The sequence below is a fragment of the Streptomyces sp. NPDC051133 genome, from assembly GCF_040682635.1.
Classification (GTDB): domain Bacteria; phylum Actinomycetota; class Actinomycetes; order Streptomycetales; family Streptomycetaceae; genus Streptomyces.
Genome location: NZ_JBFBBK010000042.1, coordinates 1 through 55,297 on the forward strand (window position 1 = coordinate 1; position 55,297 = coordinate 55,297).

Sequence of the window (55,297 nt, forward strand, 5' to 3'; positions counted from 1 at the left end):
CCTCGACAGCCTCGCCGACCGCGTCGTCGACGCCCTCGTCGCCGTGGGGGGGGAGGTGTTGCCGCCGGTGCTCGGCAGCCGCGGGGGCGCGCGGGCCGCCCGCCCGCGGCCGCGCGCCCCTGGGCCGCGGGGCGGGCGCCCCCGCGGCGGCGCGCCCGCGCGGCGCATGTCGGCCGCCGGCCGTCAGCCGTCAGTAAGAAGAGCCGGTGGCGCCCAGCGCCCCCGTCGGATGCCACACGGTCTTCGTCTCCAGGAACGCCGTCATCCGGTCGATCCCGGGCGTCGCGAAGTGATCCACAGCCTGTGGACGCAGCACCCGCTTCAGATTGTCGGCCGCCGCGATCTCCAGCTCCTTCGCCAGCTCCTCGTCGGCGCCCGCGAGGTCGATCGCGTTGACGTCCTGGTGCGCGGCCAGCGGTGCCGCGATCTCCGCCGTACGGCCGGACAGGACGTTGACCACGCCGCCGGGCACGTCGGAGGTGGCCAGCACCTCGCCGAGGGAGAGGGCCGGCAGCGGGGCCTTCTCGGAGGCGACCACGACCGCGGTGTTGCCGGTGGCGATCACCGGCGCCACGACCGAGACCAGGCCCAGGAACGACGACTCCTGCGGGGCCACCACGGCCACCACGCCGGTCGGTTCCGGCGAGGAGAGGTTGAAGAACGGACCCGCGACGGGGTTGGCGCCGCCGATCACCTGGGCGATCTTGTCGGTCCAGCCCGCGTACCAGACCCAGCGGTCGACGGCCGCGTCCACGACCGCGGCGGCCTTCGACTTGGACAGGCCCTCCGCGTCGGCCACCTCGCGCACGAACTGCTCGCGGCGGCCCTCCAGCATCTCCGCGACCCGGTACAGGACCTGACCGCGGTTGTAGGCGGTCGCGCCGGACCAGCCGCCGAACGCCTTGCGCGCGGCCACGACCGCGTCACGGGCGTCCTTGCGGGAGGACTGCGGAGCGTTGGCCAGCCAGTTGCCCTTCGAGTCCGACACCTCGTACACCCGGCCGCTCTCGGAACGCGGGAACTTCCCGCCGACGTACAGCTTGTAGGTCTTGAAGACGCTCAGACGGTTGTGCTCAGACATCGAGGTACGCCTCCAGGCCGTGGCGGCCGCCCTCGCGGCCGAAGCCCGACTCCTTGTAGCCGCCGAACGGCGAGGTCGGGTCGAACTTGTTGAACGTGTTGGACCAGACGACGCCCGCGCGGAGCTTGCCGGCCACCGCCAGGATGCGGGAGCCCTTCTCCGTCCAGATGCCCGCCGACAGGCCGTACTGGGTGTTGTTGGCCTTGGCGACCGCCTCGTCCGGGGTGCGGAAGGTGAGGACCGACAGCACCGGGCCGAAGATCTCGTCGCGGGCGATGGTGTGCGCCTGGGTGACGTTCGTGAAGAGGGTCGGGGCGAACCAGTAGCCGGAGCCCGGCAGTTCGCAGGCCGGGGACCAGCGCTCGGCGCCCTCCGCCTCGCCCTTCTCGGCCAGCGCGGTGATCCGGGCCAGCTGCTCGGCGGAGTTGATCGCGCCGATGTCGGTGTTCTTGTCCAGCGGGTCGCCGAGGCGCAGCGTGGACAGGCGGCGCTTGAGGGCGTCCAGCAGCTCGTCCTGGATCGACTCCTGGACAAGGAGGCGGGAGCCCGCGCAGCAGACCTGGCCCTGGTTGAAGAAGATGCCCGTGACGATGCCCTCGACGGCCTGGTCGATCGGGGCGTCGTCGAAGACGATGTTGGCGCCCTTGCCGCCCAGTTCGAGGGTGAGCTTCTTCCGGGTGCCCGCGACCGTGCGGGCGATCTCCTTGCCCACGGCCGTGGAGCCGGTGAAGGCGACCTTGTTCACGTCCGGGTGCGCGACGAGCGCGGCACCGGCGTCGCCGTAGCCCGGGAGGATGTTGACGACACCCTTGGGCAGACCGGCCTGGCGGCAGATGTCCGCGAAGAACAGGGCGGACAGCGGGGTGGTCTCGGCGGGCTTGAGGACCACCGTGTTGCCGGTCGCGAGGGCCGGGGCGATCTTCCACGCCAGCATCAGCAGCGGGAAGTTCCACGGGATGACCTGACCGGCCACACCGAGCGGCCGCGGGGCCGCTCCGCTGTGCCCGTCTGTCGTCCTCCGGCCGAACCCGGCGTGGTCCAGCTTGTCGGCCCAGCCCGCGTAGTAGAAGAAGTGCGCGGCGACCAGCGGGAGGTCCGCGTCGCGGGTCTCCTTGATCGGCTTGCCGTTGTCCAGCGTCTCCAGGACGGCCAGCTCACGGCTGCGCTCCTGGATGATCCGCGCGATGCGGAACAGGTACTTGGCGCGCTCGGAGCCGGGCAGCGCCGACCACGTCTCGAACGCCTTGCGGGCGGCCTTGACCGCGCGGTCGACGTCCGCCTGGCCGGCCTGGGCGACCTCGGAGAGGACCTCCTCGGTCGACGGGCTGACGGTCTTGAAGACCTTGCCGTCGGCCGCGTCCACGAACTCGCCGTCGATGAACAGGCCGTACGAAGGGGCGATGTCGACGACCGAGCGGGACTCGGGGGCGGGTGCGTACTCGAATACGGAAGCCATGATGATCAGTCCACCGTCACGTAGTCGGGGCCGGAGTAGCGGCCGGTGGCCAGCTTCTGGCGCTGCATGAGCAGGTCGTTCAGCAGCGAGGAGGCGCCGAAGCGGAACCAGTGGTTGTCCAGCCAGTCCGCGCCCGCGGTCTCGTTGACCAGGACGAGGAACTTGATCGCGTCCTTGCTGGTGCGGATGCCGCCGGCCGGCTTCACGCCGACCTGGACGCCGGTCTGGGCGCGGAAGTCGCGCACGGCCTCCAGCATCAGCAGCGTGTTGGAGGGGGTGGCGTTGACCGCGACCTTGCCCGTCGAGGTCTTGATGAAGTCGGCGCCCGCCAGCATGCCGAGCCAGCTCGCGCGGCGGATGTTGTCGTACGTCGACAGCTCGCCGGTCTCGAAGATGACCTTCAGCCGGGCGCTCGTCCCGCAGGCCTCCTTCACGGCGACGATCTCGTCGTACACCTTCAGGTACTTGCCGGCGAGGAACGCGCCCCGGTCGATGACCATGTCGATCTCGTCGGCGCCCGCGGCCACGGCGTCACGGACGTCGGCCAGCTTCACGTCGAGGGCGGCACGGCCGGCCGGGAAGGCGGTGGCGACCGAGGCGACCTTCACGCCGGAGCCGGCGACGGCCTCCTTCGCGGTGGCCACCATGTCGGGGTAGACGCAGACCGCGGCCGTGGTGGGGGTCGTGCGGTCGGTCGGGTCGGGAAGGACGGCCTTGGCGCCGAGCGCCCGGACCTTGCCCGGGGTGTCCGCGCCTTCCAGCGTCGTCAGGTCGACCATCGAGATGGCGAGGTCGATGGCGTACGCCTTCGCGGTGGTCTTGATGGAACGGGTGCCGAGGGACGCGGCGCGCGCCTCCAGGCCGACCGCGTCGACGCCGGGCAGCCCGTGCAGGAAGCGGCGCAGCGTGCTGTCGGACGCGGTCACGTCCGAGAGAGCGTGAGCAGTGGGTGCAGTGGTGGGCATGGTCACCAGACGAGCATATCTACGCGCGTAGCGGCTGTACACCCCGGGCGCTCGACTTCTCGCTGTCGATCACGGATGAGCGCCGGTTGTGGGGCGTGTGACGGAACCGCCGCGGCTGTCGTGCAGAATCGGGGCCATGACGACCCCGGACCACCAGTCACCCGCGTCACAGCCCCCGGTACCCGGCACCAAGGACCGGATCTACCGCTCCCCGATGGGGATCGCGGGCGGCGTGCTGCTGCTCGCGGTCGTCGCCTGGCTGGGCATCGACGCGCTGGTCAACGGCCACGGGCACGCCCCGTGGCTGGCGCTCGCCACGATGATCCTGCTGTTCCCGCTGGTCATCGCCTTCACGCTGCGCCCGGCGGTCTTCGCGGGCGAGGACCGGCTGCGCATCCGCAACCCCTTCCGCGTGATCACCCTCCCCTGGGGTCAGGTCGTCTCCCTGCGCTCCGGCTACTCGAACGAGGTCGTCGCGAAGTCGGGCACCAAGTACCAGCTGTGGTCCGTCCCCGTCTCCCTGCGGGCCCGCAAGAGGGCCGAGGCGCGCAAGGCTCGGGCGGCGACGGACGCGGCCCGGGGCTCCACCGCGAGCAGCCGTTTCGGCGGCCGGGGGCTCGGCGGCTTCGGGGCCGTCGGCGGCGGTTCCGACACGACGACCGGGCCGACCCGCGCGGAGACGGACAAGGTCATGGACGAGCTGCGGGAACTGCTGGGGCAGCGCGGCGAGGCCGAGTCGGCGCAGGGAGAGGTCACCGTGCGCTGGGCGTACGAGGTGATCGCACCGGCGGTGGCCGGCGCGGTGCTCCTGGCCATCCTGCTGGCCACGGGCTGACCGCGGTCCTGCCGGCCACGGGCTGACCGCGGAGGCCCGCGCGGCCCGCGCACGCCGCCGGTCCCGCCCCGCCGTCTCCGCCCGGGGTCGCGAAAGGCGGATACGTTCCACCCGCGGGAGAGCGGAACAGCAGGCCGGAGCCGGTGGGCCGGGCGTGGGGCGGAACGTGTCCGCCAATCCCCGCTCGGCGGACAAGGCGGACAAGGCGGACAAGGCGGCCGGGGCGACCGGCCGGGGCGACCGGTCGACCGCCCCGGCGGGGGGTCAGATGCCGGCCGCCGCCGACAGGTCCCGCTTGATGGCCTCCAGCAGCTCCGTCGCGCGGGCGCGGGCCGGCGGGAGGTCGGCGTGCGTGGGGGCCGGTACGACGACCTCCAGGTAGCACTTCAGCTTCGGCTCGGTACCGCTCGGGCGGACGATCACACGGGCGCCGTCCAGCGTGTAGCGCAGGCCGTCCGTGGGCGGCAGTGCGTCCGTGCCCCGGGTGAGGTCCTCGGCGCGGGTGACGGGCAGGCCGGCCAGCTCGGTCGGCGGCTGCTCGCGCAGGCGGCGCATCGCGTCCGCGATGAGGGACAGGTCCTCGACGCGGACCGAGAGCTGGTCGGTGGCGTGCAGACCGTGCTCCACGGCGAGGTCGTCGAGGAGGTCCAGGAGGGTGCGGCCCTCCTCCTTCAGGACCGAGGCCAGCTCCGTGATCAGCAGGGCCGCGGTGATGCCGTCCTTGTCGCGCACGCCCTCGGGGTCCACGCAGTAACCGAGGGCCTCCTCGTAGCCGTAGCGCAGGCCGTCCACGCGGGCGATCCACTTGAAACCGGTCAGGGTCTCCTCGTAGGGCAGGCCCGCCTTCCCGGCGATGCGGCCGAGGAGGGAGGAGGAGACGATCGACTCCGCGAAGGTGCCCCGTGCGCCGCGCCGGACCAGGTGCGCGCCGAGCAGCGCGCCCACCTCGTCGCCGCGCAGCATGCGCCAGTCCTCGCCGTCCTTCACGGCGGCCGCACAGCGGTCCGCGTCGGGGTCGTTGGCGATGATCAGGTCCGGGGCGGTGGCGCGGGCCTGCGCGAACGCCAGGTCCATCGCGCCCGGCTCCTCCGGGTTCGGGAAGGCCACCGTCGGGAAGTCCGGGTCCGGCTCGGCCTGCTCGGCCACCAGCACCGGCTCGGGGAAGCCGGCCCGGGCGAAGGCGGCGAGGAGCACGTCCTTGCCGACGCCGTGCATGGCCGTGTAGACCGTGCGGGCGGTGCGGGGGGAGTCCGCGGCCAGGACGGCGTCCGTACGGGCCAGGTAGGCCTCCAGGACCGCGTCGTCCAGCGTCTGCCAGCCGGTGTCCGGGCGCGGTACGTCGTGCAGGGAGGCGATCGCGTCGATCTCGGCGGCGATCTCCGCGTCGGCGGGCGGCACGATCTGGGAGCCGTCGCCGAGGTACACCTTGTAGCCGTTGTCCCGGGGCGGGTTGTGGCTGGCGGTGACCTCCACGCCCGCGACCGCGCCCAGGTGCCTTATGGCGAATGCCAGCACGGGGGTGGGCAGCGGGCGGGGGAGCACGGCCGCGCGCAGACCGGCGCCGGTCATCACGGCGGCGGTGTCGCGGGCGAAGTCGGCGGACTTGTGACGGGCGTCGTAGCCGATCACGACGAGTCCGCCGGACCGGCCGTTCTTCTTCAGGTACGCGGCGAGGCCGGCGGCGGCGCGGATGACGACGCTACGGTTCATGCGCATCGGCCCGGCGCCCAGCTCGCCCCGCAGGCCGGCGGTGCCGAACTGCAGCGTGCCGCTGAAGCGGGCGGACAGCTCCGCCGTGTCACCGGCTTCGATCAGCTTGGCCAGCTCGTCGCGGGTCTCCGCGTCGGGATCCTCGGCGAGCCAGGCCTCGGCCCTGCTGATGAGATCGTCGTGCACCTTGGGATCAACCTCTCCTAGTCTTCGCCGGGGGCTCCGCCCCGGACCCCGTTCGCCCGCCGGCGGCGCTTACAGCTTGCCCAGTACCTGGCCGAGCAGCTGCCCCATCCGCGCCGCCGAGTCGCGGCCCGCCTGGAGGACCTCCTCGTGGTTGAGGGGCTCACCCGTCATGCCGGCCGCCAGGTTGGTGACCAGGGAGATGCCCAGCACCTCCGCGCCTGCCTCGCGGGCGGCGATGGCCTCCAGGACCGTGGACATGCCGACCAGGTCCGCGCCGATCACGCGGGCCATGCGGATCTCGGCCGGGGTCTCGTAGTGCGGGCCGGGGAACTGCGCGTAGACGCCCTCCTCCAGGGAGGGGTCGATCTCCTTGCACAGGGCGCGCAGGCGCGGGGAGTAGAGGTCCGTCAGGTCGACGAAGTTGGCGCCGACGATCGGCGAGGTCGCCGTCAGGTTGATGTGGTCGCTGATGAGGACCGGCTGGCCGGGGCGCATGCCCTCGCGCAGACCGCCGCAGCCGTTGGTCAGCACGATGGTCTTGCAGCCGGCGGCGACGGCGGTGCGCACGCCGTGGGAGACGGCGGCGACACCACGGCCCTCGTAGTAGTGCGTGCGGCCCAGGAAGACCAGCGCGCGCTTGTCACCGAAGGAGTACGAGCGGACCTTGCCGCCGTGCCCCTCGACCGCCGGCGGCGGGAAGCCGGGCAGCTCGGTGACCTGGAACTCGGCGTCGGGTGCGCCCAGGGCGTCGACGGCCGGAGCCCAGCCGGAGCCCATCACGAGGGCGACGTCGTGGGTCTCGGCGCCGGTGAGTTCGCGCAGGCGCGCGGCGGCGGCGTCGGCGGCGGCGTACGGGTCGCCCTGGATGTCGTCCGGAAGAAGAGATGCGTTCACGCCGACGAGGGTAGCCGGTCTTCGCCTACGCGCGTAGATGACAGACCTCACGGGATTGAGATCGTTGTCTTGTCGTTTTCGACGAGAGGTCCCCGGACGGTCCCCGGAGCAGGCCTGACGGCAGTCGCCCACGGCCGTCGGGCAGCGTCCGTCAGCAGGGCCGTTTCCGCAGCTCCATCACGTAGTCGTGGGGTGCGCCCGCCGACTCCGCCGCGTCGGCGATCTCGCCCAGGTAGCGCGCCGAGGGCAGGCCGCCCTCGTAGGCGTTCAGCACGTACGCCCAGGCCGCCTCCTCGCCGTCCAGCGTGTGCACGCGCACGCGTACCCGGCGGTAGATGCCGAGGCCCACGCCCTCCCACCGGTCGAGCGACTCCTCGTCCATGGGGGCGATGTCGTACAGGCCGACGAAGACCTGGTCCAACGGGTCCTCGACGATCGTCGCCAGCGCCCCCTCCCAGCCCAGCTGCTCGCCGCCGAAGGTCAGCCGCCAGCCGTTCAGCCAGCCGGTGGCGCGCAGCGGGGAGTGCGGGGCGCGGCCGGACATCAGCCGGGCGTCGAGGTTGCCGGCGTACGCGGCATAGAGCGACATGGACAGAGGGTACGGCAGGGGCGTGCCGGGTACCCCGTGCCCCGGAAGCGAGCCTCTGGCGCCCCCGGGCAGTAGCACCTTGAAGGGTGCGGGACAATGGAGTACGTGACTCGGATCGTGATCATCGGTGGCGGACCCGGCGGATACGAGGCGGCCCTGGTGGCCGCCCAGCTCGGCGCGGAGGTGACCGTCGTCGACTGCGACGGTCTGGGCGGAGCGTCGGTGCTGACCGACTGCGTGCCGTCGAAGACCCTTATCGCTACGGCCGAGGTGATGACCACCTTCGACTCCTCCTACGAGGAGCTGGGGATCATCGTCGCCGACGACACCCCGCCGCTGGAGCAGGCGGCCCGGGTGGTCGGGGTGGACCTCGGGAAGGTCAACCGCCGGGTGAAGCGGCTCGCGCTCGCCCAGTCCCACGACATCACCGCCTCCGTCACCCGCGCCGGCGCCCGGGTCATGCGCGGGCGCGGCCGGCTCGACGGCATGCAGGGCCTCGACGGCTCCCGCAAGGTCGTCGTCACCGCCGCCGACGGCACCGAGGAGACCCTCGCCGCCGACGCCGTGCTCATCGCCACCGGCGGCCACCCGCGCGAGCTACCCGACGCCCAGCCGGACGGCGAGCGCATCCTGAACTGGACCCAGGTCTACGACCTCACCGAGCTGCCGGAAGAGCTGATCGTGGTCGGCTCCGGTGTGACCGGTGCCGAGTTCGCCGGCGCCTACCAGGCCCTGGGGTCCAAGGTCACGCTCGTCTCGTCCCGCGACCGCGTGCTGCCGGGCGAGGACCCGGACGCCGCCGCCGTGCTGGAGGACGTCTTCCGGCGCCGCGGCATGAACGTCATGGCCCGCTCCCGCGCGCAGTCCGCCAAGCGCGTCGGCGACCGGGTCGAGGTGGCGCTGGCCGACGGCCGGGTCATCAGCGGCACGCACTGCCTCATGGCCGTGGGCGCCATCCCGAACAGCGCGGGACTGGGTCTGGAGGAGGCCGGGGTGAAGCTGCGCGACTCCGGGCACATCTGGACCGACAAGGTGTCCAGGACGACCGCTCCGGGCGTCTACGCGGCCGGTGACGTGACCGGTGTCTTCGCCCTCGCGTCGGTCGCCGCCATGCAGGGACGTATCGCCATGTACCACTTCCTGGGCGACGCGGTGGCCCCGCTGAACCTGAAGACGGTCTCCTCGAACGTCTTCACCGACCCCGAGATCGCGACCGTCGGCTACACGCAGGCGGACGTGGACGCGGGCAAGATCGACGCCCGGGTGGTCAAGCTCCCGCTGCTGCGCAACCCGCGCGCGAAGATGCAGGGCATCCGGGACGGCTTCGTGAAGATCTTCTGCCGGCCGGGCACGGGCATCGTCGTCGGCGGTGTCGTCGTCGCGCCGCGCGCCTCGGAACTGATCCACCCCATCTCGATCGCCGTCGACAACAATCTGACGGTCGAACAGATCGCGAACGCGTTCACGGTGTACCCCTCCCTTTCGGGGTCGATCGCGGAGGTGGCGCGGCAGCTGCACACGCGCAAGGCGGGCGCCGAGGGCTGACGGCCGATTCCGACTTCCCGCTGGTCACGGGGAGTTGTCGAGCATGCGTACGGCATAAGCGGGGAGAATAGGTCCTATACCACTTCCCGCTGTGCCGTGCGAACAACTTCTGTAATTCGGCGCAAACTGCTGAAACCAGACGGTCGCTGGGGTTACTGTCAGTTTCGTGTTCGCTGCTGAACGTCGCCAATTGATCCTCGAAATGGTGCGTGCGAACGGTGCCGTGTCGCTCCGTGAGCTCGCCCGCGTCGTCCAGACCTCCGAAGTGACCGTACGGCGGGACGTGCGGGCACTGGAGGCAGAAGGACTCCTCGACCGCCGGCACGGCGGTGCCGTACTGCCGGGTGGATTCACGCGCGAGTCGGGCTTTCCGCAGAAGTCCCATCTCGCGACCGCCGAGAAGACGGCCATCGCCGATCTCGCCGCGGGCCTCGTCGAAGAGGGCGAGGCCATCGTCGTCGGCGCGGGTACCACCACGCAGGAGCTGGCCCGCCGGCTCGCACGGGTGCCCGGCCTGACCGTCGTCACCAACTCCCTGCTCGTGGCACAGGCGTTGGCCCATGCCAACCGGGTGGAGGTGGTGATGACCGGTGGCACCCTGCGCGGCTCCAACTACGCCCTCGTCGGCTCCGGCGCCGAACAGTCCCTGCAGGGGCTGCGGGTGTCCAAGGCCTTCCTGTCCGGGAGCGGGCTGACCGCCGAGCGCGGGCTCTCCACGTCCAACATGCTGTCGGCGTCCGTCGACCGGGCGCTGGTGCAGGCCGCCGCGGAGGTCGTGGTCCTCGCCGACCACACCAAGCTGGGCACGGACACGATGTTCCAGACGGTGCCGACGGATGTCATCACCCGGCTGGTCACCGACGAACCGCCCGTCCACGACGACCGTGCCGCCACCGAGCTGCAGGCTCTCGCCGACCAGGGCGTCCAGATCGCCGTGGCCGGGGCGAACGGAGCTCCTGCGGGGGGTGAGCAGGCCCCGGCGCGGCGCGCGTCCCTGCCGGGGCCCAGGCGGGGCGTGGCGCTCCGCTCCGGGGCGGGGTACGGGGAGCCTGCGGCAGCCGAGCGGGGGCGCGTCGCCGACTTGCGGCGACGGTAGCGGCCCGGTCGGCCCGGGTGCCCGACCGCCGCTGAGTGGTGAGTCGCCGGGCGGGTGGCGGGTGCGGGCGCGGGTGCGTCGCGGTTGTTCGCGCCCGCTGCTCCCCTGGAACGCGGGCCGTGCCCCGAAGCCGCCAAAAGGGCGACGCCCGGTGGACCGCTCGTGTCGGTCCGCCGGGCGTCGCCGTGGAACGTGGGTCAGTCCTTGATCTCGCAGATCGCGGCGCCCGAGGTGATGGACGCGCCCATCTCCGCGTTCAGGCCCTTGATGGTGCCCGCCTTGTGGGCGTTGAGGGGCTGTTCCATCTTCATGGCCTCCAGGACGACGACCAGGTCGCCCTCCTTGACCTCCTGGCCCTCCTCGACCGCGACCTTCACGATCGTGCCCTGCATCGGGGAGGTGAGGGTGTCACCGGACGCGACGGGGCCGGACTTCTTGGCCGCGCGGCGCTTGGGCTTGGCGCCGGCCGCGAGGCCGGTGCGGGCCAGGGACATGCCGAGGGAGGACGGGAGGGAGACCTCCAGGCGCTTGCCGCCGACCTCGACGACGACCGTCTCGCGGCCCGTCTCCTCCTCCGCCTCGGCGTCGGCGGGGGCGGCGAAGGGCTTGATCTCGTTGACGAACTCGGTCTCGATCCAGCGGGTGTGGACCGTGAAGGCGTCCGACGAGCCGGTCAGCTCGGGGCCGAACGCCGGGTCCCGCACGACCGCGCGGTGGAAGGGGATCGCCGTCGCCATGCCCTCGACCTGGAACTCGTCCAGCGCGCGGGCGGCCCGCTCCAGGGCCTCCTTGCGGGTGCGGCCGGTGACGATCAGCTTGGCGAGCAGCGAGTCCCACGCCGGGCCGATGACCGAGCCGGACTCCACGCCCGCGTCCAGGCGGACGCCGGGACCGGCCGGCGCCTCGAAGCGGGTGACCGTGCCGGGGGCCGGGAGGAAGTTGCGGCCCGGGTCCTCGCCGTTGATCCGGAACTCGAACGAGTGTCCGCGCAGCGCCGGGTCGTCGTACCCCAGCTCCTCGCCGTCGGCGATGCGGAACATCTCGCGGACCAGGTCGATGCCGGCGACCTCCTCGGTCACCGGGTGCTCGACCTGGAGGCGGGTGTTGACCTCCAGGAAGGAGATCGTGCCGTCCTGGCCGACCAGGAACTCACAGGTGCCGGCGCCCTCGTAGCCGGCCTCCTTCAGGATCGCCTTGGAGGCGCGGTACAGCTCGGCGACCTGCGCCTCGGAGAGGAACGGCGCCGGGGCCTCCTCGACCAGCTTCTGGTGGCGGCGCTGCAGCGAGCAGTCACGCGTGGAGACGACGACCACGTTGCCGTGCTTGTCGGCCAGGCACTGGGTCTCCACGTGCCGCGGACGGTCCAGGTAGCGCTCGACGAAGCACTCGCCGCGGCCGAAGGCGGCGACCGCCTCGCGCACCGCCGACTCGTACAGCTCGGGCACCTCTTCGAGGGTGCGGGCGACCTTCAGGCCGCGGCCGCCGCCACCGAAGGCGGCCTTGATGGCGATCGGCAGGCCGTGCTCCTCGGCGAAGGCGACGACCTCCTCGGCACCGCTCACCGGATCGGGCGTACCGGCCACCAGCGGCGCGCCGGCGCGCTGGGCGATGTGCCGGGCGGCGACCTTGTCACCCAGGTCGCGGATGGCGTGCGGCGGCGGACCGATCCAGATCAGGTCCGCGTCCAGGACCGCCTGCGCGAATTCGGCGTTCTCCGAGAGGAAGCCGTAACCCGGATGGACCGCGTCGGCACCGGACTCGCGGGCGGCGTTCAGCACCTTCTCGATGTCCAGATAGCTGGTCGCCGGAGTGTCACCGCCCAGGGCGAACGCCTCATCCGCGGCGCGGACATGCAGAGCGTCCCTGTCCGGGTCGGCGTAGACGGCCACGCTCGCGATCCCGGCATCCCGACAGGCCCGGGCCACGCGGACAGCGATTTCGCCACGGTTGGCGATGAGCACCTTGCGCACGATTGAGGCTCCCTCCTTGAAACAAGCCGAGTTTAGGGACTGCCGACACGGCACTTCGACCCGTCCCCAATGGTGAGCTTGCCCACACGGAGCGTGATTCGAGGCTCGCTCGACCCGCGAAAGCCCTAGTCGCACCGCGGTACGCAGGACTCCTGCGGGTAACCCTAGCCCGGTGATGTGGTCAAGGTCTCTGTGAGGGCGTGCTGCGGCCCACTCTGTTTCTTTGTCGAGTCCCTACGAATGGCCCAATGGTTCTTTGCTCCTGCGCGAACCCTTGTCCCCAGGTTTACCCGTTAGTAGCGTTCGCGATGGCTCGAACGTACCTGGGGTAACAGAACGCTGGCTTGAGAGTGGGTGGGGACCGGTGGTGCGCAGACCGGTGGCGTGGATCGTGACGGTCGTCCTCCTCGCGGAGGCGTTCGGCGTGGCGGCGCTGAACTGGTTCCTCGGCGTGGTCGTCGACCGGCAGAAGATGTCTCTGGCCGGCCTCGACCCGAACGTCATGTCCACGTCCTCGAAGATCGGCGGCGTCGTCTTCGGCCTCTACTTCGCCCTGTGCGCCCTGGTGAGCGTGCTGGTCGCGATACGCGACCGCGCGCCCGCCGGCTTCGGACGCATCCTGCTGATCAGCGCGGCGGTCGTGCACGGCCTGCTCGGCGCGTTCGCCTGGAGCCTGGTCGGCTGGAAGGCGTTCGTGTTCATGGTGGTCGTGCTCGGGCTCATCGTCCTGCTCCTGATGACGTACGACCGTCAGGCCGGCCCGCAGGGGGCGGAACCCGGCGGTGGCGCGGGGCGGGACGGCGACCCGGAGGCCGAGGCCGGACCGGCCGCGACCCCGGGCGTGTCGGGCGCGCCGGGCGCGTCGTACAGCCGTACGGACGAGCCTCGGGACGGCGAGGACGAGCCGCAGGATTCCGTCCCCGACCGGTTCACTCGGACGGCGTCCACAACTCCGTGATGCCCACTCCGAGTTCCGCGAGGAGCTTGCGGACCAGGGGCAGGCTGATGCCGATCACGTTGCCGTGGTCGCCCTCGATCCCCTCGATGAACGGCGCCGAACGGCCGTCCAGGGTGAAGGCCCCGGCGACGTGGAGGGGCTCGCCGGAGGCCACGTACGCGGCGATCTCCTCGTCGCTGGGCTCGCCGAAGCGGACGACGGTGGAGGCGGTCCCGGAGACGTACCGCTTGGCCGCGGTGTCCCAGATGCAGTGACCCGTCTGGAGGACGCCGGCCCGCCCGCGCATCGTCTTCCAGCGGGCGGTCGCCTCCTCGTGGTCGGCGGGCTTGCCGAGGGCGCGCCCGTCCAGCTCCAGCACGGAGTCGCAGCCGATCACCAGGGCGCCCTGGACCTCCGGCTTGGCCGCCACGACCGAGGCCTTCGCCTCGGCCAGGGCGAGCGCGAGCTCGGCCGGTGTGGGTGCGGTGACGGCGTCCTCGTCGACCCCGCTGACGATCACCTCCGGTGAGAGGCCGGCCTGCCTCAGGAGGCCCAGCCGGGCGGGGGACTGGGAGGCGAGGATCAGGCGGCGGCGTGGCTTGGCAGTCATGCCGTCAGGTTAGTCAGGAGCCGCCCGTCCGGCTCACCTCACACCGATGACCAGTATCGCCAGGATCATGGCCAGGGCCAGGAAGAGGCCGAGCCGCCGCATCATGTCCTGCGCGTCGCGCAGGTCCTTCGGCGGCTCGTCTTCAGGGTCCGACCAGAGCATTCCACCAGCGTGGGGCTCCGCGGGGGCCGGGCGCCTGAGTACTGCTACTCAAGTCGGCGCCCGGCCCCGTGCCCCTGGAAGGTCAGCTCGGCCAGTAGGTGCGGGTCCAGGACGCCGGGCCCGGCTTCGGCAGCCGTCGGCCCGCGATCCGGCTCGGGTCGGACCACGCGGCCTTCGGGCCCTCCGCGCCGGACGGCTCGGCTGCTGCCGCCGCGGCGCGGACGCGGACCACCGCCAGGGCGGCGGCCAGCTCCTCCGGGGTCGGGTTGCCTCGTACGACCTTGATGTTCATGACGCTCCAGGGTCCGAGGGGCCTACAGGGGGATGTTGCCGTGCTTCTTCGGAGGCAGGGATTCCCGCTTCGTACGCAGCTGACGCAGACCGCGCACGATGTGGGCGCGGGTGTCGGACGGCATGATCACCGCGTCGATGTAGCCGCGCTCGGCCGCGACGTAGGGGTTGAGGAGGGTGTCCTCGTACTCCTGGATCAGCCGCGCGCGCGTGGCCTCACCGTCTCCCGAGGCCTCCGCCTCGGCGATGGTGCGGCGGTGCAGGATGTTGACCGCGCCCTGGGCGCCCATGACGGCGATCTGGGCGGTGGGCCAGGCCAGGTTGAGGTCGGCGCCCAGGTGCTTGGAGCCCATGACGTCGTAGGCGCCGCCGAAGGCCTTGCGGGTGATGACGGTGATGAGGGGGACCGTCGCCTCGGCGTAGGCGTAGATCAGCTTGGCGCCGCGGCGGATGATGCCGTCGTGCTCCTGGTCGACGCCCGGGAGGAAGCCGGGGACGTCCACGAAGGTCAGCACCGGGACGTTGAAGGCGTCGCAGGTGCGCACGAAGCGGGCGGCCTTCTCGGAGGCGGTGATGTCCAGACAGCCGGCGAACTGCATCGGCTGGTTGGCGACGACGCCGACCGGGTGGCCCTCGACGCGGCCGAAGCCGGTGAGGATGTTCGGCGCGAACAGGGCCTGGGTCTCGAAGAACTCGCCGTCGTCCAGGACGTGTTCGATCACCGCGTGCATGTCGTACGGCTGGTTGGCGCTGTCGGGGACGACGGTGTCCAGCTCGCGGTCCTCGTCGCTGACGGCGAGGTCCGCCTCCTCCGCGAAGACCGGGGGCTCGGACAGGTTGTTGGACGGCAGGTACGACAGCAGCTGCTTGACGTACTCGATGGCGTCCTTCTCGTCCCCGGCCATGTGGTGGGCCACGCCGGAGGTGGAGTTGTGGGTGCGGGCGCCGCCCAGCTCCTCGAAGCCGACGTCCTCGCCGGTGACGGTCTTGATGACGTCCGGGCCGGTGATGAACATGTGCGAGGTCTGGTCGACCATGACCGTGAAGTCGGTGATCGCGGGGGAGTACACCGCGCCGCCCGCGCAGGGCCCGACGACCAGCGAGATCTGCGGGATGACACCGCTGGCGTGGGTGTTGCGGCGGAAGATCTCGCCGTACGCGCCGAGGGACGCGACGCCTTCCTGGATGCGGGCGCCGCCGGAGTCGTTGATCCCGATGACCGGGCAGCCGGTCTTCAGCGCGAAGTCCATCACCTTGACGATCTTCTGGCCGTAGACCTCGCCGAGGGCACCGCCGAAGACGGTGAAGTCCTGGGAGAAGACGGCGACGGGGCGGCCGTCGACCGTGCCGTACCCGGTGACGACACCGTCGCCGTACGGGCGGTTCTTCTCCAGGCCGAAGTTGGTGGAGCGGTGCCGCGCGAACTCGTCGAGTTCGACGAAGGAGTCCTCGTCGAGCAGCAGCTCGATCCGCTCACGGGCCGTCAGCTTGCCCTTGGCGTGCTGCTTTTCGACGGCGCGTTCCGAACCGGCGTGTGTGGCCTCGTGGATGCGCCGCTGGAGATCCGCGAGTTTGCCCGCGGTGGTGTGAATGTCGATCCCTTGGATCTCTTGACGCTCTTCCGGCTCGGACATCGGGATGCGGCTCCCTGCCTGCTCAAAAGGGGGGACGGTTACTCATCCGTAGAGTAGTGGCGGGCCTACCGATCAGCACTGCGTCGTTTACCACACCTAGGGTGGCTTGCATGACGCCCCGAGATGCAGCAGACGACGACGGCAACCGCTGGTCCGACCTCGACCGCCCGCCCCTGAACGCAGCCGCGCTGCGCCGGGCGCTGGTGCGCGAGGGGAGCCTGTGGTCCGGGCTGGAGCTGACCCGGCGCACCGGGTCCACCAACAACGACCTGGTGGCGCGGGCCGAGGCCGGTACGGCGGCGGAGGGCGCGGTGCTGGTGGCCGAGGAGCAGACGGCCGCGCGGGGCCGCCTGGACCGCCGCTGGACGGCACCGCCGCGCTCCGGCCTGTTCTTCTCCGTCCTGCTGCAGCCCACCGAGGTGCCGGTGGCCCGGTGGGGCTGGCTGCCGCTGCTGACCGGGGTGGCCGTGGCGACGGGGCTGTCCCGGGTGGCGGGCGTGGACACGGCACTGAAGTGGCCGAACGACCTGCTGGTGACGGTGGACGGAGAGGAGCGCAAGGCCGGCGGCATCCTCGCGGAGCGGGCCGGGAGCGGCGGTGTGGTCGTCGGCGTCGGCATCAACGTCACCCTGCGGGCGGACGAGCTGCCGGTCCCCCAGGCGGGCTCGCTGGAACTGGCCGGGGCGGTGACCACGGACCGGGATCCGCTGCTGCGGGCGGTGCTGCGGTCGCTGGAGGAGTGGTACGGCCGGTGGCGGCGCGCCGGGGGCGACCCGGCCGCCAGCGGACTGCAGGAGACGTACGCGGCGGGGTGCGCGACGCTCGGGCGGACGGTGCGGGCGGAGCTGCCGGGGGACCGGTCCCTCGTGGGCGAGGCGGTGGCCGTCGACGGGGACGGACGGCTGGTCATCGCGACGGAGGAAGGCGTGCAGGAGCCGGTGGGGGCGGGGGACATCGTGCATCTGCGGCCCGCGTAGGGGCGGGGCGGTGCGGGCGCTCCGGAAGGGCGCGGGGAACCGCGCGTCCTGCCCTCGTGAGGAGGGACGCGTCCGGCACCGGTACATACCCTCGGCCCAACCCGACGGAGTGAGCTGGCGCACACCTGCCGTAGAGTTGAGGCCGGTCGAAATCTGACCGCGGCAGATCGGAAGGGCAGCAGGCGTGACCGTCGACGACACGGGCTCCGGCGCGGGCGCGGACGGCCGGGTGGATCCTCAAGCCCCCGACGACACCGGCGAGGACCCGCTGGCCCTGCGGCTCGAAGGCCTCATCCTGGGCGCCGAGCGGCGCTACACCCCGTTCCAGGCCGCCCGCAGCGCCGGTGTCTCCATGGAACTGGCGTCGCGCTTCTGGCGGGCGATGGGGTTCGCCGACATCGGCCAGGCCAAGGCCCTGACCGAGGCCGACGTCCTGGCCCTGCGCCGGCTGGCCGGTCTGGTCGAGGCGGGCCTGCTCAGCGAGGCCATGGCGGTGCAGGTGGCCCGGTCGACCGGGCAGACCACCGCCCGTCTGGCCGAATGGCAGATCGATTCCTTCCTGGAGGGGCTGACCGAGCCCCCCGAGCCCGGCATGACCCGCACCGAGGTGACGTACCCCCTGGTCGAGCTGCTGCTGCCGGAACTCGAGGAGTTCCTCGTCTACGTCTGGCGCCGCCAGCTCGCCGCCGCCACCGGCCGTGTCGTGCAGGCCGGGGACGACGAGGAGATGGTCGACCGGCGGCTCGCGGTCGCCTTCGCCGACCTGGTGGGGTTCACCCGGCTGACCCGCCGGATGGAGGAGGAGGAGCTCGGCGAGCTGGTCGAGGCCTTCGAGACCACGGCCGCCGACCTGGTGGCCGCGCGCGGCGGCCGGCTCATCAAGACGCTCGGCGACGAGGTGCTCTACGCGGCCGACGACGCGGGGATCGCCGCGGACATCGCGCTGCGCCTGGTCGAGACGCTGTCGAACGACGAGACGATGCCGGAGCTGCGGGTCGGCATGGCCTTCGGCACGGTGACCACCCGGATGGGTGATGTGTTCGGCACGACGGTGAACCTCGCCTCCCGGCTGACCTCGATCGCCCCCCGGGACGCCGTCCTGGTGGACAGCGCCTTCGCCGAGGAGCTGATCCGCAGCGGGGAGGCGCCCGCCTCGGAGGCGGAGGCCGCCGAGGCCGCGGCGGCGGCCGAGAAGGAGGGCGAGGAGCCCCCGGTGTACCGCTTCGCGCTCCAGCCGATGTGGCAGCGTCCGGTGCGCGGCCTCGGCGTGGTCGAGCCGTGGCTCCTCACCCGCCGCGACGGCCCGTCCTAGCGGCCCAGACCCCCCACGCACAGCCCGATCACCGGTACGCACAGCCGGTCCGAGCCGGGTGCGGCCGTGCTGTGGCTCGGCGCAGGGGTGGGCTGGGGTGCCGGGGTCGTCGGGTGCGGGTGCGGTGCGGGTGCCGTCGTCGGGGGCGGTGACGGGGGTCCGCCGGGTGCGGCCGGGGTTCCGGCCGGGGCGGTGGCCGGTACGGCGGTGCCGGCGGGCGGTGCCGCCCGGGTGCCCGGGGCCCGCGGCGACACGGAGCCGGTGGCCGTAGGCGCGGGGCTTCTGCCGCCCATGGCGGAGGTCGCCGAGGGCAGGGCGGTGGGCGAGGCGGTGACGGTCGCGGCGGTGTCCGCCGAGCGGTCCGTGGCGGAGCGGCCGCCCGTGTCGAGCCGGGGCTCGGCCTCCGCCGTCCCCGGGGCGCCGACGCCCGAGTCCGGGGCGATCCGGACCAGGCTGAGCACCCCCGCGGCCAGGGCGAGGCCGCCGGCGGCGAGCAGGACCTTGCGGGGCCGGGGCTTGCGGTGCCGCCCCCGGCGCACGCCGGCCGTCTCCCGGGTGTCGTGCGCCGTGTCCGCCGCTGCCGTGGGCCGCTGCGCCTCAGGTGTCGGTGTCATGGGTCCCCTCCCCACCGTGCGCCCCGGTGCGCGCCGGGGCGCAGGCACGCTATGCGCTCGTGTGGGTGGTGTGCGGGGAGAAGGCCGGGATGTCACTCGAACGGGCGTAGGACGGGTGGCGGGTTCGGTGGCGCCCGGGGTGGGGAGGCGGCTCTTTCCCGGGGCGGGGTGCGGCTGCGATGATCGGGCCGTCATGAGTTAACCGGCGTTCACCGGAGGGTTGTCCATGAGCGAGGAGCGGTTCGGGGAGTTCGTGCTGGTGCGGCGGCACGGGCACGTGGCGGAGCTGGTGCTGGACCGGCCCAAGGCCATGAACGCCGTGTCGTCGGAGATGGGCCGTTCCATCGCGGGCGCGTGCGCGGCGCTGGCCGCCGACCGGGACGCGCGGGTGGTCGTGCTGACCTCCTCGCACGAACGGGCGTTCTGCGTCGGGGCCGATCTGAAGGAGCGGAACTCCTTCACGGACGCCGATCTGCGGCGGCAGCGGCCGGTGTCGCGGGGGGCGTACACCGGGGTGCTGGAGCTGCCGATGCCGACGGTCGCGGCGGTGCACGGGTACGCGCTCGGGGGCGGGTACGAGCTGGCTCTCTCCTGCGACCTGATCGTGGCCGACCGTACGGCCGTGGTGGGGCTGCCGGAGGTGTCCGTGGGCGTGATCCCGGGGGGTGGCGGAACGCAGCTGCTGCCGCGGCGGGTCGGGTCGGCGCGGGCGGCCGAGCTGATCTTCTCGGCGCGGCGGGTGGAGGCCGAGGAGGCCGCCGGGCTGGGGCTGGTCGACGTGCTGGTGGAGCGGGGACGGGACCGCGAGGAGGCGCTCGCCCTGGGCGCCCGGATCGCCGGGAACTCTCCGGTGGGGCTGCGGGCGGCGAAGCGGGCCATGCGGCTGGGGCAGGGGCTGGACCTGCGGGCCGGGCTGGAGGTGGAGGACGCGGCGTGGCGCACGGTGGCGTTCTCGGGGGACCGGGCGGAGGGCGTGGCGGCCTTCAACGAGAAGCGGAAGCCGCAGTGGCCGGGCGAGTGAGGGGCGCGACGCCCCGACCCCGGTTCGCCGGGGTGTGGAGCCGGACCGATTCCACCTGATCGCCGCACCAACACCCCAAAACTCCCAACTCCTCCCTAATCTGGAGTAATGGGCGAGGACAGGCGGCTGGCCGCGGTCGTGGCGCTGGCGCAGGGCATGGCCGCGGCGCACACCCCGCGGGAGACCTGGCGGGCAGCCGCGCTGGGCGCCTGCCGTGCGCTGGACGGCGGTTTCGCCGCGCTGTCGGTGTGGGAGCGCGAGCTGGGCCGGCTGCGGGTCCTGGTGAACGTGGGGGACCGGCGCCCCGACGAGGAGGAGTTCCCCGAGGGCGAGGCCTACCCGGTGCACCAGTTCCCGGAGATCACCGAGTTCCTGCACGAGCGGTGGGCCGGCGGGGGCGGCCCGAACGCCTGGGTGGAGACCGCCGAGGGGACCGCCGCCGGCACCCCCGGCTACTTCCACCGGCGCGTCGCCGCCCTGCGCCGCCGGGGCCGGGGCTGCTGCGTGGTCGCGCCGGTCGTGCTGCACGGCCGGGCCTGGGGCGAGTTGTACGTCGCCCGGCCCACCGGCACTCCCGTCTTCGACCGCGGTGACGCCGACTTCGCCACCGTGCTCGCCGCCGTCGTCGCCGCCGGGCTCGCCCAGACCGAACGGCTGGCGGAGGCCCGCCGGCTCGCCTACACCGACGCCCTCACCGGGCTCGCCAACCGCCGTGCCGTGGACGTCCGCCTGGAGGAGGCCGTCGAGCGGCACCGCGCGGAGGGCGTGGTCGTCAGCCTCGTCGTCTGCGATCTCAACGGCCTCAAGCGGGTCAACGACACCCTCGGGCACGCCGTCGGCGACCGTCTCCTGGAGCGCTTCGGCTCGGTCCTGTCGCTGTGCGGCGCGATGGTGCCGGGCGCGCTGGCCGCGCGGCTCGGCGGCGACGAGTTCTGTCTGCTCGCGGTGGGGCGGCCGGCCGACGACGTGGTGAAGGCCGCCGACGAACTGTGCCGCCGGGCGGGGGAGTTGGAGCTGGGCGAGGGGGTGGCGTGCGGGGTCGCCTCGACCGAGGATCCGATCGGGCCGGTGCACGACGCCCGTCGCCTGTTCCGGCTCGCCGACGCGGCCCAGTACCGGGCCAAGGCGGTGCGCGCCGACCGGCCGGTGGTGGCCGGACGGGAGGGGCCGGACGACCCGGTCGTCCGGCTGGCCGACGAGCCCTCGCCGTCGCGCGCCGAGCGGCGCCGGTTCCGCGGGCGCCGGCCGTGAGGCGAAGCCCAGACGTCTCGGTAAGGGTCGCTCCCGCCCCCCACTAGTGACATCTCCGCATTCAATGCGTACGCTCCTGAATATGGATATGCACACTGTGGTGGTGGGGACGTCCGGTGTCACGGCGTCCGACGTTCTCGCCGTGGCGCGCGGCGGTGCCCGCATCGAGCTGTCGACCCAGGCGGTGGCGGCCCTCGCGGCGGCCCGCGAGATCGTGGACGCCCTGGCGGCCAAGCCGGAGCCGGTCTACGGCGTCTCCACCGGTTTCGGAGCCCTGGCGACCCGGCACATCAGCCAGGAACTGCGCGCCCAGCTGCAGCGCAACATCGTCCGCTCGCACGCCGCCGGCATGGGGCCGCGGGTGGAGCGCGAGGTCGTACGGGCCCTGATGTTCCTGCGCCTGAAGACCGTCTGCTCCGGGCACACCGGCGTGCGGCCCGAGGTCGCGCAGACCATGGCCGACGTCCTCAACGCCGGGATCACCCCGGTCGTGCACGAGTACGGCTCCCTCGGCTGCTCCGGCGACCTGGCCCCGCTCTCGCACTGCGCCCTCACCCTCATGGGCGAAGGCGACGCGGAAGGTCCCGACGGTGTCGTGCGGCCCGCCGGCGAGCTCCTCGCCGAGCACGGGATCCAGCCCGTCGAGCTGCGCGAGAAGGAGGGCCTCGCCCTCCTCAACGGCACCGACGGCATGCTCGGCATGCTGATCATGGCGCTCGCCGACCTCGACACCCTCTACAAGTCCGCCGACATCACCGCCGCCCTCAGCCTCGAGGCGCTGCTCGGCACGGACAAGGTGCTCGCGCCCGAGCTGCACGCCATCCGCCCGCACCCGGGTCAGGGCGCCTCCGCCGCCAACATGCTGGCGGTGCTGAAGGGTTCGCAGCTCACCGGGCACCACCAGGACGACGCCCCGCGTGTCCAGGACGCCTACTCGGTGCGCTGCGCCCCGCAGGTCGCCGGCGCCGGACGCGACACCCTCGCGCACGCCCGGCTCGTCGCGGAGCGCGAGCTGGCCTCCGCCGTCGACAACCCGGTGGTGCTGCCCGACGGCCGCGTGGAGTCCAACGGCAACTTCCACGGCGCCCCGGTCGCCTACGTCCTGGACTTCGTCGCCATCGCCGCCGCCGACCTCGGCTCCATCGCCGAGCGCCGCACCGACCGGCTGCTGGACAAGAACCGCAGCCACGGCCTGCCGCCGTTCCTCGCCGACGACGCCGGCGTCGACTCGGGCCTGATGATCGCCCAGTACACGCAGGCCGCCCTGGTCAGCGAGATGAAGCGGCTCGCCGTACCGGCCTCCGCGGACTCCATCCCGTCCTCCGCCATGCAGGAGGACCACGTGTCCATGGGCTGGTCGGCCGCGCGCAAGCTGCGCACCGCCGTCGGCAACCTCACCCGGATCATCGCCGTCGAGCTGTACGCGGCCACCCGCGCCGTCGAGCTGCGCGAGGGGCTGACCCCGGCGCCCGCCTCCCGGGCCGTCATCGAGGCCGTACGCGCCGCCGGCGTCCAGGGCCCCGGCCCGGACCGCTTCCTGGCGCCCGACCTGGCCGCCGCCGACGCCTTCGTGCGCGGGGGCCACCTGGTCGCGGCCGCGGAGTCGGTCACCGGCCCGCTGCAGTAGGACCGCGAAGCAGGCCTCGCGGCAAGTCCGCACGGCGGAAAGGGCCCTGTCCCACCGGACAGGGCCCTCGCCTTTCACTTCGTCACTTCAGCTTGGCCGTCTGCGCCTTGATCACCGCGGCCGGCACCGTGTACGCCTTCTTGGACATCGCGGCACCGATGTTCATCGTGGAGTACGACGCGAGGGTGTTCCCGTGCCGCACGACCTCGATGTGCATGACGGCCTCCTCGCCGTCGGCCGTGTTCGTCGCCGCGTAGGCCACCGAGGCGTCACCCGGGGCGGACGACTTCTCCTCGGCGATCTTCGTGATCTTCGTCTGGTCGCCGTCCGGTTTGGCCGAGAAGCCGCCCGCGCAGGCCTTCACCCCGTCGGAGAGCGACTGCAGGGCCTTCTCGGCGCCGTCCCCGTCGTAGGAGGACAGGGTGACCACGGTGATGTCGATGTCCATCGACTTCTTCATCGCGTCCTCGAACGACTTGTCGTCCAGGGAGGACGCGTCGTCCGTGGGCGTCTTCTTCGTGTTCCCGGTGACCTCGGTGCTGGTCTGGGCAGCCGCGTCGGCGGGTGACTGCGCGAACATCGCGTAGGCCACCGGCTGGCACTTCGCGTCGGCCACCTTGAGGGTGCTCTTGTCCGGCACGCCCCCTTCGACCGTACCGACCTTGTAGCCGGGCACCTCGCCCTGAGCGACGATCAGCTTCTTCAACTCGGCGGCACTCAGCGCCTTGGCGGCCGGCTTCGCGGCGTCCGTGCCCTTGGCGTTCCCGGAGCCCTTCGACCCTCCGTCGGAACAGCCGGTGATGAGGGCGAGCGACAGCGCGCTCACAGCTGCGGTGGCGCACAGCCGCACACCCGATGATCTCTTCATGGGCGAACTATGTGCGGGCTGTCAAAGGCAAGTCAAGGAAAATTAAAACCCCAGGCGGTCGCGGCGCACCGAATACACCACGAAACCGGCACCCACGGCGAGGAACAGGGTCCCGCCGACGACGTAGGGCGTGGTGTCGGGGCTTCCGGTGTCGGCGAGTGCGGAGTCCTGCGCGGCGTCCTGCACCGTGTCCTGCTCCGTCCCCTGCGCCGCGTCCTGCGCGGTGTCCGTCGCGGTGCCCGCCGTGGTCGACGAGACCGCTCTGGCCTGCTGCGTCAGCTGTGCGGACGAGGCCGCCCCGGTCGTCTCTCGGGCCGGGGCGTCCTGCGACGCGTGCGCGGAGGGAACGAACCAGAGCGCGCAGAGCAGGGTGCCCGCGGCGGTGGCGGTCAGCAGCGGGCGGCGAACGGATGACACGGAATATCGATCCCCTTGTGACGCTGGCGAATTGGCCGTGTGGGGCGATGTTAGTGAAAGGCGCGGGTCACAGGAAAGTCACGGGAGGTTTCGGCCGTACGCTCGCGCCATGAGTACTGAAGAGACATCACGTTTTGTACGGCTTCGGGTGGAGCTGGTCCTCGAAGTGCAGGACGAGGACGAGGTGACCAAGGCCGCACTGCGCGGGATCGCCCGGGACCCGGAGCTGCCGGAGGCCGAACGGGCCCACGCCGAGGCCGCTGTGACGGAGGACACCGCGGAGGCGCTCGCCTACCTCGTGGACCCGTTCGACCTGGTTGCCGAGGTACCCGGAGTGGAGCTCCAGCAGGCCTCCTGGTCGAGCGAGCGGATCGACTACGACCCCGACTCCTCCGACTGGGACCTCGATGAGGATGATGGGGAGGACGACGACGAACAAGAGGACGGCATCGGCTGAGCGTCCCGGGGCACCCATGGACCCCGGACGGCGACCGCCGTCCGGGGTTTCGCCGTCTCAGGGGGCGCACGGACGACGTCCGCACCACTGCCTCGGGAGACCGGCGGCCGGTGGTGACCGTGGTGCGCCTAACACAGGCGGACCAAGGGGAAAGGGGCGGATCGCCCGTAGCCTGGATGGTTCGCGACGGGGGCTCGGGATTCCGCGATTTCGGCAACGATGGAGAAGTGTGTGATGACGGACGGTAAGCGGCGCAGGGGCCTGATGGTCGCGTCCGCACTGCTCGGTGGTGTCCTTGCGGTCACGGGCTGTTCCGGCGGCGGCAACACCAAGGCGTCCGACAGCGGCGAGAGCTCGCAGGCGAAGGCCGACGAGGCGGCGGCCAAGAAGTCGTCCGAGGCCCAGATCACCATCACGCCCAAGGACGGCTCGGACAACGCCTCCATCAACAACTCGGCCGGCGTGACGGTCGCCAAGGGCACGCTCACCGGCGTCACCATGACCTCCCAGGACGGCAAGACCGTCTCCGGTCGGCTCTCCGCCGACAAGAAGACCTGGAAGCCCAGCGCCCAGCTGGCGCGGTCCACCACCTACAAGGTCGCCGCGGAGGCCGAGGACTCCCAGGGCCGCATAGCCCACGAGAACGCCTCCTTCACGACGGTCTCCCCGGCCAACAGCTTCATAGGCACCTTCACCCCGGACGACGGCGCCACCGTCGGCGTGGGCATGCCCGTGTCGATCAACTTCGACAAGGCGATCAGCGACAAGGCGGCCGTGCAGAAGGGCATCACGGTCACCTCCAGCAGCGGCCAGCAGGTCGCCTGCCACTGGTTCAACGCCAACCGCATGGACTGCCGCCCGGAGCAGTACTGGAAGGAAGGCTCCACCGTCACCCTGAAGCTGGCGCTCGACGGCGTCCAGGGCGCGAGCGGTGTCTACGGCGTCCAGCAGAAGACGGTCACCTTCCACATCGGCCGCAACCAGGTCTCCTACGTCGACGCCAAGACCAAGCAGATGAAGGTCACGCAGGACGGCAAGGTCGTCAAGACCATCCCGGTCTCCGCCGGCGCCCCCGAGCACACCACCTACGAGGGCCAGATGGTGATCTCGGAGAAGTTCAAGCAGACCCGCATGAACGGCGCCACGGTCGGCTTCACCGACGACGACGGCAAGGGCGAGTACGACATCAAGGACGTGCCCCACGCCATGCGCCTGACCAACTCCGGCACCTTCATCCACGGCAACTACTGGGGCGCCCCCTCGGTCTTCGGCAGCGTCAACACCAGCCACGGCTGCGTCGGCCTGCAGGACAAGAAGGGCGCGGGCGACCCGAACATGCCGGCCGCGTGGTTCTACAACCACTCCCTGATCGGTGACGTCGTGGTCGTCCAGAACACCGGCGACAAGACCGTCTCGCCGGACAACGGCCTCAACGGCTGGAACATGGACTGGGCCCAGTGGCAGGCCGGTTCGGCCGCCTGACAGTCCGTCCGCAGCTTCCCGGTGCCGCCCCCAGGGGCGGCACCGTCGTTTCCGGGGGCGGCCACAGCCTTCTCATCCTTCTCTTATGCCGGCCTTAGGGTGCCGTCACGGTCCGTCCCTAGCTTGCGGCCATGTTCTTCACCTACCTGAGGCGCGAACTGCGCCGCCGCAGAAGGGCGGCTCTCGTCGTCGCCTCCGGACTCGCGCTGGGCATCGCGCTGGTCATCGTGGTCAACTCGGTGTCCAACGGCATGGGCAGGGCCCAGGACAAGGTCCTGCAGTCGCTGTACGGCCTGGGTACGGACATGACGGTCTCCAAGGCGGCGACGCCCACCGCCGCCGGCTCCCAGCAGCCCCGCTTCCGCTTCGACGCGCGGAACGATGGCGACGCCTCCCGGCAGAGCAGCGACCGGGTGCGGGTGCAGGGCTTCACGACCCTGGCCTCCTCGACCGTCACCGAGGTCGCGGACCAGAAGGGTGTCGCGCAGGCCGTCGGCGGGCTGAACCTCAGCGTGGTCAAGGTCAGCGGCCAGTTCACCCGCGGCCGGTTCCAGCAGAACGGCGACGGCGGCGGCTTCCGGCGGGGTGGCGGAAGCGGTCAGCCGCAGGGTGCGGTCAAGGGCGGCGGCGCCGACTTCGACATCAACCAGTACACGGTCTTCGGCACCGACGTCACCCGGACCGGGGTCGGCCCGCTGACCTCCTCGAAGATCACCAGCGGCCGCACCTTCACGGCCACGGAGACGAACGCCCGGGTGGCCGTGGCCGATTCGGCGTACGCCAAGCAGAAGAAGTACAAGGCCGGCTCCACCGTCACCGTCAAGGGCACCAAGTTCACGGTGATCGGCATCGCCACCGCCTCCAGCGGCGACTCGGCGGCCGACCTGTACATCCCGCTGAAGCAGGCGCAGACCCTCGCGGACGAGAAGGGCAAGGTCACCACGATCTACGTCAAGGCGGCCGACTCCCAGCAGATCGACACCGTCAAGAGCGCCATCCAGAAGAACGTCTCCGGTACGACGGTCACCACCTCCTCCGACCTCGCCAAGACGGTCTCCGGCTCCCTGTCCACCGCCTCCTCCCTCGCCGGCAAGGTCGGCAGGTGGCTGTCCATCGCCGTGCTGGTGGCCGCGTTCCTGGTCGCGGGCCTGCTCACGTCCTCCGCGGTCTCCCGCCGGGTCCGTGAGTTCGGCACCCTCAAGGCGCTGGGCTGGACGTCGGGCCGGGTGACCCGCCAGGTGGTCGGGGAAGCCGTCGTCAACGGCCTGGTGGGCGGTGCCCTCGGCATCGCCCTCGGCCTGGCGGGCGCCTACGTGGTCACGGCGGTCAGCCCGGCCCTCCAGGCCCAGCTGGGCGGCACCGGCGGCACACCGGCCGGAGCCGGCGGCGGTGGCTTCGGCGGCGGGGCGGGCGGCGGCTTCGGCGGTCCGGGACGCCAGGCGGCGAAGTCCCTGGAGGTGGCCCTCACGGCCCCGGTGAGCGTGCCGACGATCGTCCTCGCGGTCGGCCTCGCCGTGGCCGGCGGCCTGATCGCGGGAGCGTTCGGCGGCTGGCGGGCCTCGCGGCTCCGTCCGGCGGACGCGCTGCGCCGCGTCGAGTAGCCGAAGAAGCGCACCACCCGCGAACCCCCTCCAGGAGCCACCATGTACGAACTGAAGAACGTCACCAAGCGCTACGCACGGGGCAAGGACACCGTCCACGCACTCGACGCAGTCGACCTGACCATCGCCGACGGCGACCGGCTGGTGATCCAGGGCCCCACCGGCGGCGGCAAGTCCACGCTGCTGCAGATGCTGGGCGCCCTCGACCGCCCCACCTCCGGTGAAGTCGTCCTCGACGGCATCGACCTGACCAGGCTCAGCGAGGCCCGGCTGACCCGGGTCCGCAGCGAGAACATCGGCTTCGTCTTCCAGTCCTTCAACCTCATCCCCACCCTCACCGCGCAGGAGAACGTCGAGACGGCGCTCGTACCGCTCGGCATCAAGGCCAAGGAGCGCCGCGAACTCGCCGCGGAGGCACTGGCGTCCGTCGGTCTGGGGGAGCGCCTCGGGCACCTGCCCGGCGAGATGTCCGGCGGTCAGCAGCAGCGCGTCGCCATCGCCCGGGCCGTCGTCAAGAAGCCCAAGGTGCTGCTCGCCGATGAGCCGACCGGCAACCTCGACGAGGGGATGCGTGACGAGATCATGGAGGTTCTCGAACGTCTCTGGAAGGAGCACGGGCTGACCTTCATCATGGTCACCCACGACTCCTCCATCGCGAGGAAGGCCCCACGGCTCGCCACCATCCGCAAGGGGCGGATCACGGTGAAGGAGAACGCCGGCGCCTGACGCGTATAACACCCCTTCCCCACAACGCACTGCGCGGTTCTGTAACGGACTCCCGCCCACGGAGTAACAGTTTCCGGGCTCCCTTCTTACCGTCCTCTCGTCTATTGAGCCGTCTGATCGCCCCCCGGCATACTGCGTGACCCGGGGGGTTGACGTGCGCGTGTGCGAGACGTCCCCCGGCCGGGTGAACGGGGAATTCGCCCGGTACCTCATCTCCAGGGGGAGATCTTGCGCAGACAAGTGAAAAGAGCAGCTGCGGCCACGGTGGCAACGGCCGCAGCAGTCGCCCTCGCAGCGGGTATGACCAGCCCGGCGTCGGCGAAGCCCGCGGGGCACGCCCCGGCCGCCGCCTCCGCGCTCACCGTCAAGACCCGTGTCACGCTCATCACCGGTGACCGTGTGGCCCTGGACGCCAAGGGCCGGGTCGTCGGCCTGGAGCGGGCCAAGGGCCGGGAGAACATACCCTTCCAGGTCCGCAAGGCCGCCGGACACACGCTGCTCGTCCCCGCCGACGCGGCGCACCTGGTCGCCTCGGGGAAGCTGGACCAGCGCCTGTTCGACATCACCGAGCTGAACAAGGCCGCCACCCGCAAGGCGCAGCGCAACGGCCTGAAGGTCATCGTCGGCTACACCGGTGCCGCCGCGACCGCCAAGGCCGACGTCCGGGACGCGGGCCATCTGCGCCGCAGCCTGACGGCGCTGAACGCCGACGCCGTGCAGACGCCGGTCCAGGAGACCCCGCGGCTCTGGGACGCGCTCACCGACGGCGGCGGCACCGCCTCCGGGATCGCGCACGTCTGGCTCGACGGCGTCCGCAAGGCCGCCCTCGACAAGTCCGTGCCGCAGATCGGCGCCCCGGTGGCGTGGAAGGCCGGCTACACCGGCAAGGGCGTGAAGGTCGCCGTCCTGGACACGGGTGTGGACACCAGCCACCCGGACCTCAAGGACCAGGTGATCGAGTCCAAGAACTTCTCGGCCGCCACCGACGCCACCGACCACTTCGGGCACGGCACGCACGTCGCGTCCATCGTGGCGGGCACCGGCGCCAAGTCGGGCGGCAAGTACAAGGGTGTCGCTCCGGACGCCAAGATCCTCAACGGCAAGGTCCTGGACGACGGCGGCTCCGGTGACGACTCCGGCATCCTCGCCGGCATGGAGTGGGCGGCCGCGCAGGGCGCCTCGGTCGTCAACCTGAGCCTCGGCGGCTACGACAGCCCCGGCATCGACCCGCTCGAGGCCGAGGTGAACAAGCTCTCCGCGCAGAAGGGCATCCTGTTCGCGATCGCCGCGGGCAACGACGGCCCCCGGTCGATCGGTTCGCCGGGCAGCGCGGACGCCGCGCTCACCGTCGGCGCCGTCGACAAGAAGGACAAGCTGGCGGACTTCTCCTCCACCGGCCCGCGCGTCGGCGACGGCGCCATCAAGCCGGACGTCACCGCGCCGGGTGTGGACATCACCGCCGCCGCGGCCAAGGGCAGCGTCATCGACCAGGAGGTCGGTGAGAAGCCCGAGGGCTACCTGACCATCTCCGGCACCTCGATGGCCACCCCGCACGTCGCGGGGGCCGCCGCGATCCTGAAGCAGGAGCACCCCGACTGGAGTTACGCCGAGCTGAAGGGCGCCCTCACCGGCTCCGCCAAGGGCGGCGCCTACACGCCGTTCCAGCAGGGCTCGGGCCGGATCGCCGTCGACAAGGCCATCAAGCAGTCCGTGATCGCCGAGCCGGTGTCGGTGAGCTTCGGGGTGCAGCAGTGGCCGCACACCGACGACAAGCCGGTCACCAGGAAGCTGACGTACCGCAACCTCGGTGACAAGGACGTCACGCTCGACCTGACCAGCACCGGCACCAACCCCAAGGGCCAGGCGGCCCCGGCGGGCTTCTTCAAGCTCGGCGCGAGCAAGGTGACCGTCCCGGCGCACGGCACGGCGGGCGTGGACTTCACCGTCGACACCAAGCTCGGCGGCACCGTCGACGGCGCCTACTCGTCCTACGTGACGGCGACGGGCGACGGCCAGACCGTCCGCACGGCCGCCGCGGTGCAGCGCGAGGTGGAGTCGTACGACGTCACGCTGAAGGTCATCGGCCGCAACGGCAAGCCGGCCCCGTACTACAACGCCGACCTGACCGGCGTGGCCGGCCTCGCGGGCGGCGTCGACCTGACCCCCTACGACAAGTCCGGCACGGTGAAGGTGCGCGCGCCGAAGGGCACGTACATCCTCAACTCGGCGGTCTTCGCCGACCCGAAGAACGCCGGCAAGGGCGTCGACTGGATCGCCCAGCCGAAGCTGACCGTCTCCAAGAAGCAGACGATCACGATCGACGCGCGCAAGACCAAGCCGGTGGACATCACCGTCCCGGCCAAGGGTGTGAAGTCGCAGTTCGCCTCACCGAGGTTCGACGTCATGATCGGCGCCGGCCAGTACGGCTACGGCTGGTTCCTGGACTCGTACAACGGCTTCCGCACCGCCCATCTGGGCCCGCAGCTGCCCGCCGGGCAGCTGACCCAGCAGTGGGACGGCCACTGGACCAAGGGCGCGAGCGAGGAGTACGACGTCACCTCCGGCGGCCCGGTCAAGCAGCTCGCCACCGGCTACACCAAGCACTACAAGGCCGCTGACCTGGCCACGGTGAAGGCCCGGCTCGGTGCCGCCGCGAGCGGCAAGACCGGTTCCGTCGCCGCGGTCGGCTGGCTGCCCGGCAGCAGCGGCGCCTCCTCGATCAGCATCCCGCAGAAGCTGCCCGGCACCCGCACGCTGCACCTGTCCACCAAGGGCGGGGTGCAGTGGCAGCTGGAGTTCGAGCAGAACGGCGCCCTCGACAAGGACGGCTTCCCGGTCACCGAAGCGGGCTACTCGCTGGGCCAGTTCACCTTCAAGAGCGGCCGGACCTACACCAAGACGGTGAACACGGCCGTCTTCGGCCCGCACCTGAGCCAGGACCTCGGCCTGTACCGCACCGGCAACGAGATCTACGGCTTCCTGCCGCTGTTCGCCGACTCGGCCGAGCACACCGGGTACTCGCAGTACACCGCGGTGAGCACCACCCTGTACCGCAACGGCGCCAAGGTCGGCTCCAACGACGACCCGCTTGTCGGGGACAAGACCTTCAAGGTCCCCGCCGGTGACGCCGGGTACCGGCTGACCACCTCGGTCAGGCGTTCCGCGAAGGTGGCGCGGGCCTCCTCCCGGATCGACGCGGCCTGGACCTTCCGCTCGAAGAAGCCGGCGAGCGACATCGCCCGGCTTCCCGCCTCCGCCCTGCACTACGGCGCCGCGACCGGCCTGGACAGCCGCGTCGAGGCCGGAAGGACGGTCACCTTCCCGGTCAGCGTCGAGGGCTCGGCCGCGGGCGGCAACCTGAAGTCCCTGTCGGTCTACGTCTCCTACGACGGCAAGACCTTCAAGAAGGTCACCGTCCACGGCGGCAGGATCACCGTGAAGAACCCGGGGAAGGGCAAGTCCCTCTCCTTCCGCTCCAAGATCACGGACAAGAAGGGCAACACGTCGGAGATCACGATCTACGACGTGTACTTCGGCAAGTGAGCGGTACCTGAGCGGTAACACCCGCTGACGCGGCGAGGGGCACCCGGAGAACGGTTCCGGGTGCCCCTCGCTTCATGTCCTGACGTCCGTCGCCGGGAGGACCGGGGGTGCCTAGGGCCGGTGGCCCGAGGGCTGGCGCTGGGCCGACGGCACCGCGTGTGCCGCGTCCGTGCCCCAGCTGGCCAGCAGCCGCAGGGACTCGGCGGAGGGCGATCCCGGCTCCGCGTGGTAGGTGACCAGGGACTGGTCCGTGTCGTCCGTCAGCCGGAAGCTCTCGAAGTTCAGGGAGAGGTCGCCCACCAGCGGGTGGTGCAGGCGCTTCAGGCCGTGGCTCTTCTCCTTGACGTCATGGGTGGCCCACAGCCGGCGGAACTCCTCGCTCTTGACCGAGAGTTCCCCCACCAGGGCGGACAGCCGCGGGTCGTCCGGATAACAGCCCGCGTCCATCCGCAGCGCGCACACGATGTCGATCGCCTTCTGCTCCCAGTCGAGGAACAGGTCGCGGTACTCCGGCTTCAGGAACACCAGCCGTGCCCAGTTCCGCTCGGCCGCGGGCAGCTCCGACCAGTCACCGAAGACCGCCGCCGCCATCCGGTTCCAGGCGAGGATCTCCGCCCGGCGTCCGACGATGTACGCCGGCACCGCGTCCATCGTGTCCAGCAGCTGCAGCAGCGCCGAGCGGACCTGCTGCTGCCGTGCCGCCGGCTTCTTCTTGTGCGACTTGCCCTTGGCCAGATGCGTGAGGTGGGCGTGCTCGGCGTCGGTCAGGCGCAGGGCGCGGGCGATCGAGTCCAGGACCTCCGCCGAGACGTTGCGGCCGTTGCCCTGCTCCAGCCGGGTGTAGTAGGCCACCGACACCCCGGCCAGCTGCGCCAGCTCCTCCCGGCGCAGCCCCGGCACCCGGCGGTGCCGTCCGAAGTCCCGCAGTCCCACGTCCTCCGGCTTCAGCCGGGCCCGCCGGCTGCGCAGGAACTCGCTCAGCTCCGCCCGCCGGTCCAGGGGCCGGCCGACGGCGGCCGGCGCTTGCGGCTGTTCGTCCATACGGCCAGTATCGGCGGTCCCTCCCGGTCGTACGCACACGAGCCTGATCCCGTCAGTAGTAGGCACGGCAGTCGTACGCAAAGGCGTGGTCTGGGTGAGTGCCGGGAGCCGAGGCAGGCTGGACGCCGTGCCCGGCCGAAAGGCTGCCGGGCACGAACCCCCCTGCTAGGAGAACCCGGGCATGACCACTGTTGCTGCGTACGCCGCGCCCGCCGCGAAGGCCCCGCTGGAGCGGACGACCATCGAGCGGCGCGCGGTCGGCGAGTTCGACGTCCTGATCGACATCAAGTTCGCCGGCATCTGCCACTCCGACATCCACCAGGCACGTGAGGGCTGGGGCGAGGCGATCTTCCCGATGGTCCCCGGCCACGAGATCGCGGGCGTCGTCTCCGAGGTCGGCCCCGGCGTCACCAGGTTCGCCGTGGGCGACCGGGTCGGCGTCGGCTGCATGGTCGACTCCTGCCGCGAGTGCGAGAACTGCGTCAAGGGCCTGGAGCAGTACTGCCTGGGCGGGATGGTCGGCACCTACAACGCCATCGGCAAGGACGGCGAGCCGACCTACGGCGGCTACTCCGAGAAGGTCGTCGTCGACGAGAACTTCGTCGTCCGCGTCCCGGACGGCCTGGCCCTGGACGAGGCCGCCCCGCTGCTGTGCGCCGGCATCACGACCTACTCCCCGCTGCGGCACTGGAACGCCGGCCCCGGCAAGAAGGTCGCGGTCGTCGGTCTCGGCGGCCTCGGCCACATGGCCGTCAAGATCGCGCACGCGATGGGCGCGGAGGTGACGGTCCTCTCGCAGTCCCTGCGCAAGAAGGACGACGGCCTGAAGCTGGGCGCCGACCACTACCACGCCACCAGCGACCCGAAGACCTTCGAGGAACTGGCCGGCACCTTCGACCTGATCGTCTCGACCGTGTCGGCGCCGATGGACTTCGGCGCGCTGCTGTCGCTGCTGAAGGTGGAGGGCGCGCTGGTCAACGTGGGCGCGCCCGAGGAGCCGATCTCCCTCAACCTGTTCTCGGTGATCGGCGGCCGCAAGACCCTCGCGGGCTCGATGATCGGCGGCATCGCCGAGACCCAGGAGATGCTGGACTTCTGCGCGGCGCACGGCATCGGCGCAGAGATCGAGCTGATCCGCGCCGAGCAGATCAACGAGGCGTACGAGCGGGTGCTGGCGAGTGACGTCCGCTACCGCTTCGTGATCGACACGGCGACGATCTGACCGTCGCCGTCACGGCCACCGACGCGGTGGCCCGCGCCGGGCCGGCCGCACTCCTCCAGGGGCTGCGGCCGGCCCGGCCCGGTGCTGGAGCCGGTCCGCCGTCACCGGCCGCTGATGTCGAGTGCCGTTCCGTACAGCCGCTCCACCTTCAGCCGGACGACCACCCGGCGCTCGGCGACCAGCTGCGCCAGGAACGCCTCCTCGTCCTGCGGCCGCGCGTCCTGCGGGATCATGCCGAGCAGTTCCCGGCCGACCGCGTCGCCGGGGACCGTCGTGATCGCGGAGACCTCGGCCTCGCCCTCGGCGACGGCGAACGACCAGACGTCGCCGCCCTGCACATGCAGCGCCGCACGCGGGTCGCGCCGCAGGTGCCCGACCTTGGTCCGGTCGGCCGTCGTCGAGAACCGCACGACGCGGGCCTCGGCGTCCCAGCTGTAGAGCATGGTCGTCAGGTGGGGGTGGCCGCTGCGCTTGACGGTGGCGAGGGTGCCGAACCGCTGCGCGCCGAGCAGCCGTGAGAGGGCTTCGTCGGACAGGGGACGAGGCGCTGGTCCATTAGTCATGACCTGATCAACGCCCGCCACGTCCCGGCCATTTCACGAACGTCAGCCCTCGTTCCCCCTGCCCCTCCCTCAGGGGCCCTTCCTCAGGCGTGCCCGACCGGAAAGCCCTCCCCGGCCCCGTACGCCCGCACGCACACAGCGCCGTCCGCACCTGGCCGTACGACATGGACGCGCCCCAGGCCCGCCACCCGCGCCCGGCCGTCCGCGACGCCGAGCAGGGTGTTCTCGTCCACCGCGACCCCGTACGGCACCTCGCCCCGCCCGACCGCCGCGACCAGCCGCGCCAGCGTCCCCCACTGGGCCGCGTGCACGTCGACCGCGAACGGCACCAGCCCGAGCCCCGCCCGGACCTCGACCTCCGCCAGGTCCTCGCCGATCTCCTCCGCACACACCGGAACCCCGTCCAGCAGCCACCCGCCGACCACCGCCCGCCGCGCGGCGACGGCGGCACCGGCGGAGAACCCGGCGTACGGCATCCCGCGCTCCGCGAGCAGCCCCGGCAGCCGCTCCCGGCACCCCTCGAGTGCCTCCTGGTAGGCCGGTGTCAGCCCGCCGCACACCAGCAGCCCGTCGATCCCGTCCAGCGCGGCCGCCGGCTCGAACCGCCCGCCGACCGGCACGAGCAGCGGCACGGGCGTCTTCGCCCCCGCCTTGCGCAGGGCCTCGGCGTACCGCTCGAACTGCGCCGCCCCGTCCCCCTCGTCGACGACCAGGCACCCCACCCGCCGGTCCCCGCCGAGCGCCCGTACGAACGGCTCGTACACCTCGGTGGTGTCCCAGCCGCCGCCGATCAGAAACGTCCCCATCTCCGGGTTCCTCCCCCTTGCCGTAGTGCGAGGGGCGACTGTACGGGGCGGCGGCGGCCCCCGTCGCCGCAATTCGACACGGTGGCGCGCTGCGACGCCTGATGGCGGAGTCGTCCCGGCCCGTCTAACATGTTTCGACTTGACTACTTTGACCAGCATATGACAAATCGGCAAACAATTGATACCTGGTACATCGCGGGCGTTTTCGCGACAAAACTGCAGAAAAGGCTCCGCCGCGTGGCGCCGGCCACGGGTGATTCTGTGGGGCACGGCGTGCGTGGCGGCCCTCGGCTTCCTCGTTGCGCTGGAGATCGCCGCGCGTCACTACGGCCTGCCGGGACCGGTCACCAATCAGGCGCGTGAGGTGATCTTCCCGCCCAAGTCGGGTTTTCTGCTCTACGCCAGCATGGCGTTGATGATGGTCGTGCTCACCTGGCGGCAACGCCTCGTCGCGGCCGGTGTCGCGATCGGCATCGACATCGTCATCTTCTCGGTGCGATGGGCGCTGGGTATCGAGGTGACCGACGGACACCCCTTCGGGAACGGCGCGTTGTGGGTGATTCTGGGATACGCGGTCGTCGCCGTCACGCGCCGCACCGGCCGGGAACGCCTCCTGCTGCTGCAGGGCGTCGGGCTGGCCATGCTGCTGGTGGCCGGCCGCAAGACCGGTGACACCTTCCTGCTCATCACGTCCAAGACCCGCCCGACCGTGCTCGACCAGTACGTGGCGACCGCCGACCACGCCCTCGGCAACCCCTCCTGGCTGGTGGGCGAACTGGTCAAGGCCACCGGTCCGATCGGCCCCCACGTCCTCGACCTGGTCTACATCCAGCTGCCGATCGCCGCCGTCGTCGTCACGCTGTACCAGCTGCGCCACGTCGCGGCCGAACGCCGCTTCCCGGACCACCATCTGGTGCGGACCTTCCTGGTGATCGGCCTCGTCGGACCGCTCGTCTACCTGATCTTCCCGGTGGTCGGCCCGGTCTTCGCCTACGGCGGCGGCGCCTTCGGCACGGGCGGCGGCCACTGGCCCGTGGCCTATCTGTGGCCGCACACGCCACCGCCGCTCACCGCCCCGCACTCGATGCCGTTCGACGCGATCACCCCGCGCAACTGCATGCCCAGCCTGCACACCGCATGGGCCACCGCGATCTTCATCCACTCCCGCAAGGGCCCACGCGCCCTTCGCTTCGCGGGCGCGTTCTGGCTGATCGCCACACTCGGCGCCACGCTGGGATTCGGCTACCACTACGGCGCGGACCTCCTCGCCGGCGCGGTGTTCACGCTCACGGTCGAGGCGGCGCTGCGCTCCCACGGGCGCGGCTGGGACCGCGCGGGAAGCCGGCTGGTGGCCCATGGCGGGGCGGTCTTCACCGCACTTCTGCTGTCCTATCGCTACCTGCCCCTGCAGATGGCCGAACACCCCTGGATATACGGGCCGCTTCTCCTTCTGGCGACGGCCTCCGTGATCCACGGCTACGTGCGGACCACCAGGCAGTGGGACCCGAAGCCCGCCCCCGTGCACCGACCGGAACCCCAGCCCGAACCGGCCTGACCTCGCCGCATCCGGCCGCCGTCCAGCCCTCACAGGCGACTGTACGTCTCGATGTCCTCGGTGAACTCCCTGATCGCCTGCGCGGTGAGCGTCGGCCGGGTGTCGGCCACGGCGGTCATGTAGTCCTGGGTCACGGCCGGCCGGCCCCGTCGCTCCGCGACCTCCCGCTCGAACGCCGCCTGTGCGCCTTTGCGGGCGGCGAATTCGATGTCGGCGGGGGTGAACAGCTCACTCGCCTCGACCAGTTGCGCCACGTCCACCGAGTCACCGGCGGTCCTGAGATAACGGGCCCAGATCGCCGCACGGGCGGTCGGGTCCGGTGGGCCGATGGGAATGACGTAGTCGAACCGGCCCGGCCTCAGGAAGGCCGGGTCCAGCGAACGCACGGAGTTGGTGGCACAGGCCAGCAGCCGCGCGTCGTGCTCGCGGAAGCCGGGGATCAGTTTGAGCAGCTCGTTGGTCACCCCGTGCCCGGGGTCGACCGCCTTCCCGGACCGCACCCCGGCGATCTCCTCGACCTCGTCGATGAAGAGCAGCACCGAGTCCAGTTCCGCCAGATCCGCGAAGGCCTCCCGAAGCGCCGCGGCCAGCCCCTCGCTCGTGTCGGCCGCGAGCCGGGACGGGAAGAGCTCCACGAACGGCCAGCCGAGCCGCGAGGCGACCGCCTTGGCGAAGCTGGTCTTGCCGGTGCCGGGGGGACCGAACAGGATGATCGCCTTGGGCGGGGCGACACCGTAACGGTCGGCGAGCGAGGGCTCCGTCAGCGGGAGCACGACGCGACGTTCGACCACCTGCTTCTCGCGCTCCATGCCGGCCATGGCGTCCCAGAGCCCCTCGGGGAGCATGCGGCCGCCCAGCGCCGCGAGGACGTCCGCGTCGGCGGTGCCGGGCGGTTCGACCTTCTCGTAGTAGGTCAGGTCGTCGCGGAACCGGTAGCCGGAGTTCTCCAGGGCTTTCGTGCCGGCGGCACCGGCGGGCAGCAGCGCGCTGACGTGGCGCACGCCGAGCGCTCGCAGGCGCCGCTCCAGCTCGGCGAGGAGAGCACTGCCGATCCCGCGCTCGCGCCATCGCGACGCGAGCGCCACCAGGAGGATCCAGCCTCGCTTGCCGTGTGCCTCGGCCACGGCCATGCCGACCAGTTCCTCGCCGACCACCGCGACGACCGCCGTCTGACCGGCCTTCGCCGCGGCCATGACCTCCGAGACGGGAAACACCCCGTCCGCGTCGGCCCGGCGGCTCTGGTCCCAGATCTGGATGGCCTGATCGAGATCGTCGTCGTGATAGTCGCGCAGATGCCAAGCGGGCATGACCACCACCCTCACCGGCGTGGAATCCCCATTGTCCCAGCGAAGGCGTCCGATGACGATCCGGCCGGCCGGCCAGTGGGCCGACGGACGCGGTCAGGTGCCACGTTCGCTCTCACCCGCCGCAACGGCCGTGGAGGCGAGGTCCGCCGCCGACGGCTCGGTGGCGCCGGGCGTCCAGGAGCAGGCCAGGGAGCCGCCGACCAGCCCGGTGATCACTCCGAGGAAGAGGCCGCCGAGATTCGCGACGGGGAAGGAGATGAGGGTGAGCAGGAGCGTGGCGATCCCGGAGAACACGCGCAGGTGCGGCTGGTACCAGAGGGTGAGCCCCAGGGCGATGAGCAGGACCCCGATGACCAGGGCTCCGGCACCGGACGTGGTCGACAGGGCCAGCGGGATCCCGCCGAGCGCCAGATGCGCGTACGGCCAGTACAGGATGGGCAGTCCCGCCGTCGAGGTGAACAGCCCCGCCCAGAACGGACGTTCGCCACGCCAGGTCCTGAACCTGCGCCGGGCGCGCGCCGCGCTGACGCGTGCCGCGGTGACGCGCGGTCGGGGGCGTTCGGCAGGTTCGGCCCGCCCGGGAATCAGAAGCATTCGTGACGGCCGTGCTCGAGCCGCACGCGCAGTCCGGGGACGTTGAACGTACCGGCGGTGAGCGCGACCGCGGTCAGGCGCACGTCGGTCAGGGTGACCGACGAGGCCTGCTGCCCGAAGCCGTCGGGGTCGAAGTAGCGCGAGTTCCTGTCGCCCGGGTTGACCGGGCCCTTGGTGATCTCCGCCTGTGCGATCCCCTGGTCGAGGTTCGTGAAATCCGCCTGCCCGGCCGACTGGAACGTCGTGTCGAGGAACAGGTTCGTCGCTTCGACCGGTCGCTCGTCCCCACCGGTGAGCTTCAGCGTCTGCGTGCCCAGCAGCGGGACCTCGACCAGTACGGACTGGCACAGCGCGCTGATCGTCGAGTGCCGGGCCCCGGTGACCTCCACCGGCACCCGCTCGCCCTGCCTGGTCACGTCCACCATGCCGTACGCGCTGAAGCCGCGGGCGGTCAGCGTGTCCGCGGTGACCTGGAACTCCTTGCCGGAGATGAGGAACGACGCGGCCAGCACGCCCTGTCCCATGGCGATGCCGAGGACCGCGCAGGCGGCGACGCTGGGAACCAGTACCGCCGCGAAGCGGCGCCAACGGGTTCTGCCGGCACGGGGCGACATCCCGTCTCCTTCGGTCACGGCGCGAGCCGCCTCTTACCTGGACGAAGCGGGCATTCTCCTTGCTGCCCAGTGACGGATCCTAGGCTTCCGGATGTGGTGATCGGCTGCACGCCAGGGCCGCCGTACGGGTGACGCCGATGTCGCCGTACGCCCGCACGAAGGGGTGGCACCATGGCGCGCATGCTGAACTACAACCTCCCCGTGCCCGATCTCGGCGACGCCGGTGTCCTGTCCGCGCTGGTGGCCGAGGGCGACGAGCTCGACGACCTGGTCACGGCAGTGGACGACTGGTCCGTAGCGACACCGGCACCGGGCTGGACGGTCGCCCACCAGTTAGCCCACCTCGCGTGGGCGGACGCGAACGCGCTCAGCGCCTTACGCACTCCGGACGCGTTCGGCGCCGAGCTCAGGCGGGCGGAAGCCGAAGGCAGCGGGTACGCGGACCAGGCCGCCGCCGCGGGAGCGGCGATGACCCCGGCCCTGATGACGCCCCTTCGTCTGATGGAGACCTGGGCACACGGGCAGGACGTCTTCGACGCCGTGGGCGTGGTGCACCGCCCGACGGATCGACTGCGGCACGTCGCGTCGCTGGGGGTGCTGGGACGGGCGCTGTCCTTCGCCGCCGTCGGACTGGCCGAGCCGGCGGACCCCTTCCGCGTCGAGCTGACAGCACCTGACGGACGGACCTGGGTGTGGGGCCCCGAGACGGCCGCGCAACGCGTACAGGGCGGCGCCCACGACTTCTGCCTGTGTGTCACCCGGCGTCGCCCCTGGTCCGAGACCGGCATGACGGCGACCGGCGAGGACGCCCGGAAGTGGCTGGAGGTCGCCCGCGTCTTCCTCTGATGAAGCCCCCTCCCGGACCGGGAACAGGGCTCACCGTGCCGGCAGGCGCAGCGACGGGGGTCAGCCGGGCAGGCTTGCCGGGCTGCCGCCGTTGGCCTCGTAGCCGGCCACGGCCAGGGCGCGGTAGAGGGCGAAATCGGCGGCCGGGTCGGCGGACAGGGTCCAGGGCAGGGCCCCGACGTGGCCGTCGACGTGGATCAGCTGGTCCATCGCCTCCGACCAGCGCTCGGCGCGCACCAGGAAGAAGACCAGCAGATGGCGGACGTGCGCGAGCATCGGGTCGTCGGGGCGGGCGGTGTGCACGGCGTGCAGCGCGCCGTGCATCGCCTTCGTGACGACCTCGCTCTGGTAGAAGCTCGCGACCAGGTTCACCTCGGGGAGGTGCTCGAAGACCGCGAACAGCGGCAGTGCGGCGAGCAGCGAGCCCTGCGGGGCGCGGGCCGCGGCGGCCTCGGCGAAGGCGTACGCCTGCTCACGCGAGCCGTGCCACTTCTCGCACCAGTAGTGCAGCGCGGCCAGATGCGCGCCCATGTGGTGCGGCGCGCGGTCCAGGATCTTCAGCCACAGCTGCTCGAACTCGGCCTGCGGACAGGCGAGCCCGCGGGCGACGGACAGCTCGACGACGTACGGGACCGGGTCGCCGGGCGCCAACAGGGCCGCCTGCGCGCAGGCCTCCCGGGCCTCCTCCATGATGATCCTGAAGTCGTCCGTGCCCGGCGTCGACGTACGCCACGCCTGCTGCACCAGGAACTCCGCGTGGACGGCGGCGCCGCCCGCTTCCTTCGGCTGCTCGGCCCGCCACACTCTGAGCCACTGGCCGCCCGGCGTCTCGTGTATCCCGCCCGGCCGCTGCTGCAGCTCCAGCGCGGCGGCGCCCGCGAAGGCCTGCACCCGCTGCCAGCGCTCCTCGCCCCCGGACTCGGTGCCGGCCAGCAACTGGGAGGCGGCCCGGTAGTCCTGCGTGCGCTGCACCACTTCCAGGACGTCCAGCAGATCCTGGTCCGGGCCGGGCATGCGCACGTCCAGCTCCTCCTGGCGCACGAAGCCGTAGTCCGCCGGGTCCGCGGCATCGGGGTGCCCCGGGGGGACCTGCTCGATCGCCCCGCGCCTGCGCCGCATGACCGGGAGCAGGACGAAGCTCAGCATGAGCAGCGCCATCAGCAGCCAGAGAATCGCCATGTCCCAAGCGAACCAGACGCCGCCGACAATTGGCCAACCCCCTCCGCGGCCCTGTGGAAAACTCCGGGCCGGGCCACAGGGAAAACCCTTCGTCCGGTGCGCGGTGCGCCCGGCGGCCGTCAGCATCCGGCCGGGCGCACTACGCTCGGTGCAATGAGCGACAGGCACATCAGTCAGCACTTCGAGACTCTCGCGATCCACGCGGGCAACACCGCGGATCCCCTCACCGGCGCGGTCGTCCCGCCGATCTACCAGGTCTCGACCTACAAGCAGGACGGCGTCGGAGGGCTGCGCGGCGGCTACGAGTACAGCCGCAGCGCCAACCCGACCCGGACCGCCCTGGAAGAGAACCTCGCCGCGCTCGAAGGCGGCCGGCGCGGTCTCGCCTTCGCGTCCGGACTGGCGGCCGAGGACACCCTGCTCCGCACGCTGCTCAGCCCCGGCGACCACGTGGTGATCCCGAACGACGCCTACGGCGGCACCTTCCGCCTGTTCGCCAAGGTCGTCACCCGCTGGGGCGTGGAGTGGTCCGTCGCCGACACCAGCGACCCGGCCGCCGTGCGGGCCGCGATCACCCCGAGGACCAAGGCGGTCTGGGTCGAGACGCCCTCCAACCCGCTGCTGGGCATCACCGACATCGCCGCCGTCGCTCAGATCGCCCACGACGCGGGCGCCAAGCTCGTCGTCGACAACACCTTCGCCACCCCCTACCTCCAGCAGCCGCTGTCGCTCGGGGCCGACGTCGTCGTGCACTCCCTGACCAAGTACATGGGCGGTCACTCGGACGTGGTCGGCGGCGCGCTGATCGTCTCCGACCAGGCGCTGGGCGAGGAGCTGGCGTACCACCAGAACGCGATGGGCGCCGTCGCCGGCCCCTTCGACTCCTGGCTGGTGCTGCGCGGCACCAAGACGCTCGCGGTGCGCATGGACCGGCACAGCGAGAACGCCACGAAGATCGCCGACATGCTGACGCGGCACGCGCGCGTGACGAGCGTGCTCTACCCGGGGCTGCCCGAGCACCCCGGTCACGAGGTCGCCGCCAAGCAGATGAAGGCGTTCGGCGGCATGGTGTCGTTCCGCGTCGAGGGCGGCGAGCAGGCCGCGGTCGAGGTGTGCAACCGCGCCAAGGTGTTCACCCTCGGTGAGTCGCTCGGCGGTGTCGAGTCCCTCATCGAGCACCCGGGCCGGATGACGCACGCCTCCGCGGCGGGCTCCGCGCTGGAGGTCCCCGCCGACCTGGTGCGCCTGTCCGTGGGCATCGAGAACGTCGACGACCTGCTGGAGGACCTGCAGCAGGCCCTCGGCTAGCGAGCGGCCGGCCTCACCAGCCGGTGACCGGTGGAGTCGTCTGGGAGGGCGGCTCCACCCACGGGTGCACCCGGACCGCCCACACGGTGAACGCGACGACCGCGGCGCAGGCCAGCAGCCACAGCACCCGGTGGACGAACCGCCTGCGTCGCAGCACGCGTTCGCCCCGGCGCACCGCCTCCGCGCACAGGTCCGGCGGCACCGGCGCCGGGGTCTGCTCCAGAATGCGCCGTACGGCGGCCTCCCGCTCGGCCCGGTTCACCGCACCCTCCCCGCGCTCATGACGGCGCCACCTTCGTGCCGACCGCGCGCGGGCCGGCCGGCCGGGCGGGGTGCAGCAGCGTGGCCGTCGCCCGGTCGCAGAGGGTGTGCACGCGCTCCACGGGCAGACCGAGCAGAGCCGCCGCCTGTTCCTCCGCGACGCCCTCGTAGAGCCGCAGCACCAGGATGAGCCGTTCCTGCGGGGCGAGGGCCGCGAGCGGGCTGCGCGGATCGGGCCGGGCGCGGCCGAAGGCGCCGTACCGGTGCCAGGTCGCGCGCGCGGAGCGGGTGGCGAGGTACTGGCGGGCGCAGTCGTACGGGTCCTCGCCGCGCAGCCGGTCCCAGCGGGCGTAGGTGTGGGCGAGCGCCAGCGTCAGCAGGCGCCGCGCGCGCGGGTTGGCGTGCGGAGCCTCGGCGGTGAGCAGCGTGGCGGCGTGCAGCAGACGCCCGGCGGCACCCGCGACGAAAGCCTCGTACTCCCGGGCCCGGCGGGCACCGTGGGACACCTGCCGATCACGCACCGTTCCTCCCCCTGCAGGGGCCCCGTCCGGTACGGGACAGGTGAACCGCGTACGACGCAGGACCCGGTCTCATATGAGGCCAGCGGCGGCCCGGGGTCAAGACTCCGGAGCCGACCGGTCGGCGCGAGCCGCACCCGTCAGGGACGCGCCGGGATTCAGGAAGCCGGCGGCTGGTCCGCCGGGGCGACGCCCTGCACCGTCATCCGCGCGGACAGGGCGCCGTTGAAGCGGGTCAGGAGGGAGCAGAACTGCTCGCGCTCCTCCGGCTCCCAGTCCTGGGTCAGCTCGGCCATCAGCCGGCGCCGGGAGGAGCGCACCTCCTCCAGCCGGGTGGCCCCGCGCGGGGAGAGCTGGAGCACCACCGCGCGGCCGTCCTCGGGGTGCGAGGTGCGCTTGACGAGTCCGGAGTCGACCAGGGGGGCCACCTGGCGGGTGACCGTGGAGGAGTCGATGCCCATGCTCGCGGCGAGCGCCTTGACGCCCATCGGGCCTTCCTTGTCGAGGCGGTTGAGCAGCAGGTAGGCGGCGCGGTCCATGGAGTTGCGCACCTGCCCCACACCGCCGAGCCGCGTCTGCTCGGCGCGGCGGGCGAACACCGCCACCTCGTGCTGGAGGGTGTCGAGAAGACCGGGTTCACCGACGGTCGTCATGTCCATCGACATTTCAGGTGTTGTGGGCATGGCCGGAGACTCGCTTCATAAAAGGCTGATGGTTGGGGGACAGGGTACGCGGCCCGGCGACGGACCGTACCGGCCCTGCACAAACCGGTCTCGGAGCTTGGTCACACGAGTCGCGCGCAAGTGTGAACTGCGATGCTGGAGTCATGAGCTACAGCACGGCTGAGTCCTTGCGCACCGTCACCCTCGACGATGTCCGCGGCGCCCAGAAGATGCTCGCGGGCGTGGCACGGGCGACCGCGATGGAGGGCAGCCGGCACCTGTCCCAGCTGGTCGGGGCGCCGGTGCACCTGAAGTGCGAGAACCTGCAGCGGACCGGTTCGTTCAAGCTGCGCGGTGCCTATGTGCGCATCGCCGGGCTGCTGCCGGAGCAGCGGGCGGCGGGGGTGGTCGCGGCCAGCGCCGGGAACCACGCACAGGGCGTGGCGCTGGCGTCCTCGCTGCTGGGGGTGCACGCGACCGTGTTCATGCCGAAGGGTGCGCCGCTGCCGAAGATCAGCGCGACCCGGGAGTACGGCGCGGAGGTGCGGCTGCACGGCCAGGTGGTCGACGAGACGCTGGCCGCCGCGCAGGAGTACGCGGCCGAGACGGGCGCGGTGTTCATCCACCCCTTCGACCACCCGGACGTGATCGCCGGTCAGGGCACGGTCGGTCTGGAGATCCTGGAGCAGTGCCCCGAGGTCCGCACGATCGTCGTGGGCATCGGCGGCGGCGGGCTCGTGGCCGGTATCGCGGTCGCGGTGAAGGCGCTGCGGCCGGACGTGAGGATCGTCGGGGTGCAGGCGGAGGGTGCGGCGGCCTACCCGCCCTCGCTGGCCGCCGGGCACCCGGTGTCGGTGCGGAACCCGACGACGATGGCCGACGGGATCAAGGTGGGGCGGCCGGGCGTGGTGCCGTTCGGGATCGTCGAGGAACTGGTCGACGAGGTGCGCACGGTCAGCGAGGACCAGTTGTCGGCGGCGCTGCTGCTGTGTCTGGAGCGGGCCAAGCTGGTGGTGGAGCCGGCCGGGGCGAGCCCGGTGGCGGCGCTGCTCGGTGCTCCGGACGCCTTCGAGGGGCCGGTGGTCGCGGTGCTCTCCGGGGGCAATGTGGACCCGGTGCTGATGCAGCGGGTGCTGCGGCACGGCATGGCCGCGCAGGGCCGATACCTGGCGGTGCGGCTGCGGCTGACGGACCGCCCGGGCGCGCTGGCCACGCTGCTCGGGGTGCTGTCGTCGGTGGACGCCAACGTCCTCGACGTGAGCCATGTGCGCACCGACCCGCGGCTCGGGCTGACGGAGGCGGAGGTGGAGCTGCACCTGGAGACCAAGGGCCCGGCGCACTGCACCGAGGTGGGCCGGGCGCTGCGCTACGCGGGCTACACGGTCATCGACTGAAGCCGGGCCGGCCCCCGCTCCGGGGCCCGGCATCCGGGGATCACCCGTTGGGACGGAAGTCGGGGAAACCTGTTGTAAGACGCGATACATCGCGTTACGTTGTGGGTGTGGCCGCCGGGTCCGCCGGGTGCCCGCTCGTTCCCGGGCGGCCGCTTGCGGGCTTGCGGAAAACCGCGGGCGGAAACGGGCTCGCAAACCTAGCCTTTGCCGAAGCATCCCCGACGACGTGGAGACAGACATGCCAGGCGCCATCCATGCCGAAGGCCTGGTGAAGACCTTCGGAGACGTAAGGGCACTCGACGGCGTCGACCTCGATGTGCCCGAAGGCACGGTCCTCGGCCTGCTCGGGCCGAACGGCGCCGGCAAGACGACGACCGTCCGCTGCCTGACCACCCTGCTGCGCCCCGACAGCGGCAAGGCGGTGGTCGCGGGTGTGGACGTGCTGAAGAACCCCGACACCGTGCGCCGCTCCATAGGCCTGTCGGGCCAGTTCGCGGCGGTCGACGAATACCTGACCGGCCGGGAGAACCTGCAGATGGTCGGGCAGCTCTACCAGATGAGGAGCAAGGCGGCCAAGGCGCGCGCGGTGGAACTGCTGGAGCAGTTCCACCTGGCGGACGCCGCCGACCGCCCCGCCAAGACCTACTCCGGAGGCATGCGCCGCCGGCTCGACCTGGCCGCGGCCCTCGTGGTCTCCCCGCCGGTGATGTTCATGGACGAGCCCACGACCGGCCTCGACCCGCGCAACCGCCAGCAGTTGTGGGAGGTCATCAAACAGCTCGTCTCCGGTGGTACGACCCTGCTGCTCACCACGCAGTACCTGGAGGAGGCCGACCACCTCGCCCACGACATCGCGGTGGTCGACCACGGCCGGGTCATCGCCCAGGGCACCTCCGACCAGCTCAAGGCCCGCACCGGCGGCGAGCGGGTGGAGATCGTGGTGCGCGAGCGCGAGCACATGGCGGCCGCCGCCGAGGTTCTCGCCGGTTTCGGCAAGGGCGAGACCGCGGTCGAGGAGCACACCCGCAAGCTCACGGTCCCGGTCACGGGCGGCGCGAAGCTGCTCGCGGAGGTCATCCGGGAACTGGACACGCGCGGGATCGAGCTCGACGACGTCGGGCTGCGCCGCCCCACTCTCGACGACGTCTTCCTGTCCCTGACCGGACACGTGGCCGAGGCCGCCGGCCAGGACGAGGCGAACGGCAAGGAGGCCGTGAAATGAGTGCCGTCACCACCGAGGCCGTGCGGGTGGCACCGCCGGGCAATCCGGTCAGCCGGTCCGTCCGCGACTCGATGGTCGTCGCGAAACGCAACCTGATCCGCATGTCCCGGATCCCCGAGATGATCATCTACGGGCTGATCCAGCCGATCATGTTCGTGGTGCTGTTCACGTACGTCTTCGGCGGTTCCATGCAGATCGGCGGCAGCACCAGCGCCGTCGACTACAAGAACTTCCTCATGGCGGGCATCTTCGCGCAGACCGTCACGTTCGCCACCGCGAGCTCCGGCGCCGGCATCGCCGACGACATGCACAAGGGGCTCATCGACCGCTTCCGCTCCCTGCCGATGGCGCGCGGCGCGGTGCTCACCGGGCGCACCCTCGCCGACCTCGTGCAGACGGCGGCGACCCTGGTCGTCCTCGCGGTGGTCGCCCTGCTGGTCGGCTGGCGGGTCGGGTCCGACGGCGACACCAACGCCGGGAAGGTCCTCGCCGCCTTCGGCCTGCTGCTCCTGCTCGGCTACGCCTTCACCTGGATCGGCGCTCTGATCGGCATGTCCGTGCGCACCCCCGAGGCGGCGACGTCCAGCGGGCTGATCTGGCTGTTCCCGGTCACCTTCATCTCCAACGCCTTCGTGGACCCCGCGCACATGACCCCGTGGCTGCGGCACATCGCCGAGTGGAACCCCTTCAGTGCCACCGCGCAGGCCTGCCGCGTGCTCTTCGCCAACCCGGGCCGGTCCACTTCCCACGCCTGGCCCATGGAGCACCCGGTGTGGGCGTCGCTGATCTACTCGGTCCTGATCATCGCCGTCTTCCGCACCTTCGCGGTCCGCAAGTACCGGTCCGCCACCGCATGACGACGCGGTGTGCATGACGAAGCCCCCGGCGTCCTTGGACGCCGGGGGCCCGGATGGCAGCAGGGGCCGGGACCGGCCCGGTGCGGCTGGGCTCAGCCGCGTGCGGCTGGGTCAGGCCGCGTACGGCTCGGCCTTCAGGATCCGCACCGAGGCCTTCTTGCCGTTCGGCAGTTCGTAGTCCGCGTCCTCGCCGACCTTGTGGCCGATCACGCCCGAGCCGAGCGGGGACTGCGGGGAGTACGTCTCGATGTCGGTGCTCGCGTACTCGCGGGAGGCGAGCAGGAACGTCAGGGTGTCGTCCTCGTCACCGTCGAAGGCGATCGTGACGACCATGCCCGGCGCGACGGCACCGTCGGCGGAGGCCGGAGCCTCGCCCACCTTGGCGTTCTCGAGAAGCTGGGTCAGCTGCCGCACACGCAGCTCCTGCTTGCCCTGCTCCTCCTTGGCCGCGTGGTACCCGCCGTTCTCGCGCAGGTCGCCCTCCTCGCGCGCGGCCGCGATCTTGGCGGCGATCTCCGTGCGCGCAGGACCAGTAAGGTACTCAAGCTCGTCCTTGAGCTTGTTGTACGCCTCCTGGGTCAGCCAGGTGACGTTCTCGCTGGTCTGGGTCACAGGGTGCTCCTCGTCGGTACTGGGAATACAAAGCATCGCCCTACCCAGAAGAATGTTCCCTCTCGGATGGGCGAAACCACGAGCCTAACAATTCAACGGCAGAAGGGGGAGGACATAAGGCATCAGAATTGCATCAACGCAGGTCACGGCCTACGTATTCCGGGTGACGCCGGGGCATGTCCGGCAGGCGTCAGCCGGCGTGGCAGCCGAGCAGCTCGGCCGTGGTCCCCTTGGCCGTCGTCCGGAGCGTGACGACCTTGTCGATGCGTGTGGCCGCCCCGGTGAACCGGAAGTCCGCCCGGCCCACCTCGGAGCCGTCGGCCCCCTGGGAGCGCAGCGTGCAGTAGCCGTCGGTACCGGAGTCCTTGTGCACCTCGAGGTGCACCTCGACCGCGTCGTCCGTGGACTGGAAGGTGATCACCTGAGCGCTGATCTTGCTCTCGACCACGTAGTGGTAGGCGAAGTAGCCGACCAGCGCGAGCAGGGCCGCGCCGAGCACGGCGCCGGCGACCTTGAGCTTGCGGTCGGCGCGCTCGTCCGAGGAGCGGCCGTAGCGGCCCTCGGGCGGCCGCGTGCTCGCCGTACTCATGATCGTCCTCTCCGCGGAATTATTCGCCCCCCGATTCGGTCACTATAGAAGCGCCGATCGCACCCCAAGACACGGGGGGCGCCGACTTACGAGGATTGAGTCTTGACTGACCAGCTACGACTGATGGCCGTTCACGCGCACCCCGACGACGAGTCGAGCAAGGGCGCTGCGACCATGGCGAAGTACGTGTCCGAGGGGGTGGATGTGCTGGTGGTGACCTGCACGGGCGGCGAGCGCGGGTCCATCCTCAATCCGAAACTGCAGGGCGACGCGTACATCGAGGAGCACATTCACGAGGTGCGCAAGAAGGAGATGGACGAGGCCCGGGAGATTCTCGGGGTCAAGCAGGAGTGGCTCGGCTTCGTCGATTCGGGCCTGCCGGAGGGCGACCCGCTGCCGCCGCTGCCCGAGGGCTGCTTCGCCCTGGAGGACGTCGACAAGGCGGCCGGTGAGCTGGTCAAGCAGATCCGCTCCTTCCGTCCGCAGGTGATCACCACCTACGACGAGAACGGCGGTTACCCGCACCCCGACCACATCATGACCCACAAGATCTCCATGGTGGCGTTCGAGGGCGCGGCGGACACCGAGAAGTACCCCGAGAGCGAGTTCGGGACCGCGTACCAGCCGCTGAAGCTCTACTACAACCAGGGCTTCAACCGCCCCCGCACCGAGGCGCTCCACCACGCGATGACCGAGCGCGGCCTGGAGTCCCCGTACGGGGAGTGGCTCAAGCGCTGGAACGAGATCGAGCGCACCGAGCGCACGCTGACCACGCACGTCCCGTGCGCGGAGTTCTTCGAGATCCGGGACAAGGCGCTCATCGCGCACGCCACCCAGATCGATCCGGACGGCGGCTGGTTCAGGGTCCCGATGGAGCTGCAGAAGGAGGTCTGGCCCACGGAGGAGTACGAGCTGGCGAAGTCGCTCGTCGACACCTCCCTCCCCGAGGACGACCTCTTCGCGGGCATCCGCGACAATGCCTGACATGAGCGCAAGCGTGAGCCTGGCAGTGACGCACCTCGTCCCCCTCGCCAAGGAGGTGGACGAGAACAAGGTCACCCCCGGCGTCCTCGGCTTCGTCGTCTTCGCGGTGATGGCCCTGGCGGTCTGGGGCCTGATGAAGTCGATGAGCAAGCAGATGCGGAAGGTCGACTTCAAGGAGGCCCCCGACCCCGAGGCGAAGGACGAGCAGGCGGACTCCACGGCACGGCGGAGCTGACCCGGGTCGTCAGCGTCCCGCCGGCACCGCCACCCCCATCACCTCGCGGGCGTGGCGGTCCGGCGTCATGCGCAGACGCCAGGCCTGCCAGCCGGCCTCCAGGCTCACCCCCCGCTCCAGCAGCAGGGCGTACGCCGAGAGGAAGCCGGTGAGCTTCTCGTCACGCTGCGGATGCGCGGCGCGCTCCAGCTGAGCCAGCTCCTCCTGGGCGACGGCCGTGCCCACCTCCGTCCCGCCCGGCGCCGCGTACGGCAGCAGGGTGCAGCGCAGGAAGCGGGCCCAGTCCTCGCCGCGCCGGTCGCCGTAGGAGGCGAACAGGTCGAGCGCCTCGTCGCACAGGGCCAGCGCCTGCTGGGTGCGGGCGTTGCCCGCGTCGACCACCGCCAGCTCCAGACAGGTCCATGCGTGCGGGCGTCCACCAGCAGCTGTCGGGCGAAGCCGGAGTTGCGCAGCGATCCGGTCTGCGCGGCCCGCTGGTCCCGGGTGACCCGGGCGGAGTGGTGCCGGGCGCACGCCAGCCCGTACAGGTCGCGCATCCGGGAGAACATCGTCCGGGACCGCTCCAGGTCGCGGACCGCCTGGTCCAGCTCGCCGGTCTCCTCCAGCGCCTGCCCCAGGTAGTACAGGGTCCATGCCTCGCCGCGCGCGTCCTCGTTGTCCCGGTGCCGGGCGGCGGCCTGCCGCAGGGCGTCGACCGCGGCCGTGGCGTCGCCGTCCACCAGCCGTGCCCGGGCCAGCTGGGTCAGCGCCCACGCCTCGCCGCGGGCGTCGCGCGTACGGCCGTACCGCTCCAGGGCGGCCCGCAGCTCCGTCTCCGCGCGCGGCACGTCGCCCATGCGCAGCGCCAGCTGACCGAGCTGGAAGTGCGCCCAGGCCTCGCCGTGCACCGAGCCGCCCTCACGGTGCAGGACCAGGGAGGCGGTGAGCAGCTCCAGCGCCTCCGACAGCCGGGCCCGGTCCCGCTGCACCGCGGCGAGGGCGTGCATCGTCCACGCCCGGTCGGTCGCCAGCTCCGGTGCCGCCTGCAGGTCCAGCGCCTCCTGGAGCTTGGCGGCGGCCTCGGTGAGATTGCCCTGGTGGTGCAGGGTGATGCCGAGCGAGCACAGGGCGCGGGCCGCACCCGCGTCGTGGTGGGCCTCCCGGTACAGGTCCACCACCGAGGCCAGCGTGGTGCGCGCCTTGTCCAGCTCGCCCAGCTGCCGGGCCGCGATGCCGGTGCGCCACTGCACCGAGCGCACCAGCAGGCCCTGGTCCACGGCCTGGGTCAGCTCGCTGATCTCGCCGAGCCGGTACAGGTCGCCGCGCAGCAGGCAGTAGTCGCACAGCGCGCCCAGCAGATTCAGCACCGCCGCCTGGTTCACGCCCTCCGTCTGGCGCAGCGCCGCCGTGATGAAGCTGGACTCGTCGTCCAGCCAGCGCAGCGCCTCGTCGAGCGAGGGGAAGCCGTGCGAGCCGAACTGGTTCGACCGCGTGGACATGTTGCCGTCGACCAGGCGCAGCACCGAGTCGGCCAGCTCCGCGTAGTTCACGATCAGTCGTTCCTGCGCCGCCGTGCGCTCGGCCGGGTCCTCCTCGTCCAGCAGCCGGGCCTGGGCGAAGGCGCGCACCAGGTCGTGCAGCCGGTAGCGGCTGCCGCGCACGTGGTCCAGGAGCCCGGCCCGCGCCAGGGCGGACAGATGCCGGGTCGCCTCCGTCTCGTCGGTGGCGAGCAGGGCCGCGGCGGCCGCCGCGCCCAGCGAGGCACGCCCGGCCAGCGCGAGCCTTCGCAGCAGCCGGCGCGCCGGCTCCGGCTGATCGGTGTAGCGCAGCCACAGCGCCCGCTCCACCGGCTCCACCGGGCCGTACGCGCCGAGGTCGCCGGCCAGCTGCCGGGGTGAGCGCGGTCCCAGCGCGGAGCCCGCGATCCGCAGCGCCAGGGGCAGGCCGCCGCACAGCGCGCGGATCGTCTCGGCGGACTCGGCGTCGTACGGACCCGACGCGTCCTCGGCGGCCGTGCCCAGCAACTCCTCGGCGCCCGCCACGTCCAGCGCCTCGACCGGCAGCCGGTGCACCCAGGCCGGCAGGTCCACGGGCAGCTCCAACGCCGCCCGGGCGGTGACCAGGACCAGGCTGTCGGAGCGCTCCGGCACCAGCGCCCGCACCTGCTCGGGGTCCGAGGCGTCGTCCAGCACGATCGTCACCGGCAGGCCCGTCAGGTGCTGGTGGTACAGCTCGCTCAGCCGCTTGACCTGCTGGTCGGGGGAGGAGCGCTCCCGGAACAGCAGCTGCTCGCGGGGCGCGCCCAGCCGGTTGAGCAGGTGCAGCAGGGCGTCCCGGGTGGACAGTGGGGCCTCCTCCCGGCTGCCGCCGCGCAGATCCACGACGACCGCGCCCCGGAAGTGGTCCCGCAGATCGTGCGCCGCGCGTACCGCGAGCGTGGTCCGGCCGGAGCCGGGCTCGCCGTGCAGGACGACGACCGTCGGCCGGGTCTCGGTGGCCGCCCGGGCCGCCTGCGCCCACTGCCGGATCCGTGCCAGCTCCTGCCGCCGCCCCGCGAACGGGCCCGCCGGCTCGGGCAGTTGACCGAACGACTGCTCCAGTACGGTGCGCCTGCGGGCCGCAGCGCTCTTGTCCGTGCCGCGCAGCGCGGGGCCGCCGGTCTTCTTCGGGCCCGTGGAGGCGCTGAGCATCCGCTGCTGGTCGAGGAAGGGGCGGATGCCCCGCACCTCCAGCGCGGTCAGCCACTGCAGCCGCAGCTGCTCCGGGCCGCCGGGCTGACCGGCCGCGCCCGCTCGGTGATGGGCGGCGGGCAGATGGGAACCGGCCACCTTCACCACCGTGGCGGCGGCGCCGGCCGCACCCGCGACGACGCCCGCGCCGACGGCCGTGCCGGTGCCGGTGCCGAGGGCCAGGTCGGCCACGGCCGCGGCGACCGCCGCGACGGCCGTCGCCAGTAAGGCGGTTCCGGCGCCCTCGCGGGCGCAGCGCTGGCCGAAGGTCATCCGGCCGGCCTCGGCCTCCTCCAGGGCGTGCGCGTAGGCCTCGTACTCCTCCCCGGCGGCCTGCGTCATCGCGTCCAGTCCGCCCCGCGCACGCGACAGCAGCAGCTGTCCGTCGAGCCGCCCTCCCGAGCGCCGTACCTCCTCCTCCACGGCCCGCGCCAGCAGCCGCTCGGCCTCCGCCCGATGGTCGTCCCGCATGTCCCGTCCCCCTCCGGCGGCAACTTCCTTGCCTACGAGTGTCCTTCGGGGGAGGCGGGATGGCGAGGGGGAGCGATCAGCGGGCGGGTGAGGGTTTCGTGGCACTCGGCCGCGGCGACGGGGCGCCGGGCGAGGCGGTCACCGTCCACCGGCGTGCTCGAACCCCTGGTCCGCCCGCCGGCCCCTGCCCAGCGCGAGCACCACGCAGGCCGCCGCCAGCGCCGCCTCCGCCACCGCGCACACCAGCGCCTCGGCCAGCGGGGCGCCCGTCCCCGACGTCGTTATGTCGAACCAGGCGTCCAGGATCGCCACCGCGGCCGTCGCGGAGGCCGTCAGGCGGGCCCGGGGGTCACCGCGCAGGCCCAGCAGGGCCGTTGCCGCGCAGCCCGCCGCCATCAGGACGTCCAGGCCGATCCAGGCCAGCGGCCAGTGATCCACCTCGGTGCTGCCCGGCAGGGTCACCGCCAGCACCACCATCCACGGCACCAGCAGGACCGCCGCCGCACCCAGCGCCACCAGCGTCCACTTCTTCCTCATCGCCCCGCCCCCTTCCGGCAGCGTCTCCGGCTGCCTCCGACCGCATCCTGCGGTTTCCCACTGCCTCCACAGTAAATCGCAGAGAAAGTTCTGCAAAGAAAATTCGGCAGACATCGGGGACGTCTCAGGGTTCTCAGGGTTACCGTGGCGTCATGACCGACGGCATGCCCGAGATGACCAGCCTTGAGCGCACCGCTCTCTACAAGTCCCTCGGCAATCCCCTGCGCCGCCGGATCCTCGAATACCTCGGCCGGCACGGCGAGGCCAACTCCACCGTCCTCGCCCGCGAACTGGGCGAAAGCTCCGGCACCACCAGCTACCACCTGCGCAAACTCGCCGAGCAGCGGCTCGTCGAGGAGATCCCGGAGAAGTCCGGCGGGCGTGAGCGCTGGTGGCGGGCGCTGCCCTTCCGGCACACCACGCCCGACCCGGCCGCCATGTCCGCGGAGGAGTACGCGGCCGCCGTCCAGGTCGCCCACATCAAGATCGAGTTGGACACCGCACTCCACCGCCGTGCCTACGAGGAGTACCGCGGCCCCGGGGGCTGGGCCCAGATCCAGCGCCACGGCACCTGGATGACCAAGCAGGAACTGCTCGATTTCATGCGGGAGTACCACGCCCTGCTCGACCGTTACAGCCGCGCGCGCGAGGACGCCCCGGAAGGGGCGCGCCCGGTGCTCGTGCGTTTCTTCGCGGTGCCCGAGCCCGTGGGAGAGTGGAACGGTGAACCGACTGGCCCATGAGACGTCCCCGTACCTGCTCCAGCACGCCGACAACCCCGTCGACTGGTGGCCCTGGTCGGCCGAGGCCTTCGACGAGGCCCGCAAGGCCGGCAAACCCGTCCTGCTGAGCGTCGGGTACTCCAGCTGCCACTGGTGCCACGTCATGGCGCACGAGTCCTTCGAGGACCGGGCCACGGCCGACTACCTGAACGAGCACTTCGTCAGCGTCAAGGTCGACCGCGAGGAGCGCCCGGACGTCGACGCCGTCTACATGGAGGCCGTCCAGGCGGCCACCGGGCAGGGCGGCTGGCCCATGACGGTCTTCCTCACCCCGGACGCCGAACCCTTCTACTTCGGCACCTACTTCCCGCCCGAGCCCCGGCACGGCATGCCCTCCTTCCTACAGGTGCTGGAGGGGGTCCAGCAGGCCTGGAGCACCCGGCACGACGAGGTCGCCGAGGTCGCCGGGAAGATCGTCCGCGACCTCGCCCAGCGGGAGATCAGCCATCAGGGCGACCGCGCCCCCGGCGAGCAGGAACTCGCGCAGGCCCTGCTCGGGCTGACCCGCGAGTACGACCCGCAGCGCGGCGGATTCGGCGGGGCACCGAAGTTCCCGCCGTCCATGGCCCTGGA

52 protein-coding genes and 1 pseudogene (1 of these 53 cut by a window edge) are annotated in these 55,297 nt (G+C 71.8%); 25 read left to right on the top strand and 28 right to left on the bottom strand.

Features of this window, described 5'->3' with window-relative positions; all coding sequences use genetic code 11:
• Window positions 1-190: 190 nt before the first annotated feature.
• Genes AB0N17_RS33165 through deoC form a run of 3 tightly spaced genes read right to left on the bottom strand, consistent with a single transcriptional unit; the run spans window position 191 to window position 3,502 of the window.
• On the bottom strand, window positions 191-1,081 hold the full coding sequence (locus AB0N17_RS33165) for an aldehyde dehydrogenase family protein (protein ID WP_366015305.1): 891 nt from the start codon (window positions 1,079-1,081) through the stop codon (window positions 191-193).
• The gene (locus AB0N17_RS33170) at window positions 1,074-2,537 is read right to left on the bottom strand and encodes an aldehyde dehydrogenase family protein (protein ID WP_366015306.1); all 1,464 of its coding nucleotides are present in this window, start codon (window positions 2,535-2,537) and stop codon (window positions 1,074-1,076) included. The genes AB0N17_RS33165 and AB0N17_RS33170 overlap by 8 nt, the downstream gene beginning before the upstream one ends.
• A gap of 5 nt (window positions 2,538-2,542) precedes the next feature.
• Window positions 2,543-3,502 (bottom strand): deoxyribose-phosphate aldolase, encoded by a 960-nt coding sequence (gene deoC / locus AB0N17_RS33175; RefSeq protein ID WP_366015364.1) that lies wholly within the window; start codon window positions 3,500-3,502, stop codon window positions 2,543-2,545.
• Window positions 3,503-3,638: 136 nt separating this feature from the next.
• On the opposite strand from deoC, the gene AB0N17_RS33180 reads away from it, so the two are divergent.
• Complete coding sequence (locus AB0N17_RS33180) at window positions 3,639-4,337, top strand: PH domain-containing protein (protein ID WP_366015307.1); 699 nt, start codon at window positions 3,639-3,641, stop codon at window positions 4,335-4,337.
• 264 nt (window positions 4,338-4,601) lie between these two features.
• Here the strand turns inward: AB0N17_RS33180 and AB0N17_RS33185 are convergent, their stop codons facing one another.
• From AB0N17_RS33185 to AB0N17_RS33195, 3 genes are all read right to left on the bottom strand, one after another.
• On the bottom strand, window positions 4,602-6,233 hold the full coding sequence (locus AB0N17_RS33185; RefSeq protein WP_366015308.1) for a phospho-sugar mutase: 1,632 nt from the start codon (window positions 6,231-6,233) through the stop codon (window positions 4,602-4,604).
• Window positions 6,234-6,302: 69 nt separating this feature from the next.
• Window positions 6,303-7,127: a purine-nucleoside phosphorylase gene (locus AB0N17_RS33190; protein WP_366015309.1), complete on the bottom strand. Its 825-nt coding sequence runs from the start codon at window positions 7,125-7,127 to the stop codon at window positions 6,303-6,305.
• A gap of 151 nt (window positions 7,128-7,278) precedes the next feature.
• Complete coding sequence (locus AB0N17_RS33195) at window positions 7,279-7,716, bottom strand: gamma-glutamylcyclotransferase (RefSeq protein WP_366015310.1); 438 nt, start codon at window positions 7,714-7,716, stop codon at window positions 7,279-7,281.
• Between the two features lie 96 nt (window positions 7,717-7,812).
• Here AB0N17_RS33195 and AB0N17_RS33200 point away from each other — a divergent pair, with 96 nt between their 5' ends.
• Together AB0N17_RS33200 and AB0N17_RS33205 are read left to right on the top strand one after the other, a co-directional pair.
• A complete protein-coding gene (locus AB0N17_RS33200; RefSeq protein WP_366015311.1) occupies window positions 7,813-9,261 on the top strand; it encodes an NAD(P)H-quinone dehydrogenase in 1,449 nt (482 codons plus the stop codon).
• A gap of 166 nt (window positions 9,262-9,427) precedes the next feature.
• Window positions 9,428-10,357, top strand: coding sequence for a DeoR/GlpR family DNA-binding transcription regulator (locus AB0N17_RS33205; RefSeq protein WP_366015312.1), 930 nt, complete (start codon window positions 9,428-9,430; stop codon window positions 10,355-10,357).
• A gap of 197 nt (window positions 10,358-10,554) precedes the next feature.
• Here the strand turns inward: AB0N17_RS33205 and AB0N17_RS33210 are convergent, their stop codons facing one another.
• Window positions 10,555-12,327, bottom strand: a complete 1,773-nt coding sequence (locus AB0N17_RS33210; protein ID WP_366015313.1) for a biotin carboxylase N-terminal domain-containing protein — start codon at window positions 12,325-12,327, stop codon at window positions 10,555-10,557.
• A gap of 364 nt (window positions 12,328-12,691) precedes the next feature.
• On the opposite strand from AB0N17_RS33210, the gene AB0N17_RS33215 reads away from it, so the two are divergent.
• On the top strand, window positions 12,692-13,285 hold the full coding sequence (locus AB0N17_RS33215) for a hypothetical protein (protein ID WP_366015314.1): 594 nt from the start codon (window positions 12,692-12,694) through the stop codon (window positions 13,283-13,285).
• On the opposite strand, the gene AB0N17_RS33220 is transcribed toward AB0N17_RS33215, so the two are convergent.
• The 4 genes from AB0N17_RS33220 to AB0N17_RS33235 all read right to left on the bottom strand — a co-directional run bounded on the left by AB0N17_RS33220 (window position 13,257) and on the right by AB0N17_RS33235 (window position 15,961).
• Window positions 13,257-13,874, bottom strand: a complete 618-nt coding sequence (locus AB0N17_RS33220; RefSeq protein WP_366015315.1) for a nucleoside triphosphate pyrophosphatase — start codon at window positions 13,872-13,874, stop codon at window positions 13,257-13,259. The two genes, AB0N17_RS33215 and AB0N17_RS33220, sit on opposite strands and share 29 nt — an antisense overlap.
• 33 nt (window positions 13,875-13,907) lie before the next feature.
• Window positions 13,908-14,036 (bottom strand): hypothetical protein, encoded by a 129-nt coding sequence (locus tag AB0N17_RS33225; protein ID WP_366015316.1) that lies wholly within the window; start codon window positions 14,034-14,036, stop codon window positions 13,908-13,910.
• Window positions 14,037-14,118: 82 nt separating this feature from the next.
• Entirely contained in the window at window positions 14,119-14,328 is a 210-nt protein-coding gene (locus AB0N17_RS33230) for an acyl-CoA carboxylase subunit epsilon (RefSeq protein WP_366015317.1), read from the bottom strand.
• A 22-nt stretch (window positions 14,329-14,350) separates the two neighbouring features.
• The gene (locus tag AB0N17_RS33235; RefSeq protein ID WP_366015318.1) at window positions 14,351-15,961 is read right to left on the bottom strand and encodes an acyl-CoA carboxylase subunit beta; all 1,611 of its coding nucleotides are present in this window, start codon (window positions 15,959-15,961) and stop codon (window positions 14,351-14,353) included.
• A gap of 110 nt (window positions 15,962-16,071) precedes the next feature.
• Here AB0N17_RS33235 and AB0N17_RS33240 point away from each other — a divergent pair, with 110 nt between their 5' ends.
• Window positions 16,072-16,938 carry a biotin--[acetyl-CoA-carboxylase] ligase gene (locus AB0N17_RS33240; RefSeq protein ID WP_366015319.1) on the top strand — a complete coding sequence of 289 codons (867 nt, stop codon included), beginning with the start codon at window positions 16,072-16,074 and terminating at the stop codon, window positions 16,936-16,938.
• Between the two features lie 184 nt (window positions 16,939-17,122).
• On the top strand, window positions 17,123-18,250 hold the full coding sequence (locus AB0N17_RS33245) for an adenylate/guanylate cyclase domain-containing protein (protein ID WP_366015320.1): 1,128 nt from the start codon (window positions 17,123-17,125) through the stop codon (window positions 18,248-18,250).
• On the opposite strand, the gene AB0N17_RS33250 is transcribed toward AB0N17_RS33245, so the two are convergent.
• The gene (locus AB0N17_RS33250) at window positions 18,247-18,864 is read right to left on the bottom strand and encodes a hypothetical protein (protein ID WP_366015321.1); all 618 of its coding nucleotides are present in this window, start codon (window positions 18,862-18,864) and stop codon (window positions 18,247-18,249) included. The two genes, AB0N17_RS33245 and AB0N17_RS33250, sit on opposite strands and share 4 nt — an antisense overlap.
• A 226-nt stretch (window positions 18,865-19,090) precedes the next feature.
• On the opposite strand from AB0N17_RS33250, the gene AB0N17_RS33255 reads away from it, so the two are divergent.
• From AB0N17_RS33255 to hutH, 3 genes are all read left to right on the top strand, one after another.
• A complete protein-coding gene (locus AB0N17_RS33255) occupies window positions 19,091-19,885 on the top strand; it encodes an enoyl-CoA hydratase-related protein (RefSeq protein WP_366015322.1) in 795 nt (264 codons plus the stop codon).
• Between the two features lie 108 nt (window positions 19,886-19,993).
• Window positions 19,994-21,136 (top strand): GGDEF domain-containing protein, encoded by a 1,143-nt coding sequence (locus AB0N17_RS33260; RefSeq protein ID WP_366015323.1) that lies wholly within the window; start codon window positions 19,994-19,996, stop codon window positions 21,134-21,136.
• Window positions 21,137-21,224: 88 nt separating this feature from the next.
• Window positions 21,225-22,763: a histidine ammonia-lyase gene (hutH, locus tag AB0N17_RS33265; RefSeq protein ID WP_366015365.1), complete on the top strand. Its 1,539-nt coding sequence runs from the start codon at window positions 21,225-21,227 to the stop codon at window positions 22,761-22,763.
• 82 nt (window positions 22,764-22,845) lie between these two features.
• Here hutH and AB0N17_RS33270 read toward each other — a convergent pair whose 3' ends face one another.
• Complete coding sequence (locus AB0N17_RS33270) at window positions 22,846-23,631, bottom strand: hypothetical protein (protein ID WP_366015324.1); 786 nt, start codon at window positions 23,629-23,631, stop codon at window positions 22,846-22,848.
• Window positions 23,632-23,673: 42 nt separating this feature from the next.
• On the bottom strand, window positions 23,674-24,048 hold the full coding sequence (locus tag AB0N17_RS33275) for a hypothetical protein (protein ID WP_366015325.1): 375 nt from the start codon (window positions 24,046-24,048) through the stop codon (window positions 23,674-23,676).
• Between the two features lie 109 nt (window positions 24,049-24,157).
• Here AB0N17_RS33275 and AB0N17_RS33280 point away from each other — a divergent pair, with 109 nt between their 5' ends.
• The 5 genes from AB0N17_RS33280 to AB0N17_RS33300 all read left to right on the top strand — a co-directional run bounded on the left by AB0N17_RS33280 (window position 24,158) and on the right by AB0N17_RS33300 (window position 31,857).
• Entirely contained in the window at window positions 24,158-24,505 is a 348-nt protein-coding gene (locus tag AB0N17_RS33280) for a hypothetical protein (RefSeq protein ID WP_366015327.1), read from the top strand.
• Between the two features lie 234 nt (window positions 24,506-24,739).
• Entirely contained in the window at window positions 24,740-25,987 is a 1,248-nt protein-coding gene (locus tag AB0N17_RS33285; RefSeq protein ID WP_366015328.1) for an Ig-like domain-containing protein, read from the top strand.
• A gap of 131 nt (window positions 25,988-26,118) precedes the next feature.
• The gene (locus AB0N17_RS33290; protein ID WP_366015329.1) at window positions 26,119-27,588 is read left to right on the top strand and encodes an ABC transporter permease; all 1,470 of its coding nucleotides are present in this window, start codon (window positions 26,119-26,121) and stop codon (window positions 27,586-27,588) included.
• A gap of 42 nt (window positions 27,589-27,630) precedes the next feature.
• Window positions 27,631-28,314: an ABC transporter ATP-binding protein gene (locus AB0N17_RS33295; protein ID WP_366015330.1), complete on the top strand. Its 684-nt coding sequence runs from the start codon at window positions 27,631-27,633 to the stop codon at window positions 28,312-28,314.
• Window positions 28,315-28,614: 300 nt separating this feature from the next.
• On the top strand, window positions 28,615-31,857 hold the full coding sequence (locus AB0N17_RS33300; protein ID WP_366015331.1) for a S8 family serine peptidase: 3,243 nt from the start codon (window positions 28,615-28,617) through the stop codon (window positions 31,855-31,857).
• A 111-nt stretch (window positions 31,858-31,968) separates the two neighbouring features.
• Here the strand turns inward: AB0N17_RS33300 and AB0N17_RS33305 are convergent, their stop codons facing one another.
• Entirely contained in the window at window positions 31,969-32,898 is a 930-nt protein-coding gene (locus AB0N17_RS33305; protein ID WP_366015332.1) for a helix-turn-helix transcriptional regulator, read from the bottom strand.
• 181 nt (window positions 32,899-33,079) lie between these two features.
• Here AB0N17_RS33305 and AB0N17_RS33310 point away from each other — a divergent pair, with 181 nt between their 5' ends.
• The gene (locus AB0N17_RS33310; RefSeq protein ID WP_366015333.1) at window positions 33,080-34,120 is read left to right on the top strand and encodes an NAD(P)-dependent alcohol dehydrogenase; all 1,041 of its coding nucleotides are present in this window, start codon (window positions 33,080-33,082) and stop codon (window positions 34,118-34,120) included.
• A 101-nt stretch (window positions 34,121-34,221) separates the two neighbouring features.
• Here AB0N17_RS33310 and AB0N17_RS33315 read toward each other — a convergent pair whose 3' ends face one another.
• Together AB0N17_RS33315 and AB0N17_RS33320 are read right to left on the bottom strand one after the other, a co-directional pair.
• Window positions 34,222-34,683: a TIGR03618 family F420-dependent PPOX class oxidoreductase gene (locus AB0N17_RS33315; RefSeq protein WP_366015334.1), complete on the bottom strand. Its 462-nt coding sequence runs from the start codon at window positions 34,681-34,683 to the stop codon at window positions 34,222-34,224.
• An 83-nt stretch (window positions 34,684-34,766) separates the two neighbouring features.
• Window positions 34,767-35,489 (bottom strand): hypothetical protein, encoded by a 723-nt coding sequence (locus tag AB0N17_RS33320; RefSeq protein ID WP_366015335.1) that lies wholly within the window; start codon window positions 35,487-35,489, stop codon window positions 34,767-34,769.
• Window positions 35,490-35,766: 277 nt separating this feature from the next.
• Here AB0N17_RS33320 and AB0N17_RS33325 point away from each other — a divergent pair, with 277 nt between their 5' ends.
• Window positions 35,767-37,044: a phosphatase PAP2 family protein gene (locus tag AB0N17_RS33325; RefSeq protein ID WP_366015336.1), complete on the top strand. Its 1,278-nt coding sequence runs from the start codon at window positions 35,767-35,769 to the stop codon at window positions 37,042-37,044.
• Between the two features lie 29 nt (window positions 37,045-37,073).
• Here AB0N17_RS33325 and AB0N17_RS33330 read toward each other — a convergent pair whose 3' ends face one another.
• From AB0N17_RS33330 to AB0N17_RS33340, 3 genes are all read right to left on the bottom strand, one after another.
• Window positions 37,074-38,360, bottom strand: coding sequence for a GNAT family N-acetyltransferase (locus AB0N17_RS33330; protein WP_366015366.1), 1,287 nt, complete (start codon window positions 38,358-38,360; stop codon window positions 37,074-37,076).
• An 84-nt stretch (window positions 38,361-38,444) separates the two neighbouring features.
• Window positions 38,445-38,945 carry a DUF6114 domain-containing protein gene (locus AB0N17_RS33335; RefSeq protein ID WP_366015337.1) on the bottom strand — a complete coding sequence of 167 codons (501 nt, stop codon included), beginning with the start codon at window positions 38,943-38,945 and terminating at the stop codon, window positions 38,445-38,447.
• Window positions 38,936-39,559 (bottom strand): DUF6230 family protein, encoded by a 624-nt coding sequence (locus AB0N17_RS33340; protein ID WP_366015338.1) that lies wholly within the window; start codon window positions 39,557-39,559, stop codon window positions 38,936-38,938. The genes AB0N17_RS33335 and AB0N17_RS33340 overlap by 10 nt, the downstream gene beginning before the upstream one ends.
• 171 nt (window positions 39,560-39,730) lie before the next feature.
• On the opposite strand from AB0N17_RS33340, the gene AB0N17_RS33345 reads away from it, so the two are divergent.
• Complete coding sequence (locus AB0N17_RS33345) at window positions 39,731-40,405, top strand: maleylpyruvate isomerase family mycothiol-dependent enzyme (protein WP_366015339.1); 675 nt, start codon at window positions 39,731-39,733, stop codon at window positions 40,403-40,405.
• A 60-nt stretch (window positions 40,406-40,465) separates the two neighbouring features.
• Here AB0N17_RS33345 and AB0N17_RS33350 read toward each other — a convergent pair whose 3' ends face one another.
• On the bottom strand, window positions 40,466-41,584 hold the full coding sequence (locus tag AB0N17_RS33350) for a hypothetical protein (RefSeq protein ID WP_366015340.1): 1,119 nt from the start codon (window positions 41,582-41,584) through the stop codon (window positions 40,466-40,468).
• Window positions 41,585-41,737: 153 nt separating this feature from the next.
• Here AB0N17_RS33350 and AB0N17_RS33355 point away from each other — a divergent pair, with 153 nt between their 5' ends.
• Window positions 41,738-42,892 carry a cystathionine gamma-synthase gene (locus tag AB0N17_RS33355; protein ID WP_366015341.1) on the top strand — a complete coding sequence of 385 codons (1,155 nt, stop codon included), beginning with the start codon at window positions 41,738-41,740 and terminating at the stop codon, window positions 42,890-42,892.
• A 13-nt stretch (window positions 42,893-42,905) separates the two neighbouring features.
• Here AB0N17_RS33355 and AB0N17_RS33360 read toward each other — a convergent pair whose 3' ends face one another.
• The 3 genes from AB0N17_RS33360 to AB0N17_RS33370 all read right to left on the bottom strand — a co-directional run bounded on the left by AB0N17_RS33360 (window position 42,906) and on the right by AB0N17_RS33370 (window position 44,336).
• Window positions 42,906-43,154: a hypothetical protein gene (locus tag AB0N17_RS33360; RefSeq protein WP_366015342.1), complete on the bottom strand. Its 249-nt coding sequence runs from the start codon at window positions 43,152-43,154 to the stop codon at window positions 42,906-42,908.
• Between the two features lie 16 nt (window positions 43,155-43,170).
• Window positions 43,171-43,674, bottom strand: coding sequence for a sigma factor-like helix-turn-helix DNA-binding protein (locus AB0N17_RS33365; RefSeq protein ID WP_366015343.1), 504 nt, complete (start codon window positions 43,672-43,674; stop codon window positions 43,171-43,173).
• A gap of 155 nt (window positions 43,675-43,829) precedes the next feature.
• On the bottom strand, window positions 43,830-44,336 hold the full coding sequence (locus AB0N17_RS33370) for a MarR family transcriptional regulator (protein ID WP_366015344.1): 507 nt from the start codon (window positions 44,334-44,336) through the stop codon (window positions 43,830-43,832).
• Window positions 44,337-44,497: 161 nt separating this feature from the next.
• On the opposite strand from AB0N17_RS33370, the gene ilvA reads away from it, so the two are divergent.
• From ilvA to AB0N17_RS33385, 3 genes are all read left to right on the top strand, one after another.
• Entirely contained in the window at window positions 44,498-45,727 is a 1,230-nt protein-coding gene (gene ilvA, locus AB0N17_RS33375) for a threonine ammonia-lyase (RefSeq protein ID WP_366015345.1), read from the top strand.
• Between the two features lie 238 nt (window positions 45,728-45,965).
• Complete coding sequence (locus tag AB0N17_RS33380; protein WP_366015346.1) at window positions 45,966-46,949, top strand: ATP-binding cassette domain-containing protein; 984 nt, start codon at window positions 45,966-45,968, stop codon at window positions 46,947-46,949.
• Entirely contained in the window at window positions 46,946-47,806 is an 861-nt protein-coding gene (locus AB0N17_RS33385; RefSeq protein ID WP_366015347.1) for an ABC transporter permease, read from the top strand. The genes AB0N17_RS33380 and AB0N17_RS33385 overlap by 4 nt, the downstream gene beginning before the upstream one ends.
• 111 nt (window positions 47,807-47,917) lie before the next feature.
• Here AB0N17_RS33385 and greA read toward each other — a convergent pair whose 3' ends face one another.
• Both greA and AB0N17_RS33395 read right to left on the bottom strand, forming a co-directional pair.
• A complete protein-coding gene (gene greA, locus AB0N17_RS33390) occupies window positions 47,918-48,418 on the bottom strand; it encodes a transcription elongation factor GreA (RefSeq protein ID WP_366015348.1) in 501 nt (166 codons plus the stop codon).
• Between the two features lie 190 nt (window positions 48,419-48,608).
• On the bottom strand, window positions 48,609-49,007 hold the full coding sequence (locus AB0N17_RS33395) for a DUF4307 domain-containing protein (protein ID WP_366015349.1): 399 nt from the start codon (window positions 49,005-49,007) through the stop codon (window positions 48,609-48,611).
• A 123-nt stretch (window positions 49,008-49,130) separates the two neighbouring features.
• Here AB0N17_RS33395 and mca point away from each other — a divergent pair, with 123 nt between their 5' ends.
• Complete coding sequence (gene mca / locus AB0N17_RS33400; RefSeq protein ID WP_366015367.1) at window positions 49,131-49,991, top strand: mycothiol conjugate amidase Mca; 861 nt, start codon at window positions 49,131-49,133, stop codon at window positions 49,989-49,991.
• A complete protein-coding gene (locus AB0N17_RS33405) occupies window positions 49,984-50,226 on the top strand; it encodes a hypothetical protein (RefSeq protein ID WP_366015350.1) in 243 nt (80 codons plus the stop codon). The genes mca and AB0N17_RS33405 overlap by 8 nt, the downstream gene beginning before the upstream one ends.
• A 9-nt stretch (window positions 50,227-50,235) precedes the next feature.
• Here AB0N17_RS33405 and AB0N17_RS33410 read toward each other — a convergent pair.
• Window positions 50,236-53,405: pseudogene (locus AB0N17_RS33410) on the bottom strand (tetratricopeptide repeat protein).
• 138 nt (window positions 53,406-53,543) lie between these two features.
• Complete coding sequence (locus AB0N17_RS33415) at window positions 53,544-53,942, bottom strand: hypothetical protein (RefSeq protein ID WP_366015351.1); 399 nt, start codon at window positions 53,940-53,942, stop codon at window positions 53,544-53,546.
• Window positions 53,943-54,094: 152 nt separating this feature from the next.
• On the opposite strand from AB0N17_RS33415, the gene AB0N17_RS33420 reads away from it, so the two are divergent.
• Window positions 54,095-54,685, top strand: a complete 591-nt coding sequence (locus tag AB0N17_RS33420; RefSeq protein ID WP_366015352.1) for a helix-turn-helix domain-containing protein — start codon at window positions 54,095-54,097, stop codon at window positions 54,683-54,685.
• Window positions 54,666-55,297 carry the start of a thioredoxin domain-containing protein gene (locus tag AB0N17_RS33425; RefSeq protein ID WP_366015353.1) on the top strand. The gene runs 1,399 nt beyond the window's last position, so the window shows 632 of its 2,031 coding nt (coding positions 1-632); its start codon is at window positions 54,666-54,668; the stop codon falls past the right edge of the window. The genes AB0N17_RS33420 and AB0N17_RS33425 overlap by 20 nt, the downstream gene beginning before the upstream one ends.

Bases quoted from the DNA above. Each gene is read 5' to 3' on its own strand.
- AB0N17_RS33385 (WP_366015347.1), top strand. From the start codon at position 46,946: ATGAGTGCCGTCACCACCGAGGCCGTGCGGGTGGCACCGCCGGGCAAT.
- mca (WP_366015367.1), top strand. From the start codon at position 49,131: ATGGCCGTTCACGCGCACCCCGACGACGAGTCGAGCAAGGGCGCTGCG.
- AB0N17_RS33415 (WP_366015351.1), bottom strand. From the start codon at position 53,942: ATGAGGAAGAAGTGGACGCTGGTGGCGCTGGGTGCGGCGGCGGTCCTG.
- AB0N17_RS33320 (WP_366015335.1), bottom strand. From the start codon at position 35,489: ATGGGGACGTTTCTGATCGGCGGCGGCTGGGACACCACCGAGGTGTAC.
- AB0N17_RS33340 (WP_366015338.1), bottom strand. From the start codon at position 39,559: ATGTCGCCCCGTGCCGGCAGAACCCGTTGGCGCCGCTTCGCGGCGGTA.
- AB0N17_RS33180 (WP_366015307.1), top strand. From the start codon at position 3,639: ATGACGACCCCGGACCACCAGTCACCCGCGTCACAGCCCCCGGTACCC.
- AB0N17_RS33260 (WP_366015323.1), top strand. From the start codon at position 19,994: ATGGGCGAGGACAGGCGGCTGGCCGCGGTCGTGGCGCTGGCGCAGGGC.
- AB0N17_RS33240 (WP_366015319.1), top strand. From the start codon at position 16,072: ATGACGCCCCGAGATGCAGCAGACGACGACGGCAACCGCTGGTCCGAC.
- AB0N17_RS33200 (WP_366015311.1), top strand. From the start codon at position 7,813: ATGGAGTACGTGACTCGGATCGTGATCATCGGTGGCGGACCCGGCGGA.
- AB0N17_RS33395 (WP_366015349.1), bottom strand. From the start codon at position 49,007: ATGAGTACGGCGAGCACGCGGCCGCCCGAGGGCCGCTACGGCCGCTCC.
- AB0N17_RS33335 (WP_366015337.1), bottom strand. From the start codon at position 38,945: ATGCTTCTGATTCCCGGGCGGGCCGAACCTGCCGAACGCCCCCGACCG.
- AB0N17_RS33280 (WP_366015327.1), top strand. From the start codon at position 24,158: ATGAGTACTGAAGAGACATCACGTTTTGTACGGCTTCGGGTGGAGCTG.
- AB0N17_RS33255 (WP_366015322.1), top strand. From the start codon at position 19,091: ATGAGCGAGGAGCGGTTCGGGGAGTTCGTGCTGGTGCGGCGGCACGGG.
- AB0N17_RS33315 (WP_366015334.1), bottom strand. From the start codon at position 34,683: ATGACTAATGGACCAGCGCCTCGTCCCCTGTCCGACGAAGCCCTCTCA.
- AB0N17_RS33295 (WP_366015330.1), top strand. From the start codon at position 27,631: ATGTACGAACTGAAGAACGTCACCAAGCGCTACGCACGGGGCAAGGAC.
- AB0N17_RS33305 (WP_366015332.1), bottom strand. From the start codon at position 32,898: ATGGACGAACAGCCGCAAGCGCCGGCCGCCGTCGGCCGGCCCCTGGAC.
- deoC (WP_366015364.1), bottom strand. From the start codon at position 3,502: ATGCCCACCACTGCACCCACTGCTCACGCTCTCTCGGACGTGACCGCG.
- AB0N17_RS33310 (WP_366015333.1), top strand. From the start codon at position 33,080: ATGACCACTGTTGCTGCGTACGCCGCGCCCGCCGCGAAGGCCCCGCTG.
- ilvA (WP_366015345.1), top strand. From the start codon at position 44,498: ATGAGCTACAGCACGGCTGAGTCCTTGCGCACCGTCACCCTCGACGAT.
- AB0N17_RS33420 (WP_366015352.1), top strand. From the start codon at position 54,095: ATGACCGACGGCATGCCCGAGATGACCAGCCTTGAGCGCACCGCTCTC.
- AB0N17_RS33250 (WP_366015321.1), bottom strand. From the start codon at position 18,864: ATGACACCGACACCTGAGGCGCAGCGGCCCACGGCAGCGGCGGACACG.
- hutH (WP_366015365.1), top strand. From the start codon at position 21,225: ATGCACACTGTGGTGGTGGGGACGTCCGGTGTCACGGCGTCCGACGTT.
- AB0N17_RS33195 (WP_366015310.1), bottom strand. From the start codon at position 7,716: ATGTCGCTCTATGCCGCGTACGCCGGCAACCTCGACGCCCGGCTGATG.
- AB0N17_RS33220 (WP_366015315.1), bottom strand. From the start codon at position 13,874: ATGACTGCCAAGCCACGCCGCCGCCTGATCCTCGCCTCCCAGTCCCCC.
- AB0N17_RS33300 (WP_366015331.1), top strand. From the start codon at position 28,615: ATGACCAGCCCGGCGTCGGCGAAGCCCGCGGGGCACGCCCCGGCCGCC.
- AB0N17_RS33290 (WP_366015329.1), top strand. From the start codon at position 26,119: ATGTTCTTCACCTACCTGAGGCGCGAACTGCGCCGCCGCAGAAGGGCG.
- AB0N17_RS33270 (WP_366015324.1), bottom strand. From the start codon at position 23,631: ATGAAGAGATCATCGGGTGTGCGGCTGTGCGCCACCGCAGCTGTGAGC.
- AB0N17_RS33285 (WP_366015328.1), top strand. From the start codon at position 24,740: ATGACGGACGGTAAGCGGCGCAGGGGCCTGATGGTCGCGTCCGCACTG.
- AB0N17_RS33370 (WP_366015344.1), bottom strand. From the start codon at position 44,336: ATGTCGATGGACATGACGACCGTCGGTGAACCCGGTCTTCTCGACACC.
- AB0N17_RS33225 (WP_366015316.1), bottom strand. From the start codon at position 14,036: ATGCTCTGGTCGGACCCTGAAGACGAGCCGCCGAAGGACCTGCGCGAC.
- AB0N17_RS33405 (WP_366015350.1), top strand. From the start codon at position 49,984: ATGCCTGACATGAGCGCAAGCGTGAGCCTGGCAGTGACGCACCTCGTC.
- AB0N17_RS33345 (WP_366015339.1), top strand. From the start codon at position 39,731: ATGGCGCGCATGCTGAACTACAACCTCCCCGTGCCCGATCTCGGCGAC.
- AB0N17_RS33165 (WP_366015305.1), bottom strand. From the start codon at position 1,081: ATGTCTGAGCACAACCGTCTGAGCGTCTTCAAGACCTACAAGCTGTAC.
- AB0N17_RS33350 (WP_366015340.1), bottom strand. From the start codon at position 41,584: ATGGCGATTCTCTGGCTGCTGATGGCGCTGCTCATGCTGAGCTTCGTC.
- AB0N17_RS33235 (WP_366015318.1), bottom strand. From the start codon at position 15,961: ATGTCCGAGCCGGAAGAGCGTCAAGAGATCCAAGGGATCGACATTCAC.
- AB0N17_RS33170 (WP_366015306.1), bottom strand. From the start codon at position 2,537: ATGGCTTCCGTATTCGAGTACGCACCCGCCCCCGAGTCCCGCTCGGTC.
- AB0N17_RS33355 (WP_366015341.1), top strand. From the start codon at position 41,738: ATGAGCGACAGGCACATCAGTCAGCACTTCGAGACTCTCGCGATCCAC.
- AB0N17_RS33380 (WP_366015346.1), top strand. From the start codon at position 45,966: ATGCCAGGCGCCATCCATGCCGAAGGCCTGGTGAAGACCTTCGGAGAC.
- AB0N17_RS33230 (WP_366015317.1), bottom strand. From the start codon at position 14,328: ATGAACATCAAGGTCGTACGAGGCAACCCGACCCCGGAGGAGCTGGCC.